This is a genomic window from Pseudomonas saudiphocaensis, assembly GCF_000756775.1.
Lineage (GTDB): Bacteria > Pseudomonadota > Gammaproteobacteria > Pseudomonadales > Pseudomonadaceae > Stutzerimonas > Stutzerimonas saudiphocaensis.
Genome location: NZ_CCSF01000001.1, coordinates 2,720,372 through 2,777,423, shown reverse-complemented (window position 1 = coordinate 2,777,423; position 57,052 = coordinate 2,720,372). Strand labels below are relative to the sequence as shown.

Annotated in this window: 55 protein-coding genes (2 of these 55 cut by a window edge); 26 read left to right on the top strand and 29 right to left on the bottom strand. The window is 61.1% G+C overall.

Going from position 1 to position 57,052, the window contains the following annotated elements; translation table 11 throughout:
* A protein-coding gene (locus BN1079_RS12810) for a LysR family transcriptional regulator (RefSeq protein WP_037024944.1) crosses the window boundary here: on the bottom strand, window positions 1-69 show its 5' end (the start). 822 nt of this gene lie to the left of the window's left edge; only the first 69 of its 891 coding nucleotides appear in the window; the start codon lies at window positions 67-69; its stop codon lies beyond the left edge, outside the window.
* A gap of 173 nt (window positions 70-242) precedes the next feature.
* On the opposite strand from BN1079_RS12810, the gene trpB reads away from it, so the two are divergent.
* From trpB to BN1079_RS12760, 10 genes are all read left to right on the top strand, one after another.
* A complete protein-coding gene (gene trpB, locus BN1079_RS12805) occupies window positions 243-1,454 on the top strand; it encodes a tryptophan synthase subunit beta (protein ID WP_037026934.1) in 1,212 nt (403 codons plus the stop codon).
* Window positions 1,451-2,260, top strand: a complete 810-nt coding sequence (gene trpA, locus BN1079_RS12800) for a tryptophan synthase subunit alpha (protein WP_037024943.1) — start codon at window positions 1,451-1,453, stop codon at window positions 2,258-2,260. The genes trpB and trpA overlap by 4 nt, the downstream gene beginning before the upstream one ends.
* Window positions 2,261-2,328: 68 nt before the next feature.
* Window positions 2,329-2,712, top strand: coding sequence for a hypothetical protein (locus BN1079_RS12795; RefSeq protein WP_052114479.1), 384 nt, complete (start codon window positions 2,329-2,331; stop codon window positions 2,710-2,712).
* A 303-nt stretch (window positions 2,713-3,015) separates the two neighbouring features.
* Window positions 3,016-3,654 carry a peroxiredoxin gene (locus BN1079_RS12790; RefSeq protein ID WP_037024942.1) on the top strand — a complete coding sequence of 213 codons (639 nt, stop codon included), beginning with the start codon at window positions 3,016-3,018 and terminating at the stop codon, window positions 3,652-3,654.
* A 21-nt stretch (window positions 3,655-3,675) separates the two neighbouring features.
* Window positions 3,676-4,269: an NADPH-dependent FMN reductase gene (ssuE, locus tag BN1079_RS12785; protein ID WP_037024941.1), complete on the top strand. Its 594-nt coding sequence runs from the start codon at window positions 3,676-3,678 to the stop codon at window positions 4,267-4,269.
* A 102-nt stretch (window positions 4,270-4,371) separates the two neighbouring features.
* Window positions 4,372-5,355 (top strand): sulfonate ABC transporter substrate-binding protein, encoded by a 984-nt coding sequence (locus tag BN1079_RS12780; protein ID WP_037024937.1) that lies wholly within the window; start codon window positions 4,372-4,374, stop codon window positions 5,353-5,355.
* A gap of 67 nt (window positions 5,356-5,422) precedes the next feature.
* On the top strand, window positions 5,423-6,550 hold the full coding sequence (gene ssuD / locus BN1079_RS12775; protein WP_037024932.1) for an FMNH2-dependent alkanesulfonate monooxygenase: 1,128 nt from the start codon (window positions 5,423-5,425) through the stop codon (window positions 6,548-6,550).
* Window positions 6,551-6,819: 269 nt separating this feature from the next.
* On the top strand, window positions 6,820-7,611 hold the full coding sequence (ssuC, locus tag BN1079_RS12770) for an aliphatic sulfonate ABC transporter permease SsuC (protein WP_037024929.1): 792 nt from the start codon (window positions 6,820-6,822) through the stop codon (window positions 7,609-7,611).
* Complete coding sequence (gene ssuB / locus BN1079_RS12765; protein WP_037024926.1) at window positions 7,608-8,423, top strand: aliphatic sulfonates ABC transporter ATP-binding protein; 816 nt, start codon at window positions 7,608-7,610, stop codon at window positions 8,421-8,423. Before ssuC ends, ssuB begins: the two co-directional genes overlap by 4 nt.
* A 20-nt stretch (window positions 8,424-8,443) precedes the next feature.
* A complete protein-coding gene (locus BN1079_RS12760; protein WP_037024925.1) occupies window positions 8,444-8,659 on the top strand; it encodes a TOBE domain-containing protein in 216 nt (71 codons plus the stop codon).
* A gap of 112 nt (window positions 8,660-8,771) precedes the next feature.
* Here the strand turns inward: BN1079_RS12760 and BN1079_RS12755 are convergent, their stop codons facing one another.
* The gene (locus tag BN1079_RS12755; RefSeq protein ID WP_037024923.1) at window positions 8,772-9,683 is read right to left on the bottom strand and encodes a LysR family transcriptional regulator; all 912 of its coding nucleotides are present in this window, start codon (window positions 9,681-9,683) and stop codon (window positions 8,772-8,774) included.
* Window positions 9,684-9,810: 127 nt separating this feature from the next.
* Here BN1079_RS12755 and BN1079_RS12750 point away from each other — a divergent pair, with 127 nt between their 5' ends.
* The 8 genes from BN1079_RS12750 (at window position 9,811) to BN1079_RS12715 (ending at window position 19,977) form a co-directional block, all read left to right on the top strand.
* A complete protein-coding gene (locus tag BN1079_RS12750; protein ID WP_037024921.1) occupies window positions 9,811-10,509 on the top strand; it encodes a CoA transferase subunit A in 699 nt (232 codons plus the stop codon).
* Window positions 10,510-10,555: 46 nt separating this feature from the next.
* Complete coding sequence (locus BN1079_RS12745) at window positions 10,556-11,215, top strand: CoA transferase subunit B (RefSeq protein WP_037024919.1); 660 nt, start codon at window positions 10,556-10,558, stop codon at window positions 11,213-11,215.
* Window positions 11,216-11,229: 14 nt separating this feature from the next.
* A complete protein-coding gene (locus BN1079_RS12740; RefSeq protein WP_037024918.1) occupies window positions 11,230-12,408 on the top strand; it encodes an acetyl-CoA C-acetyltransferase in 1,179 nt (392 codons plus the stop codon).
* A 121-nt stretch (window positions 12,409-12,529) separates the two neighbouring features.
* Window positions 12,530-13,873 carry a short-chain fatty acid transporter gene (locus tag BN1079_RS12735; RefSeq protein ID WP_037024917.1) on the top strand — a complete coding sequence of 448 codons (1,344 nt, stop codon included), beginning with the start codon at window positions 12,530-12,532 and terminating at the stop codon, window positions 13,871-13,873.
* 296 nt (window positions 13,874-14,169) lie between these two features.
* The gene (locus BN1079_RS12730; protein WP_037024916.1) at window positions 14,170-16,428 is read left to right on the top strand and encodes an ATP-binding protein; all 2,259 of its coding nucleotides are present in this window, start codon (window positions 14,170-14,172) and stop codon (window positions 16,426-16,428) included.
* Between the two features lie 11 nt (window positions 16,429-16,439).
* The gene (locus BN1079_RS12725) at window positions 16,440-16,910 is read left to right on the top strand and encodes a response regulator (protein WP_037024913.1); all 471 of its coding nucleotides are present in this window, start codon (window positions 16,440-16,442) and stop codon (window positions 16,908-16,910) included.
* 51 nt (window positions 16,911-16,961) lie between these two features.
* Window positions 16,962-19,364 (top strand): response regulator, encoded by a 2,403-nt coding sequence (locus BN1079_RS12720; RefSeq protein WP_037024910.1) that lies wholly within the window; start codon window positions 16,962-16,964, stop codon window positions 19,362-19,364.
* On the top strand, window positions 19,357-19,977 hold the full coding sequence (locus tag BN1079_RS12715; protein WP_074436842.1) for a biliverdin-producing heme oxygenase: 621 nt from the start codon (window positions 19,357-19,359) through the stop codon (window positions 19,975-19,977). The genes BN1079_RS12720 and BN1079_RS12715 overlap by 8 nt, the downstream gene beginning before the upstream one ends.
* Here BN1079_RS12715 and glmS read toward each other — a convergent pair.
* The 22 genes from glmS to rpmH all read right to left on the bottom strand — a co-directional run bounded on the left by glmS (window position 19,964) and on the right by rpmH (window position 40,803).
* Window positions 19,964-21,799, bottom strand: coding sequence for a glutamine--fructose-6-phosphate transaminase (isomerizing) (gene glmS, locus BN1079_RS12710; protein ID WP_037024907.1), 1,836 nt, complete (start codon window positions 21,797-21,799; stop codon window positions 19,964-19,966). The genes BN1079_RS12715 and glmS overlap by 14 nt on opposite strands.
* 2 nt (window positions 21,800-21,801) lie before the next feature.
* Window positions 21,802-22,584, bottom strand: a complete 783-nt coding sequence (locus tag BN1079_RS12705) for a DeoR/GlpR family DNA-binding transcription regulator (protein ID WP_037024904.1) — start codon at window positions 22,582-22,584, stop codon at window positions 21,802-21,804.
* Window positions 22,585-22,649: 65 nt separating this feature from the next.
* Window positions 22,650-23,261 carry a LysE family transporter gene (locus BN1079_RS12700; protein WP_037024901.1) on the bottom strand — a complete coding sequence of 204 codons (612 nt, stop codon included), beginning with the start codon at window positions 23,259-23,261 and terminating at the stop codon, window positions 22,650-22,652.
* A gap of 204 nt (window positions 23,262-23,465) precedes the next feature.
* Window positions 23,466-24,836, bottom strand: a complete 1,371-nt coding sequence (glmU, locus tag BN1079_RS12695) for a bifunctional UDP-N-acetylglucosamine diphosphorylase/glucosamine-1-phosphate N-acetyltransferase GlmU (RefSeq protein WP_037024898.1) — start codon at window positions 24,834-24,836, stop codon at window positions 23,466-23,468.
* A 126-nt stretch (window positions 24,837-24,962) separates the two neighbouring features.
* A complete protein-coding gene (locus BN1079_RS12690; RefSeq protein WP_037024895.1) occupies window positions 24,963-25,391 on the bottom strand; it encodes a F0F1 ATP synthase subunit epsilon in 429 nt (142 codons plus the stop codon).
* 81 nt (window positions 25,392-25,472) lie between these two features.
* Complete coding sequence (gene atpD / locus BN1079_RS12685; protein WP_037024892.1) at window positions 25,473-26,849, bottom strand: F0F1 ATP synthase subunit beta; 1,377 nt, start codon at window positions 26,847-26,849, stop codon at window positions 25,473-25,475.
* A 30-nt stretch (window positions 26,850-26,879) separates the two neighbouring features.
* Entirely contained in the window at window positions 26,880-27,746 is an 867-nt protein-coding gene (gene atpG, locus BN1079_RS12680; protein ID WP_037024890.1) for a F0F1 ATP synthase subunit gamma, read from the bottom strand.
* A 50-nt stretch (window positions 27,747-27,796) separates the two neighbouring features.
* Window positions 27,797-29,341: a F0F1 ATP synthase subunit alpha gene (gene atpA, locus BN1079_RS12675; RefSeq protein WP_037024888.1), complete on the bottom strand. Its 1,545-nt coding sequence runs from the start codon at window positions 29,339-29,341 to the stop codon at window positions 27,797-27,799.
* A gap of 15 nt (window positions 29,342-29,356) precedes the next feature.
* A complete protein-coding gene (locus BN1079_RS12670) occupies window positions 29,357-29,893 on the bottom strand; it encodes a F0F1 ATP synthase subunit delta (RefSeq protein ID WP_037024886.1) in 537 nt (178 codons plus the stop codon).
* A gap of 12 nt (window positions 29,894-29,905) precedes the next feature.
* A complete protein-coding gene (locus tag BN1079_RS12665; protein WP_037024883.1) occupies window positions 29,906-30,376 on the bottom strand; it encodes a F0F1 ATP synthase subunit B in 471 nt (156 codons plus the stop codon).
* 93 nt (window positions 30,377-30,469) lie between these two features.
* Window positions 30,470-30,697: a F0F1 ATP synthase subunit C gene (gene atpE / locus BN1079_RS12660; protein WP_037024880.1), complete on the bottom strand. Its 228-nt coding sequence runs from the start codon at window positions 30,695-30,697 to the stop codon at window positions 30,470-30,472.
* 71 nt (window positions 30,698-30,768) lie between these two features.
* Window positions 30,769-31,638, bottom strand: coding sequence for a F0F1 ATP synthase subunit A (atpB, locus tag BN1079_RS12655; protein ID WP_037024878.1), 870 nt, complete (start codon window positions 31,636-31,638; stop codon window positions 30,769-30,771).
* Window positions 31,639-31,652: 14 nt separating this feature from the next.
* Window positions 31,653-32,051, bottom strand: a complete 399-nt coding sequence (locus BN1079_RS12650; protein WP_074436841.1) for a F0F1 ATP synthase subunit I — start codon at window positions 32,049-32,051, stop codon at window positions 31,653-31,655.
* Window positions 32,052-32,185: 134 nt separating this feature from the next.
* Window positions 32,186-33,058 (bottom strand): ParB/RepB/Spo0J family partition protein, encoded by an 873-nt coding sequence (locus BN1079_RS12645; protein WP_037024875.1) that lies wholly within the window; start codon window positions 33,056-33,058, stop codon window positions 32,186-32,188.
* Window positions 33,059-33,068: 10 nt separating this feature from the next.
* Window positions 33,069-33,857 carry a ParA family protein gene (locus BN1079_RS12640; RefSeq protein WP_037024874.1) on the bottom strand — a complete coding sequence of 263 codons (789 nt, stop codon included), beginning with the start codon at window positions 33,855-33,857 and terminating at the stop codon, window positions 33,069-33,071.
* Window positions 33,858-33,876: 19 nt separating this feature from the next.
* The gene (gene rsmG, locus BN1079_RS12635) at window positions 33,877-34,524 is read right to left on the bottom strand and encodes a 16S rRNA (guanine(527)-N(7))-methyltransferase RsmG (protein ID WP_037024873.1); all 648 of its coding nucleotides are present in this window, start codon (window positions 34,522-34,524) and stop codon (window positions 33,877-33,879) included.
* The gene (mnmG, locus tag BN1079_RS12630; RefSeq protein WP_037024871.1) at window positions 34,524-36,416 is read right to left on the bottom strand and encodes a tRNA uridine-5-carboxymethylaminomethyl(34) synthesis enzyme MnmG; all 1,893 of its coding nucleotides are present in this window, start codon (window positions 36,414-36,416) and stop codon (window positions 34,524-34,526) included. The genes rsmG and mnmG overlap by 1 nt, the downstream gene beginning before the upstream one ends.
* 490 nt (window positions 36,417-36,906) lie before the next feature.
* A complete protein-coding gene (mnmE, locus tag BN1079_RS12625) occupies window positions 36,907-38,274 on the bottom strand; it encodes a tRNA uridine-5-carboxymethylaminomethyl(34) synthesis GTPase MnmE (protein WP_037024870.1) in 1,368 nt (455 codons plus the stop codon).
* A gap of 67 nt (window positions 38,275-38,341) precedes the next feature.
* Entirely contained in the window at window positions 38,342-40,015 is a 1,674-nt protein-coding gene (gene yidC, locus BN1079_RS12620; protein ID WP_037024868.1) for a membrane protein insertase YidC, read from the bottom strand.
* A gap of 2 nt (window positions 40,016-40,017) precedes the next feature.
* Complete coding sequence (gene yidD / locus BN1079_RS17445; protein WP_074436840.1) at window positions 40,018-40,263, bottom strand: membrane protein insertion efficiency factor YidD; 246 nt, start codon at window positions 40,261-40,263, stop codon at window positions 40,018-40,020.
* Window positions 40,256-40,651, bottom strand: coding sequence for a ribonuclease P protein component (rnpA, locus tag BN1079_RS12615; RefSeq protein ID WP_037024867.1), 396 nt, complete (start codon window positions 40,649-40,651; stop codon window positions 40,256-40,258). Before rnpA ends, yidD begins: the two co-directional genes overlap by 8 nt.
* 17 nt (window positions 40,652-40,668) lie before the next feature.
* Window positions 40,669-40,803 (bottom strand): 50S ribosomal protein L34, encoded by a 135-nt coding sequence (gene rpmH, locus BN1079_RS12610; protein ID WP_037024866.1) that lies wholly within the window; start codon window positions 40,801-40,803, stop codon window positions 40,669-40,671.
* Window positions 40,804-41,314: 511 nt separating this feature from the next.
* On the opposite strand from rpmH, the gene dnaA reads away from it, so the two are divergent.
* The 5 genes from dnaA to ahpF all read left to right on the top strand — a co-directional run bounded on the left by dnaA (window position 41,315) and on the right by ahpF (window position 49,288).
* Window positions 41,315-42,760, top strand: coding sequence for a chromosomal replication initiator protein DnaA (gene dnaA / locus BN1079_RS12605; RefSeq protein WP_037024865.1), 1,446 nt, complete (start codon window positions 41,315-41,317; stop codon window positions 42,758-42,760).
* A 36-nt stretch (window positions 42,761-42,796) separates the two neighbouring features.
* Window positions 42,797-43,900 carry a DNA polymerase III subunit beta gene (gene dnaN, locus BN1079_RS12600; protein WP_037024864.1) on the top strand — a complete coding sequence of 368 codons (1,104 nt, stop codon included), beginning with the start codon at window positions 42,797-42,799 and terminating at the stop codon, window positions 43,898-43,900.
* A gap of 10 nt (window positions 43,901-43,910) precedes the next feature.
* Complete coding sequence (gene recF / locus BN1079_RS12595) at window positions 43,911-45,023, top strand: DNA replication/repair protein RecF (RefSeq protein WP_037024863.1); 1,113 nt, start codon at window positions 43,911-43,913, stop codon at window positions 45,021-45,023.
* Window positions 45,020-47,434 carry a DNA topoisomerase (ATP-hydrolyzing) subunit B gene (gene gyrB, locus BN1079_RS12590; protein ID WP_037024862.1) on the top strand — a complete coding sequence of 805 codons (2,415 nt, stop codon included), beginning with the start codon at window positions 45,020-45,022 and terminating at the stop codon, window positions 47,432-47,434. The genes recF and gyrB overlap by 4 nt, the downstream gene beginning before the upstream one ends.
* A gap of 288 nt (window positions 47,435-47,722) precedes the next feature.
* Window positions 47,723-49,288 carry an alkyl hydroperoxide reductase subunit F gene (gene ahpF / locus BN1079_RS12585; RefSeq protein ID WP_037024861.1) on the top strand — a complete coding sequence of 522 codons (1,566 nt, stop codon included), beginning with the start codon at window positions 47,723-47,725 and terminating at the stop codon, window positions 49,286-49,288.
* Between the two features lie 123 nt (window positions 49,289-49,411).
* Here ahpF and BN1079_RS12580 read toward each other — a convergent pair whose 3' ends face one another.
* Genes BN1079_RS12580 through glyQ form a run of 5 tightly spaced genes read right to left on the bottom strand, consistent with a single transcriptional unit; the run spans window position 49,412 to window position 55,130 of the window.
* Complete coding sequence (locus BN1079_RS12580) at window positions 49,412-50,782, bottom strand: diguanylate cyclase (RefSeq protein ID WP_037024860.1); 1,371 nt, start codon at window positions 50,780-50,782, stop codon at window positions 49,412-49,414.
* 59 nt (window positions 50,783-50,841) lie between these two features.
* Window positions 50,842-51,588, bottom strand: coding sequence for a lysophospholipid acyltransferase family protein (locus BN1079_RS12575; protein ID WP_037024859.1), 747 nt, complete (start codon window positions 51,586-51,588; stop codon window positions 50,842-50,844).
* Window positions 51,585-52,127 carry a D-glycero-beta-D-manno-heptose 1,7-bisphosphate 7-phosphatase gene (gene gmhB / locus BN1079_RS12570; protein WP_037024858.1) on the bottom strand — a complete coding sequence of 181 codons (543 nt, stop codon included), beginning with the start codon at window positions 52,125-52,127 and terminating at the stop codon, window positions 51,585-51,587. The genes BN1079_RS12575 and gmhB overlap by 4 nt, the downstream gene beginning before the upstream one ends.
* 4 nt (window positions 52,128-52,131) lie before the next feature.
* Window positions 52,132-54,186 (bottom strand): glycine--tRNA ligase subunit beta, encoded by a 2,055-nt coding sequence (gene glyS / locus BN1079_RS12565; RefSeq protein ID WP_037024857.1) that lies wholly within the window; start codon window positions 54,184-54,186, stop codon window positions 52,132-52,134.
* Window positions 54,183-55,130, bottom strand: a complete 948-nt coding sequence (gene glyQ / locus BN1079_RS12560) for a glycine--tRNA ligase subunit alpha (protein WP_037024855.1) — start codon at window positions 55,128-55,130, stop codon at window positions 54,183-54,185. The genes glyS and glyQ overlap by 4 nt, the downstream gene beginning before the upstream one ends.
* Before the next feature lie 126 nt (window positions 55,131-55,256).
* On the opposite strand from glyQ, the gene BN1079_RS12555 reads away from it, so the two are divergent.
* The 3 genes in view from BN1079_RS12555 to BN1079_RS12545 are tightly spaced (at most 34 nt apart) and all read left to right on the top strand, a layout consistent with a single transcriptional unit that may run on beyond the window.
* On the top strand, window positions 55,257-55,841 hold the full coding sequence (locus BN1079_RS12555) for a DNA-3-methyladenine glycosylase I (protein ID WP_037024853.1): 585 nt from the start codon (window positions 55,257-55,259) through the stop codon (window positions 55,839-55,841).
* A 30-nt stretch (window positions 55,842-55,871) separates the two neighbouring features.
* The gene (locus BN1079_RS12550; protein WP_037024852.1) at window positions 55,872-56,759 is read left to right on the top strand and encodes a lysophospholipid acyltransferase; all 888 of its coding nucleotides are present in this window, start codon (window positions 55,872-55,874) and stop codon (window positions 56,757-56,759) included.
* A 34-nt stretch (window positions 56,760-56,793) separates the two neighbouring features.
* Window positions 56,794-57,052: the 5' portion of a PilZ domain-containing protein gene (locus BN1079_RS12545; RefSeq protein ID WP_037024850.1), read on the top strand. 8 nt of this gene lie beyond the right edge of the window; only the first 259 of its 267 coding nucleotides appear in the window; it begins with the start codon at window positions 56,794-56,796; its stop codon lies beyond the right edge, outside the window.

Genomic DNA, 57,052 nt, shown 5'->3' with positions numbered 1-57,052 from the left:
CAGACTGCCCAGACGGGCGACAGACTCGAAAGCGCGCAGCGCATTCAAGGGAGGCAGACTGGCATTCATGCGTGAGTTTTCCTGACGTATTGCGGCGATCATATCGCTTTTTTTCTACGCCGCATCCGGTTAGGGTGCATTCATCGTGTAGGAGCAGGCCATGCCCACGAACCGATGGCCCATGCGTGGCGGTCATTCGCGAGCAAGCTCGCTCCTACAAAGCGCATTCCCAGGAGATCACCATGACTTCATACCGCAATGGCCCCGACGCCCGCGGCCTGTTCGGCTCGTTCGGCGGCCAGTACGTCGCCGAAACCCTGATGCCGCTGATTCATTCGCTGGCCGCCGAGTACGAAAAGGCCAAGAACGACCCGGCCTTCCTCGAAGAGCTGGCCTACTTCCAGCGCGACTACATCGGCCGCGCCAGCCCGCTGTATTTCGCCGAGCGGCTGACCGAGCACTGCGGCGGGGCGAAGATCTTCCTCAAGCGCGAAGACCTCAATCACACCGGCGCGCACAAGATCAACAACTGCATCGGCCAGATCCTGCTGGCCAAACGCATGGGCAAGCAGCGCATCATCGCCGAGACCGGCGCTGGCATGCACGGGGTCGCCACTGCCACCGTAGCGGCGCGCTTCGGCCTGAAGTGCGTGGTCTACATGGGCACCACCGACATCGAGCGCCAGCAGGCCAACGTTTTCCGCATGAAGCTCTTGGGCGCCGAGGTGATTCCGGTAACCGCCGGCACCGGCACGCTGAAGGATGCGATGAACGAAGCGCTGCGCGACTGGGTAACCAACGTCGACAGCACCTTCTACCTGATCGGCACCGCTGCCGGCCCGCACCCTTACCCGGCCATGGTCCGCGACTTCCAGTCGGTGATCGGCAACGAAGTGCGCGAGCAGATCATGCAGAAGGAAGGCCGCCTGCCCGATTCGCTGGTGGCCTGCATCGGCGGGGGTTCCAACGCCATCGGCCTGTTCCACCCCTTCCTCGACGACGCCAGCGTGAAGATCATCGGCGTCGAGGCCGCCGGCCACGGCCTCGACAGCGGTAAGCACGCTGCCAGCATGGCTGGCGGAGCACCGGGCGTGCTGCACGGCAACCGCACCTTCCTGCTGCAGGACGAGGACGGCCAGATCACCGACGCCCATTCCATTTCCGCCGGCCTCGACTACCCCGGCGTCGGCCCGGAACACGCCTGGTTGCACGACATCAAGCGTGTCGAATACGTGCCCATCACCGATAACGAAGCGCTGCAGGCCTTCCACGACTGCTGCCGCCTGGAAGGCATCATCCCGGCGCTGGAGTCCTCCCATGCGCTGGCCGAAGCCTTCAAGCGTGCGCCGACGCTGTCCAAGGATCATCTGATGGTGGTCAACCTGTCCGGTCGTGGCGACAAGGACATGCAGACCGTGATGCACCACTTCGACGAACAGGAAGAACACATATGAGCCGCCTGCAGACGCGCTTCGCCGAGCTGAAACAACAGAACCGCGCCGCCCTGGTGACCTTCACCACCGCCGGCGACCCGGACTACGCCACCTCCCTGGCGATCCTCAAGGGCCTGCCGGACGCCGGCGCCGACGTGATCGAACTGGGCATGCCCTTCACCGACCCGATGGCCGACGGGCCGGCGATCCAGCTGGCCAATATCCGCGCGCTGGCGGCCAAGCAGGACCTGGCGAAAACCCTGCAGATGGTTCGCGAATTCCGCCAGGACAACCAGACCACGCCCATCGTACTGATGGGTTACTTCAACCCCATTCACACCATGGGGGTGGAGCGCTTTATCAGCGAGGCGGTGCAAGCCGGCGTCGACGGCCTGATCGTCGTCGACCTGCCGCCCGAGCACAACGAAGACCTCTGCGACCCGGCCCAGGCCGTGGGCATCGACTTTATCCGCCTGACCACGCCGACCACCGACGATGCGCGCCTGCCGGTGGTGCTGAACAACAGCTCGGGCTTCGTCTACTACGTCTCGGTGGCTGGCGTGACCGGTGCCGGCTCCGCCACCCTGGAGCACGTGGAAGAAGCCGTGGCGAGACTCAAGCGCCACACCGACCTGCCGGTTTCCATCGGTTTTGGCATCCGCACCCCGGAACAGGCTGCAGCCATTGCCCGCCTCGCCGACGGTGTGGTGGTTGGCTCGGCATTGATCGAGCATATCGCCAAGGCCGGTAGTTCCGAGGAAGCCATTAACGGCGTTCTTGAACATTGCCGGCAGCTGGCCGAAGGAATTCGTAACGCTCGCGACTGACCTTTGGCGGACGGCGACCGACGTCACGGATATAGTGGCGCGCTCTGATCGAAGACGAGGGACGCGCCATGTACACGATGTTCAATCACAGCCACCAGGGGCTGGCCCTGCTATCCCTGCTGCTGACGCTCGGCTGGGCCGCCATGGTGCTGCTCGCACCGCGCACGGTCGCGACTCTGGGGCGCCCCCAGCGGCTGTGCTACATCGGTGCCATGGCAACAACCGGTCTGGTCGGCGTCACCGGCCTGCTGCTCGGGCTGCTGCAAGGCTCCTGGATGACGATGCTGTTTCCCTGGCTGGGCCTCGCCGCAGTCATCGGCCATGGCATCGCTGGCGTCCGCAGCCGTAAAGCGCTGATCGCTGGGCAGAAAGCTGCTGCCGTCGTTGCCGTAATGGTGCAGGTGCTCTTGCTTGTTGCCGCTTACGGGCTGATGACGGTCAAACCTTTCTGAACCAATCGGCCATGCCCAAGGCATGGCCGTGCTGCCGGCTTTCAGTAAGACGCTGAAAGCCGCCCCCCGGTGCTGACGCACGCCTGCCGAAGCCAGACAGAGTCCGCCTGGTTGGGATAATGACCTCCAACCGGCACAAGCCGCCTTTTTCCTCTCGCGAAAGCTGCCCATATCCGCAGACCGTAGCGTGCCGCCGCCATATAGATCAAAAGGTAATAAATTAATCGTTATATATTCTTTTTCATCCACATAATTTCTGCACATAGTGAGCGCCGTCCCCTCTCATCCAAGGAGCATCACCCCATGAGCATCCGCCTCGGCGACATCGCCCCCGACTTCGAACAGGATTCCAGCGAAGGCCGCATTCGTTTCCACGAATGGCTTGGCGACAGCTGGGGCGTGCTGTTCTCCCACCCGGCGGACTTCACTCCCGTCTGCACCACCGAACTGGGCTTCACCGCCAAGCTGAAGGACGAGTTCGCCAAGCGCGGCGTCAAGGCCATTGCGTTGTCGGTCGACCCGGTGGACTCGCACATCAGGTGGATCGACGATATCAACGAGACGCAGAACACCCAGGTCAACTTCCCGATCCTGGCCGATGCCGACCGCAAGGTGTCCGAGCTGTACGACCTGATCCATCCCAATGCCAACGACACCCTGACCGTGCGTTCGCTGTTCGTCATCGACCCGAACAAGAAGGTGCGCCTGACCATCACCTACCCGGCGAGCACCGGCCGCAACTTCAACGAGATCCTGCGGGTGATCGATTCGCTGCAGCTGACCGACAACCACAAGGTCGCTACCCCGGCCAACTGGCAGGACGGCGATGAAGTGGTCATCGTGCCTTCGCTCAAGGACGAGGAAGAGGTCAAGCAGCGCTTTCCCCAGGGCTATCGCGCGCTCAAGCCCTACCTGCGCCTGACTCCGCAGCCCAACCGTTAAGCAAACAGAAGGACGGCGCCCATGTTGGTCGTTTCTCTTGCCGGTAGCCCCAGCCAGCGCTCGCGTTCCGGCGTGCTGCTGGATGTGGCCGGTGACTGGCTGCAGCGGCGAGGCATCGAGGTGGTGCGCTACGGCGTGCGCGACTTCGATGCCGAGGACCTGCTGCATGGGCGCTTCGACAGTCCGCTGGTGCAGCGTTTCATCGAGCACGTCCAGGCGGCCGATGGTTTGCTGATCGCCACGCCGGTGTACAAGGCGTCCTTCTCCGGCGCGCTGAAGACCCTGCTGGACCTGCTGCCCGAGCGCGCGCTGGCGCACAAGGTGGTACTGCCCATGGCTTCGGGCGGCAGCGTGGCGCACATGCTGGCGGTGGATTACGCACTCAAGCCGGTACTGACTGCGCTCAAGGCCCAGGAGATGTTGCACGGCGTGTACGCCGTCGACGCCCAGATCCGTTACGCCGAAGCGGGCCATGCAGCCAGCCTGGCGCCGGAACTGACCGAACGCCTGGAAGAATCCCTGCAACAGCTGCACGCCGCACTGGCGCGCCGCCCGCAACCGCTCGATCCGCGACTGCTGCATGAACGTCTGACCAGCGCACGCTGGAGCATCTAGCAACCGACGCAACACCCAGCGGCACTTGCCGCCACCCCGCCTTACTTGCCCGTCAACGGGCAGGCAGGTCGTAAATCCAACTCGAACTACAAGGAGAGTGCCATGCGCACGAACACCTTGCGTCGAGGACTGGTCGCCCTGCTTGCCGCGGCCATTTCCTTCGGCGCCATCACCCAGGTACAGGCTCAATCCAAGCAGGACAAGGTCCTGCGTATCGGCTACCAGAAATACGGCACGCTGGTGCTGCTCAAGGCCCGCGGCACGCTGGAGACCCAGCTCGCCAAGCAGGGCTTCGAGGTGCGCTGGACCGAGTTTCCCGGCGGCCCGCAACTGCTCGAAGGGCTTAACGTCGGCTCCATCGACTTCGGCGTGACCGGCGAGACGCCACCGGTATTCGCCCAAGCCGCTGCCGCCGATCTGCTCTACGTGGCTCATGAGCCGCCCGCGCCTTCCGGCGAGGCGATTCTGGTGCCGAAGGATTCACCCATTCGCTCGCTCAGCGAACTCAAGGGCAAGAAGATCGCCCTGAACAAGGGCTCCAACGTGCACTACCTGCTGGTGCGCGCGCTGGAATCGGTGGGTCTGAAGTACGGAAACATCCGACCGATCTATCTGCCGCCGTCCGATGCGCGTGCTGCTTTCGAGCGCGGCAGCGTGGATGCCTGGGTGATCTGGGACCCCTTCCAGGCCGCCGCCGAGGAACAGCTGCAAGCCCGCACCCTGCGTGACGGCCAGGGGCTGGTCAGCAACCACCAGTTCTATCTGGCGGCTCGGCCCTTCGCCGAAGACCACCCGAAAGTGATCAGCACGCTGATCGACGAGATTCGCGATATCGGTCACTGGGTGGAAAACAACGTCGAAGACGCCACGGCGCAGGTCGCACCGCTGCTGGGGCTGTCCAGCGAGATCACGCGCAAGGCGGTGATCCGCCAGGGCTACGGCGCCAAACCGATCACCCCTGCCGTGGTGCGGGCGCAGCAGGAAATCGCCGACACCTTTGCCGCGCTGCGGCTGATCCCGAAGAAGCTCGCCATCAGCGATGTGATCTGGACGCCGCCGAAGACCATCGCCCAATACCCAGAATAAGCGCATCCGCCCATTCCGGCGCGGCGCATCCGGCTGCCGCGCCAACCCGTATACAGAGTCACGATTCATGAGTCTGAACATCTTCTGGTTCCTGCCCACCCATGGCGATGGCAAATACCTGGGCACCGCCGAAGGTACCCGCGCCGTCGACCATGGCTACCTCACGCAGATCGCCCAGGCCGCCGACCGCCTCGGTTTCGGCGGCGTGCTGATCCCCACCGGCCGTTCCTGCGAGGACTCCTGGCTGGTGGCCGCCTCGCTGATCCCGCTGACGCAGCAGCTGAAATTCCTCGTCGCCCTGCGTCCGGGCATCATCTCGCCCACCGTGGCGGCGCGCCAGGCGGCGACGCTGGACCGGCTGTCCAACGGTCGCGCGCTGTTCAACCTGGTCACCGGCGGCGACCCGGACGAACTGGCGGCCGACGGCCTCAATCTGAGCCATGCCGAACGCTACGAAGCCGCCGTCGAATTCACCCGCATCTGGCGCCGCGTGCTGGAGGGCGAGACGGTGGATTACGCCGGCAAGCACATCCAGGTCAAGGGCGCCAAGCTGCTGTTCCCGCCGCTGTACTTCGGCGGTTCCTCGGAAGCTGCCCACGAGCTGGCGGCCGAGCAGGTCGAGCTGTACCTGACCTGGGGCGAGCCGCTGGAAGCGGTGGCCGAGAAGATTGCCGACGTGCGCGCCCGCGCCGCCAAGCAAGGGCGCACGGTGCGCTTCGGCATCCGCCTGCACGTGATCGTGCGGGAAACCAACGAAGAGGCCTGGGCCGCTGCCGACCGGCTGATCAGTCATCTGGACGACGAAACCATCGCCAAGGCACAGGCCTCGCTGGCTCGCTTCGACTCGGTGGGCCAGCAGCGCATGGCCGCACTGCATGGCGGCCATCGTGACCGACTGGTGGTTGCGCCCAACCTCTGGGCTGGCGTCGGCCTGGTGCGCGGCGGTGCCGGCACAGCCTTGGTGGGCGATGGTCCGACGGTGGCGGCACGGGTCAAGGAATACGCCGACCTCGGCATCGATACCTTCATTTTCTCCGGCTACCCACATCTGGAAGAGAGCTACCGCGTGGCCGAGCTGCTGTTCCCGTACCTGGACCTGGCCCAGCAGAAGCGCCCGGAAGGCCTCGGTTATGTCAGCCCCTTCGGCGAAATCATCTCCAGCGACATCCTGCCGAAGGCGGCCGCCGCCGGCTGACGCTCCACGTGGAACATCCGGGTAGGGTGGATGGCCGAAGCCATCCACGCGCAGAAGCGCCGGGACTGACATGGAGTCGATGCCCAGTACGCGTGGAAAATCGCTGCGCGAGTTTTCCACCCTACGGACGGGCTGGAAGGTCGGGTTGCGCATGGAACGCGCGTAAACGCAGGAGCGCACGAGGCCACAGGGATGTGGCCACTTATCGAGGAAGGCAGGCACCGATTGGTGCTCTGTCCGGTAGACCAGACGATGATTCGAGGTAGGGCATGAACATCACGATCAAACACCTGGCCCTGCGCCTGGCGCCCTGGGCCTTGCCGGTGGCGCTGCTGCTGGCCTGGCAGGGCGCGGTGGCCTTCGGACTGCTGTCCACGCGCATCCTGCCGGCGCCCAGCGCAGTAATCGATGCCGGCTGGGAACTGCTGCGCAGCGGCGAAATATGGAGCCACCTGGCCATCAGCGGTTGGCGCGCCGGCGTCGGCTTCGCCATCGGCGGTGGTATCGGCCTGCTGCTGGGCTTTATCACCGGGCTGTCGAACTGGGGCGAGCGCCTGCTGGACAGCTCGGTGCAGATGATCCGCAATGTGCCGCACCTGGCGCTGATCCCGCTGGTGATCCTCTGGTTCGGCATTGACGAGAGCGCAAAGATCTTCCTGGTCGCACTCGGCACCCTGTTCCCGATCTACCTGAACACCTACCACGGCATCCGCAACGTCGACCCGGCGCTGGTGGAGATGGCGCGCAGCTATGGGCTTTCAGGCTTCTCCCTGTTTCGCCAGGTGATCCTGCCCGGCGCACTGCCGTCGATTCTGGTCGGAGTACGTTTTGCCCTCGGTTTTATGTGGCTCACATTGATCGTCGCCGAGACCATCTCGGCCAGTGCGGGCATCGGCTATCTGGCGATGAATGCGCGGGAGTTCCTGCAGACCGATGTGGTGGTCGTGGCGATCCTGCTTTACGCCGTGCTCGGCAAGCTGGCTGACGTGGCCGCCCGCGGGCTGGAACGACTGTGGTTGCGCTGGCACCCGGCCTATCAGGCCAAGGCAGGTGCGCAATGACCGTCCTGCACGGCATCCCAGGGAACGTACCCGCTAGCGGTGTGCCGCTGGCCATCGAAGGCGTCGGCAAGTCATTCGCCCAACGCGAAGTGCTCAAGGGCATCGATCTCCAGATCCCCGCTGGCCAGTTTGTCGCCGTGGCGGGCCGCAGCGGTTGCGGCAAGAGCACGCTGCTGCGCCTGCTGGCCGGGCTGGACCAGCCAAGCCGCGGCGAGGTACGCAGTGCCGGTGTACGCCTGGCGGAATACCGCGACGAGGTGCGGCTGATGTTCCAGGACGCACGCCTGCTGCCCTGGAAGCGCGTGATCGACAACGTCGGCCTGGGCCTTTCCGGAGACTGGCGACCACGGGCCCAGCAGGCGCTGGCCGAAGTCGGCCTGGCCGAACGCGCCCACGAGTGGCCGGCGGCGCTGTCCGGTGGACAGAAGCAGCGTGTAGCACTGGCCCGCGCCCTGATTCATCAGCCACGGCTGTTGCTGCTGGACGAGCCACTGGGCGCGCTGGATGCGCTGACCCGCATCGAGATGCAGCACCTGATCGAACGGCTCTGGCTGCAGCACGGCTTCACAGTGCTGCTGGTGACCCACGATGTCGCCGAAGCGGTGGCGGTGGCCGACCGGGTGATTCTTATCGAGGACGGCGCTATTGGCCTGGACCTCAATGTGCAGTTGCCGCGCCCACGCAATCGTGGCTCGGCCGCGCTCGCCGCGCTGGAAGCCCAGGTCCTGGACCGCGTGCTGCAACGCCCTGCGCTCGCCGAACGCCCCGAACCCATCACCCCCTTGCCCACGCAATTGCGTTGGGCACTTTAAACATACCCAGGAGTAATCTCATGACCATCAAGGCCATCAACGTACGTAACCAGTTCAAAGGCACCATCAAGGAAATCGTCCACGGCGACGTGCTCTCGGAAATCGACGCGCAGACCGCCGCGGGCATCGTCACTTCGGTAATCACCACCCGCTCGGTCCGCGAGTTGGAGCTGGGGGTTGGCAGCGAAGTCATCGCCTTCGTCAAATCCACCGAGGTGTCCATCGCCAAGCTCTAAGGCAAGCAGACCCGGCCTGCGCGCGTTTCACTACGGGCGCACCGTCTGTAGGGCCGAGCTTGTTCGGCCTTTATGGCCCCGCGGCCGAATCAATTCGCCCCTACGAAGAAAGTCAGGACGGACGCAGCTGCTCCAGGTTCGGCCAGTCGCTCATCTGCACCAGCACATCGGACAGACCCTGCGCGGCGCTGGACAAGGTGTGATCGGCCAGACGCAGCAGGCCGATCCGGCGCTCCACCTGCAGGCCGTGGAGGGGTACGCAGCGTGCCCCCAGCTCATGCATCTGACGAATGCACAACGACGGCACCGCGCTAACCCCCAGGCCGTTGGCTACCAGACGCCCCACTGTCGCCAGCTGGTGACTCTCAAACCCCACCGCCAACTTGCGCCCGCGTGCCGCCAGGCTGCGCTCGAGCAGCAGGCGCACCGCCGACGGGCGTTGCAGGGTAATAAAGGTCTGCTCGAGCAGCTCCTCCCAGTCGAGCTGCGCGCGCTGCGCCAGCGGTGATCCGGCCGGCACCACGGCAACGAAACGGTCGGTGTAGAACGAGGTGAACTCCAGTCCGTCGAGGGCTTCCGGCTCGAAGGCGATGCCCAGCTCCACCTGCCGGCTGCGGACCATTTCCAGCACCCGCTCATTGATCAGGTCATGTACCGCCACGTTGATCTTGGGATAGCGACTGCGGAATACCTTGAGCGCCTCGGGCAGCAGATTGCCGGCGAAGGACGGCATGGCGGCGATGCTCACCGTGCCGCGCTGCAGGGTGAAATGCTGACGCAGCAAGTCTTCGGCATTGTCCCAGTCGGTCTGCAGCCGCCGGGCGATCGGTAGCAGGACCTCCCCTTCAGGCGTCAGGCGTACGCTGCGGGTTGTGCGGATCAACAGCTTGCCGCCCAGGGAATCTTCCAGACTTTTTATCGCCAGGCTCAATGCCGGCTGCGACAAATGCAGGCGTTCGCAGGCCTGAGCGAAGCTCAGAGTTTGCGCAACCGCGAGAAAAGCACGGAGCTGCTTTACGGTCATTGATTTGCCTTTTTGATCAATAGATCAGAAAAACAAACTTAACAAATGAATGCGCCAGGGTGAAGCTCGATCGACAGGCCGGCGGCGATGTCGGTATCAGTATCAGAACAAGAAGAGGAACAGCACCATGGCGGGACTCGACAAACGCGTCAGCAGCTACGAGGAGGCCCTGGCAGGGCTCGAAGACGGCATGACCGTACTGGCCGGCGGCTTCGGCCTGTGTGGCATCCCGGAAAACCTCATCGCGGAAATCCGCCGTCGCGGGGTCAAGGATCTCACTGTGGTGTCCAACAACTGCGGCGTGGATGGCTTTGGCCTCGGCGTACTGCTGGAAGATCGCCAGATCCGCAAGATGATCGCCTCCTACGTGGGCGAGAATGCCCTCTTCGAACAGCAGCTGCTCAACGGCGAGCTGGAAGTCGAACTGACTCCACAAGGCACCCTGGCCGAGAAGATGCGCGCCGGCGGCGCCGGCATTCCGGCCTTCTACACCGCCACCGGCTACGGCACACCGGTGGCCGAAGGCAAGGAAGTGCGCGAAATCGATGGCCGCCACTACATCCTCGAGCATGCCATCCGCGGCGATTTCGCCATCGTCAAAGGCTGGAAGGCCGACCATTTCGGCAACGTCGTCTACCGCCACACCGCGCAGAACTTCAACCCTCTGGCCGCCACTGCCGGCAAGATCACCGTGGTCGAAGTGGAAGAGATCGTCGAGCCCGGCGAGCTGGAGCCGAGCCAGATCCACACCCCGGGCATCTACGTCGATCGCATCATCCAGGGCAGCTTCGAGAAGCGAATCGAGAAGCGCACCCTGCGCGACTGATCCTGCTGCCGATTCCCAGAAGCCCGATTACAAGAAGAGAGTTCCCATGGCACTTACCCGCGAACAGATGGCGCAGCGCGTGGCGCGCGAATTGAAAGACGGTTACTACGTCAACCTCGGCATAGGCATCCCGACCCTGGTGGCCAACTATGTGCCGGCCGGAATCGACGTGATGCTGCAATCGGAAAACGGCCTGCTCGGCATGGGCGCCTTCCCTACCGAGGCCGAGCTGGATGCCGACATGATCAACGCCGGCAAGCAGACGGTCACCGCCCTGCCCGGCGCGGCAATCTTCAACTCGGCCGAATCCTTCGCCATGATCCGCGGCGGCCATGTCGACCTGACGGTGCTCGGCGCCTTCGAGGTGGATGTGCAGGGCAACATCGCCTCCTGGATGATCCCCGGCAAGCTGGTCAAGGGCATGGGCGGCGCGATGGACCTGGTCGCCGGTGCCGAGAACATCATCGTCACCATGACCCACGCCTCCAAGGACGGCGAATCCAAGCTGCTGGAACGCTGCTCGCTGCCACTGACCGGCGCCGGCTGCATCCGCAAGGTGCTCACCGACCTCGCCTACCTGGAAATCGAAGACGGCGCCTTCATCCTGCGCGAGCGCGCACCGGGGGTAAGCGTCGAGGAAATCAAGGCCAAGACTGCCGGGCGCCTGATCGTGCCTGAGCAGGTTCCGGAAATGTCTTTCGATTGAGCGGAGTAACCACCATGCAAGACGTCGTTATCGTTGCCGCCACCCGCACCGCAATCGGCAGTTTCCAGGGCGCGCTGGCCCATGTGCCGGCCGTCGACCTCGGCGCCGCCGTGATCCAGCGTTTGCTGGAGCAGACCGGCATCGCCGGCGAACAGGTCAATGAAGTCATCCTCGGTCACGTACTCACCGCCGGCGCCGGCCAAAACACCGCCCGCCAGGCCGCGGTCAAGGCCGGCCTGCCCCATGGCGTGCCGGCACTGACCCTGAACAAGGTCTGCGGCTCGGGCCTCAAGGCCGTGCAACTGGCCGCCCAGGCGATCCGCTGCGGCGACGCCGAAGTGGTCATCGCCGGTGGCATGGAAAACATGAGCCTGGCACCCTACGTCATGCCCGGCGCCCGCACCGGCCTGCGCATGGGCCATAGCCAGATCGTCGACACCATGATCCAGGACGGCCTGTGGGACGCCTTCAACGACTACCACATGGGCATCACCGCCGAGAATCTGGTGGAGAAGTACCAGCTCTCCCGCGAGGAGCAGGATGCCTTTGCCGCCGCCTCGCAGCAGAAGGCTGCGGCCGCCATCGAGGCCGGGCGCTTCGCCGACGAGATCACCCCGATCCTGATTCCCCAGCGCAAGGGCGAGCCGGTGGCCTTCGCCATCGACGAGCAGCCGCGTGCCGGCACCACCGCCGAGGCGCTGGCCAAGCTGCGCCCGGCGTTCAAGAAGGATGGCAGCGTCACCGCCGGCAATGCTTCCAGCCTCAACGACGGCGCCGCCGCGGTGCTGCTGATGAGTGCTGAAAAGGCCCAGGCTCTCGGCCTGCCGGTGCTGGCGCGCATTGCTGCTTACGGCAGTGCCGGCGTCGACCCGGCGATCATGGGCATCGGCCCGGTGGACGCCACCCGCCGCACCCTGGCCAAGGCCGGTTGGGACATCGCCGAGCTGGACCTGATCGAAGCCAACGAAGCCTTCGCCGCCCAGGCACTGTCGGTGGGCAAGGAGCTGGGCTGGGACGCCGACAAGGTCAACGTCAATGGCGGTGCCATCGCCCTTGGCCATCCGATCGGCGCCTCCGGTTGCCGCATCCTGGTGACCCTGCTGCACGAGATGATCCGCCGCGACGCCCACAAGGGCCTGGCCACGCTATGCATCGGCGGCGGTCAGGGCGTGGCGCTGGCCGTCGAACGCTAACTGCTCACACGAGGAACCCCAACCAGCCCGGTCTCGACCGGGCTGTGGCAAACCGCGCCCTGGCGCTAACCCGCCTGATCAACACGAACATAAGAAACAAACATAAGAAGAGGCATCACCCATGTTCAACACCCTCACTGGCTGGAGCGTAAGCCTGGTACAACGCTACCTGCCCTCCGCCTTCGTCTTCTCCGCGCTGCTCACCTTCGCGGTGCTGATTGCCGGCATGCTTTCCACCGACCAGTCGCTACCGGCCATGGTGCAGCACTGGAGCGGCGGCTTCTGGACCCTGCTCGGCTTCGCCATGCAGATGGCGCTGATCTTCGTCACCGGTCATGCGCTGGCCAGTGCCCCGCTGGTCAACCGCCAGCTCGACCGCCTGGCCGGCATGGCCCGCACGCCGGGTCAGGCGATCGTCATGGTCACCCTGGTGGCGCTGGTCGGCTGCTGGGTCAACTGGGGCTTCGGCCTGGTGATCGGCGCCGTCTTCGCCCGCGCGCTGGCCCGTCAGGTCAAGGGCGTCGACTACCCGCTGCTGGTGGCGGCGGCCTATTCGGGTTTCCTGGTCTGGCACGGCGGCCTTGCCGGCTCAGTGCCGCTGTCGCTGGCCAGCGGCGGCCCGGACCTGGCGCGGATGACCGCAGGCGTGCTGACCGAAGCTGTACCGATCACCGAAACCCTGTTCACAACGCTGAACCTGACCATCGTCGCGCTGCTGTTCATCGGCCTGCCACTGCTCAACCGCGCCATGCATCCGCGCCAGGACGTCAAGGTTGCCGATCCGGCCAAGCTGGTGGAAGCCGCCGCTGAACAGCCGCTGCGCGAAACCCCGGCCCAGCGCGTCGACGACAGCCGCATCCTCGGCCTGGCGCTGGTGGCCATGGCTGCCATCTACCTGTTCAACCATTTCAGCAGCAAGGGCTTCGTGCTCGGCCTGGACGTGGTGATTGCGATCTTCCTGTTCTGCGGCCTGCTGCTGCACGGAACCCCGGAGCGCTACATGCGCGCGGTGGACGTGAGTGTGCGCGGCATCGGCGGCATCGTCCTGCTGTTCCCCTTCTACGCCGGGATCATGGGCATGATGATGGGCGCCAACGCCGAAGGCATTTCCCTGGGCCGCCAAGTCACCGAGACCTTCATTTCCTGGTCGTCCGCCGACACCTTCCCGCTGCTGGCCTTCCTCAGCGCTGGCGTGGTCAACGTGTTCGTGCCTTCCGGGGGCGGCCAGTGGGCGGTACAGGGCCCCATCATGCTGCCGGCCGCCCAGGCTCTCGGCGTCTCGCCGACCGTCACCGCCATGGCCATTGCCTGGGGTGATGCCTGGACCAACATGATCCAGCCGTTCTGGGCGCTGCCGCTGCTCGGCATCGTCGGCCTCGGCGCTCGCGACATCATGGGCTACTGCCTGATGATGCTGCTCTACTCGGGCGTGGTCATCTGCGGTGCCTTCTATTTCCTGACCTGATCAGGCCAAAACGGTGGGCGGTGCAAAGCCGTCCGCCTGGCCAATGCCCCGCCTGGCATAGGCCATGTCACTCCCGCCTTGCCAAACTCTCACAATTCCTTACGGCTCGCTGAGCGCATTTAAGCGCGCGCGCATTGGCGTGTCCGTTTCGTCGGGTTAAAGTGCCCAATCAAGTAAAACCGTCGGTTATTGGGTCCAAGGATCTGCCACCATAGACCACTGCCGCCGGTTTTCCGGTAGCACTCGCATTGATGCTGCGCGTGATTCGGCCAGCACAGCCTGAACAAGGACACACAATGAGCACTACCGACGCCCAGGATCTCCTGGACGCCATCGAACGCTGCGCCGAAGAGCCTATTCATATTCCCGGCAGCATCCAACCACACGGTTTTCTGTTAGCCGTCGATGAGGCTCAGCTGCGCATCCAGCAGGTCAGCGAAAACATCCGCCAGTGGCTGGGCCTCGACGCCGAAGCGCTGCTGGGCCAACCGCTTTCGGCATTGTTCGACACCAGGCGAATCGAGTCCGGGCTGGCCGCACTGGCTGAAGATGACCAGAACCCGTTTCACCTGGGCGATATCAGTTTCAGTCTCGATGGCGCTGATGCAGGTGCGTTCGCGCTGATGGCGCACCGCCGCAACGACCAGCTGATCCTGGAATTCGAGCGCGCCGGTAGCACCCATGATGCATACGACACGCTCTATCCGCTGATGCGCACCTTCGTTACCCAGCTTCACGAGACCCACGAGTTACTCGGTCTTTGTGAGCTGGCCGTCAAGGAGGTCAAGCGCATCACCGGGTTTGGCCGGGTCAAGGCCTACCAGTTCGATGCCGAAGGCAACGGCACCGTGCTGGCCGAGGAAGCCGACCCAGGTTATGCCCGGTATCTGGGCCTGTGTTTTCCGGCCTCGGATATCCCGCCCCAGGCCCGCCAGCTGTACCAGCAGAACCTTATCCGCGTGATCCAGGACGCGAACTATCAGCCCTCACCCCTGACACCGGCGCTGAATCCCGCCACTGGCGAGCCCCTTGATCTAAGTTTCGCCGCCCTGCGCAGCGTGTCGCCGGTGCATCTTCAGTACATGCGCAACATGGGCACGCTGGCCTCGATGTCGATCTCCATCATCGTGCGCGGCCGGCTCTGGGGGCTGATCTCCTGTCACGATGCCGAACCACGCCAGGTGAGCTACCAGACCCGTACCTCTTGCGAGCTGCTGGGGCGCATTCTGGCCTTGCAGATCGAAGCGAGAGAGGTGGAAACCCTGTCGCGGCGCCAGCTGGAGCTGCGCCAGCAGATCGTGCGGATGTTGTCGGCCATGGCCGATCACGACAGCGTGGTGGAAGGCTTTCGCCAGCTGCCGGATGTCGCATTGGCGTTTGCCGGTGCCAATGGCGCCGCGATCATTTCGGCGGAAATCTGCGAAACCATCGGCGAAACACCCGACCATGAACAGCTCATGCGGCTGGTCCAATGGCTGGGCCAGCAGCGCGACCAGCTGATTTACCACACCGACTGCGTCAGCCGCGACATTCCCAGCCTGCCCGAGCTGGCCGAGCACTGCGCCGGGGTCATGGCAATTTCCATCTCCCGCCTGCACGCCCACTACGTGATCTGGTTCCGAAGTGAACAGATCAAGATCGTCAACTGGGCCGGACAGCCGGAAAAACAGGTGGATCGCCAAAGCGGTGCCCTCAGCCCACGGCACAGCTTCGAGCGCTGGCAACAGATTTTCAGTGGCTACGCCCTTCCGTGGGAGCCGGTGGAAGTCGAGGGTGCGCTGGAACTGCGCAGTGCAGTGCTCGGCATCGTACTACGCAAGGCCGAGGAACTGGCCCAGCTGGCCGGTGAACTGCGTGCCAGCAACAAGGAACTGGAGTCCTTTTCCTACAGCGTCTCCCACGACCTGCGTGCACCGCTGCGCCATATCGCCGGCTATACCGAGCTGCTCAGCGAGCTGGAAGGCAACCGCCTGAGCGAACGCGGCGCGCGCTTTCTCGACAATATCGCCGACGCTGCCAGCTTCGCCGGCACCCTGGTCGACAACCTCCTGAGTTTCTCGCAGATGGGGCGCTCGGCCTTGCGCCTGTCCGATGTAAACCTTGACGCACTGGTCGCCTCTATCCGCGAGGAACTCGCTCCCGACTGTGAAGGCCGGGAGATCGAGTGGCGGCTGCTGCCGATGCCGATCATCGTCGCCGATGCAGCATTCCTGCATATGGCGTTGCGCAATCTCATCGACAACGCAGTGAAGTACACCCGCAACCGCGAGCATGCGGTGATCGAGATCGGTGCCACCCAGCGCATGGGCGAAGTAACCGTCTATGTGCGCGACAACGGCGTGGGCTTCGACATGCAATATGCCGACAAGCTGTTCGGTGTATTCCAGCGCCTGCATCGCATGGAAGAGTTCGAGGGAACCGGCATCGGCCTGGCCAGCGTGCGCCGGATCATCGAGCGCCACGATGGCCGGGTCTGGGCTGAAAGCGAGCCTGAACAGGGCGCTACCTTCTATTTCGCGTTACCAAAATTGTCCTACACACCTCTTGCCTCTTGAAGACACAAGCGATGCTGAAACCGATACTTCTCGTGGAAGACAACCCCCACGATCTGGAACTGACACTGATTGCACTGGAGCGCAGCCAGCTGGCGAACGAAGTGGTCATCATGCGCGATGGCGCCGAAGCACTGAGCTACCTGCTGCGCACCGACAAACATGCAAGCCGCGCCGACGGCAATCCTGCCGTGCTGCTGCTGGACCTCAAATTGCCGAAGGTGGACGGCCTGGAAGTCCTGAAGATCGTGCGCGATACGCCAGAGTTGCGCAGTATTCCAGTGGTTATGCTGACCTCGTCGCGGGAAGAGCCCGACCTGCTCAAAGCCTACGAGCTGGGGGTGAACGCTTACGTGGTCAAGCCGGTCGAATTCAAGGATTTTGTCGCCGCTATTTCTGACCTGGGCATCTTCTGGGCGGTGCTCAACGAGCCGCCACCCGGCTCCCTGCGGCTCAAGCGCGCGCGCCCGCACGATGACACCTGAGGGTCGCTCGTTGCTCAGTTTGCAGCTCCCGCTTTTATCGACTGGGTAACTATGCCAGCGCCAAAAAACATCAGCGTCCTGTTCATCGAGGACAGTCCACACGATGCCGAACTGGCCCAGCTATCGCTGGAGCGCAGCGGCTATACCCTGTCGCATACAGAGCGGGTCTACGATCACCAGGGCGTGGTCGAGGCCTTGCAGCGACAGGAATTCCACCTGATCCTGGCCGACTTCATCCTGCCGGGCTTTTCCGGCAGCCAGGCGCTGCAACTGGCTCGCCAGCTGGCGCCGCAGACACCGTTCATTTTCCTCTCCGGTGTATTTGGAGAGGAAAATGCGGTCAACATGATGCGCTCCGGCGCCGTCGATTACGTGCTCAAGCAGAACCTCGGCTTCCTGCCGAAGGCCGTCGAGCGCGCCCTGGGCGAAGTCAATGAGCACCGCAAGCGATTGGAGGCGGAAAAGGCCCTGCGTGAAGTGGAGGTGCGCGCACGCCTGGCCATCAATGCAGCACGGCTGGGCATGTGGGATTACGAGCCCAAGAACGACACCCTGATTTGGGATGAACGCAGCCGCGCCATGTGCGGCCTGGCACCAGACGCTCCGGTGAGCATGGCGCTGTTGGAGCAGCTTTGCCATCCGGAAGACCGAGAGGCACTGCGTCTGCACGTGCGTCAGGCACTAGGTCAGGAGAGTAATGGCGAGTTCTGCACCACCTTCCGGGTGTTGCGCGGGGGCGCTCGCACCTGCTGGATAGAAATCCGTGGCCAGGCCTTTTTCGAGGATGGAGTCTGTACCCGCTTCCTCGGCGTGATGATGGATATCACCGAGCAGCAGTTGGCGACCCAGACCCTGAAGCGCATCAACGAAACCCTGGGTGAGCGGGTCGAGGAGCGCACCCGTGAACGCGACCGTACCTGGGAGCTGTCACGGGACCTGCTGGCCGTTACCCAGCTGGACATGCTGCCGATCGCCCTGAACCCGATCTGGAAGGACACCCTCGGCTGGTCCTTCGAGCAGCTGATGCAACATCCCCTGAGCCAGCTGGTTCATCCGGATGACATGCAGGAATCGCAGGCCGAAACCGCCCGTATCGCCAAGGGCAAGGTCACCAATCGCTTCGTCAATCGGCTGCGCCATCGCGACGGCAGTTATCGCTGGTTGTCCTGGTCCGCCGTGGCCGACGACGGCCGCATCTATGCCGCAGCACGAGATATCACCAACGAAATAGCCGCCGTCGACAAGCTCGCTGAAGCCAACCGTCAGCTGCGCGCGCAGATCCAGGAACGCGAGCGCGTCGAGGCTACCTTGCAGCAGATGCAGCGCCTGGAAGCCGTGGGCCAGCTGACCGCCGGCGTCGCCCATGACTTCAATAACCTGCTGACGGTCATCCTGACCAGCACCAGCTTTCTGCAAAACGATCTTGAAACCGGCGTTCCGGCCGAGCGCAGCCTGCGCCGGCTGCAGTACATTCGCGATGCCGGTGAGCGCGGTGCGACCCTGACCAGTCAACTGCTTGCCTTTGCCCGGCGCCAGCAGCTGGCACCGACTGCAGTGGATCTCAACGAGACCCTGGTAGCGCTGCTCAGCCTGCTCAAAAGCACCCTGGGCGGCAACGTGCGCATCGAAACCGATATGCAGTCCGATCTATGGCATGCGCTGGTGGACCCGACGCAGATCGAAATGATCATCCTTAACCTGGCGATCAACGCCCGTGATGCCATGGGTGACAGCGGCCAGCTGACATTGGGCACCCGCAATGCCGTGGTTGACCAGCCGGCCTTGCGCGCCGAGGACCCAGCTCCCGGTGAATACGTGGTGCTGTCGGTAACCGATACCGGCGCCGGTATGAGTGAGGAAGTATTGAGCAAGGCCTTCGAGCCTTTCTTCACCACCAAGGAAGTAGGCAAAGGCTCGGGGCTCGGCCTGGCCCAGGTATTCGGCTTCGCCAAGCAGTCCAGCGGCGGCGCGCACATCCGCAGCCAACTGGGCGTTGGCACCACGGTGCAGGTGTTCCTGCCGCGCACAAGCGTACCGCAGCAAGCCGAAGCGCTCGCGCCGTCGCGCGCCCGCTCCCCTCTCGGCCGACACAGTATTCTGCTGGCAGATGATGACCACAGCGTGCGCGAGGTGACGGCACAGATGCTGAAGAACCTCGGCTTCGCCGTGACCGAGGCGGAAAGCGGCGACCAGGCGCTACAACTGCTGGCCGAGGGCATTGAAGTCGACCTGCTGCTGGCCGATTTCGCCATGCCGGGCATGAACGGCGGCGAGCTGGCCCGTACCGTAAGAATCCGCTACCCGGAGCTGCCGGTGATCATCGTGACCGGCTATGTGGAGCTGAGCGAGCTGGGGCTGACGGACTTCCCGATCATTCAGAAACCCTTCCGCGAAGAGCAATTGGCCAGCCGGATTCAACTGACCCTCGACGAAAGCAGACATAACAATGGCTGAGCTGCGTACCCGTCTCCGCATGGCCACCGCCCCTCTGCATGAACAGGTGGATAACGCCTATGCCGCGTTCGACTTCGATCAGGAGGGCGGCTACCTCAGCTTTTTGCGTGCCCATGGCCGCGTCTTAGGCAGCATGGAAGTCGCCTTGGAGCAGGCCGGCATTGCTGGTCTGCTGGAAGACTGGCCAGAGCGGGTTCGCCGCCATGCCCTGTTCGCGGACCTTGAGGCGCTAGGCAGTCCGGTACCCTTACCGTTGCCAGCACCGGAGCTTGACGATAGTGCCGGCAGCTGGGGCGCTGCATACGTTTTGGAAGGCTCCCGCCTGGGCGGGCGGGTGCTGGCACGAAGGCTTCACCAGCTCGATCCTTCTGCACCATCGCTTTACCTGGAGCACGGCGACACGGCCAAGCTCTGGCCGACGTTCCTCGCGCAGCTCGAGACCGCCCATCCGTGCACCTGGCCGGCCATACAGGCGGCCGCCGAAGCGACCTTCGAGCTGTTCATTCGCGCTGCCGCGCTCGAGCACTCCCAGTGCATCGCCGAAAACGAAAAAGGCCCCGAAGGGCCTTTTCATCATGTAGCTGAGACCGGGCTGAGCGTCACTCAACAGTGACCGACTTGGCCAGGTTGCGTGGCTGGTCGACGTCGGTGCCGCGCAGTACGGCAACGTAATAGGACAGCAGCTGCAGCGGCAGCGTGTAGAGAACCGGCGCCAGCGCATCGTGGATGCTGGGCATGTTCACGACGTAGGTGCCTTCGCCATTCTCCATCCCTGCCGCGCCATCGGCGAAGACGATCAGCTCACCACCACGTGCACGCACTTCCTGCAGGTTGGACTTGAGCTTTTCCAGCAGCTCGTTGTTGGGTGCCACTGTAACCACAGGCATGTCGGCATCCACCAGCGCCAGCGGGCCATGCTTGAGCTCGCCGGCCGGATAGGACTCGGCGTGGATGTAGGAGATTTCCTTGAGCTTGAGCGCCCCTTCCATCGCCACCGGGTACTGCGCACCGCGGCCGAGGAACAGGGTGTGGTGCTTCTCGGCGAAATGCTCGGCGATCTTCTCCACCGTGGCATCCATGGCCAGCGCCTCGCCCAGGCGGGTCGGCAGACGCCGTAGTTCGGCCACTAGCTCGGCTTCCTTGTCCGCTGCGAGGGTGCCGCGAACCTGGCCGAGAGCCAGGGTCAGCAGCATCAGGCCGACCAGCTGGGTGGTGAACGCCTTGGTCGAGGCGACGCCGATTTCCGGCCCGGCCTGGGTCAGCAGGCAGAGGTCGGATTCACGCACCAGCGAACTGATGCCGACGTTGCACACGGCCAGGCTGGCCAGATAGCCGGCGCCCTTGGTATTGCGCAGCGCGGCCAGGGTATCGGCAGTTTCGCCGGACTGGGAAATGGTCACGAACAGCGTATCGGGCTGCACCACCACCTTGCGATAACGGAACTCGCTGGCCACTTCCACCTGGCAGGGAATACCGGCCAGTTCTTCCAGCCAATAACGCGCGACCATGCCGGCGTGATAGCTGGTGCCGCAGGCAACGATCTGCACGTTGCGGACCTTGGCGAACAGCTCGGCAGCCTGCGGACCGAAGGCCTGCACCAGCACATGGTCGTCGCCCAGACGACCTTCCAGAGTGCGCTGCACCACCGTGGGCTGCTCATGGATTTCCTTGAGCATGAAGTGGCGGTATTCGCCCTTGTCCGCGGCTTCGGCTCCTTCGTGATACTGCACGGATTCGCGTTGCACCGGCTGACCGTCGGCATCCCAGATCTGCACGCTGTCGCGGCGGATCTCGGCGATGTCGCCTTCCTCCAGATACATGAAGCGGTCGGTGACCTGACGCAGCGCCAGCTGATCGGAAGCGAGGAAGTTCTCGCCCAGCCCCAGACCGATCACCAGCGGGCTGCCGCTGCGGGCGGCGAGCAGGCGGTCCGGCTGTTTGGCACTGACCACTGCCAAACCATAGGCACCGTGCAGTTCCTTGATGGCCGCCTTGAGCGCGACGGTCAGATCACCAAACTCGGCAAGCTTGTGATTCAGCAGATGCACGATCACTTCGGTATCGGTATCGGAAACGAACTCGTAACCGAGCGCCTGGAGCTGGCTACGCAGCGCTTCGTGGTTCTCGATGATGCCGTTGTGCACCACCGCTAGATCGTCGCCGGACAGGTGCGGGTGAGCATTGCGTTCACACGGCGCACCATGGGTCGCCCAGCGAGTGTGGGCGATGCCCAGGCGCCCGGTCAGCTCTTCAGCGCGCTGGGCACTCTCCAGCTCGGCCACCTTGCCCGAGCGGCGCAGGCGGCGCAGGGTTCCCGAGGCATCCAGCACGGCAATGCCGGCACTGTCATAACCGCGATATTCGAGGCGCTTTAGGCCCTCAAGAAGAATTGCGCTGATATTGCGCTCGGCGACGGCGCCAACGATGCCACACATGTTCAGTTCTCCAGATTGTTTTCGATGGCCGCGCAGATCAACCTGACGCCACGGGCCTGAATGCTGTCACGCGCCTCGGGGTCGAGACGATCATCGGTGATCAGGGTATGAATGCCGCTCCAGGGCAGCTCCAGGTTGGGAATGCGCCGGCCGACCTTGTCCGATTCGACCATGACGATCACTTCGCGGGCGACTTCGGCCATGACCCGCGACAGGCCCAGCAATTCGTTGAAAGTGGTGGTACCACGCTCGAGATCGATGCCATCGGCACCGATAAACAGCTGATCGAAATCATAGGAGCGCAACACCTGTTCGGCCACCTGGCCCTGGAAGGATTCGGAATGCGGATCCCAGGTGCCGCCGGTCATCAGCAGCACGGGCTCGTGTTCCAGCTCGCGCAGGGCATTGGCCACATTCAGCGAGTTGGTCATCACTACCAGGCCATGGGTACGCCCCAACTGCGGAATCATCGCCGCCGTGGTGGTGCCGCTGTCGATGATGATCCGTGCATGCTCGCGAATGCAGGCGACCGCGGCACGGGCAATGGCTTGCTTGATCGGCGAAACCGGCTGAATGGACTCGCCAATCAGTTCCTGCGGCAAGGACACCGCACCACCATAACGGCGCAACAACAGGCCGTTCTTCTCCAGCGCAGCGAGATCCTTGCGAATGGTGACTTCGGAGGTTTCGAAGTGCCGCGACAAGGCATCGACACTGACCTCACCCTGCTCGTTGAGCAGCGCAAGGATGGCGTGGCGACGCTGTGGCGTATTGCGCTTCGACATACAGACGTTTCGATTCGAAAGTTAAGAGTGCGAATCAAAACCTAGAGATGCCCGCGAGTCAAGCCTCAATTGAGGGTCAGCTTGACGCCAAAACCCACCAGGCATAGCCCGGCAAGCTTTTCCAGACCACGTGCAACACGCGGATTGGCACGCATACGTTCGGCGAGAAAGTAGGTGCTCAGTACGATCACCAGCCCGTAAAGGAAGGTCAGCACAGCGATGGTCACCGCCAGAAAGCTGAAGGTCAGCATTCCCTGGTGGCGCTGCGGATCGATGAACAGCGGGAAAAAGGCCATGTAGAAGACGATGGCCTTGGGATTGAACAGGGTGATCAGACATGTCTGGCGCAGGTATTGCCTTGGCCTGATCTCCAGCGTAGGTGCAGCGCCGGGTTTGGCCAGCAGCATGCGCAGACCGAGCCAGATCAGATAGGCCGCGCCCAGCCATTGCACCAGGTGAAAGGCTGTCGGGTAGGCCTTCAATACGGCTGCGACACCGGCGACGGCAAGCCACATCAGTACCTGATCGCCGAGAATGATGCCCAACGTTGAAGCCAGACCGCCGCGGATCCCGCCTTTGCCTGTGGATAGAATAAGCGCGAGGTTTCCCGGCCCTGGAATCGCCAGCAGAATGATGAAGGCGACTACAAAAGCACCATAATCGGTTACGCCAAACATGCTTTTACTTCCGTCGTATTAGGATGTGTACAAAAAGTCGTCGAGCGAAGGTCAGGCGAGGCAAAAACGGGTGAGGAAGCGGAGTTTACGAGCTGTAAATGAGCATTCCGAACCCGTTTTTAACGAAGCATCACCGAGCGCAGGCACTTTTCGTACAGAGCCTAGGCAGACCTGCTACCGCGCTGCGGTCCGACAAAGCTGCTTTTAGGACTTCTTGTCGGCCTTAACCGGCCGCTGCCAGCCCTCGATATTGCGCTGGCGCCCACGACCAAGCGCCAAAGTATGTGCCGGTACGTCTTCGGTGATGACCGAGCCGGCGCCGGTAGTCGCGCCAGCGCCCAGGTTCAGCGGAGCCACCAGGGAGCTGTTGGAGCCGATGAATACATCCTCGCCCATCACCGTCTTGAACTTGTTGGCGCCGTCATAGTTGCAGGTGATGGTGCCAGCACCGATGTTGGTCCGCGCGCCGATTTCAGCGTCGCCCAGGTAGCTCAAATGGCCTGCCTTGGCGCCTTCGCCAAGCACCGCATTCTTCATCTCGACGAAGTTGCCCACATGAGCTTTGGCGCCCAGCACGCTGCCGGGCCGCAACCGGGCGAAGGGACCGCAATCGGCGCCTTCACCCACTTCTGCGTCTTCCAGATGAGAGTTGGCCTTGATGATCGCCCCCTTGCGCAGGGTGGAATTTCTGATCACGCAGTTCGGCCCGATCTGCACGTCATCTTCGATAATCACCCGGCCTTCGAGAATCACGTTGATGTCGATCAGCACATCGCGCCCCACAGAAACCTCGCCACGCACATCAAAACGCGCCGGATCACTCAGCGTCACGCCCTGCGCCATCAAGCGACGCGCCGCGCGCAGCTGATAGTGGCGCTCCAGCTCGGCCAGTTGGATCCGGTCATTGGCGCCCTGTACTTCCATGGCGTCCCCGGAGTGTTCCGTGGCGACACGTAGGCCGTCGGCCACTGCCATGGCGATCACGTCGGTCAGGTAATACTCGCCCTGGGCGTTGCTGTTGGACAGGCGCCCCAGCCATTCGCCAATGCGGCTGCCAGGCACCGCCAGGATGCCGGTATTGCCTTCGCGGATCGCCCGCTGTTCGTCACTGGCGTCCTTGTGTTCGACGATCGCCTGCACCTCGCCACGCTCGTCACGCACGATGCGTCCATAGCCGGTGGGATCGTCGAGCATCACGGTAAGCAGCGCCAGCTGGTCGGGGCCGACCTTGTGCAACAGCCGCTGCAAGGTCTCGGCTTCGATAAGCGGCACATCGCCGTAGAGGATCAGCACCCGCTCCGCCGACAGGTTGGGCAGCGCTTGAGCCACTGCATGACCAGTGCCCAGTTGTTCGGCCTGGACCACCCAGCTCAGATCGTCACCTGCCAGACGCTCGCGAACCAGCTCGGCGCCGTGACCGATCACCACCTGGATGCTTTTCGGCTGCAAGGCGCGCGCGGTATCGATGACGTGACCAAGCATGGATTTGCCCGCCACCGGATGCAGAACCTTGGGCAGTGCCGAGCGCATGCGGGTGCCCTGTCCGGCAGCGAGAATGACGATATCGAGTGACATGGATGCGATCCTGAAGAAGTTCGAAAAGGTGCCGGCCTGGCCGGAATCGGCGAACGGCGGAAACGAAAAAGGGTAGCCAAGGCTACCCTTTTACGCATGCGCGATGAAGCTGAAGTCGCGGTTCGATCAGTGCCGACCGTACTTCTTGCGCAGGTGCTCGATGGTGCGCAGCTGGGCTGCGGCCTCGGCCAGACGAGCAGCGGCGGATCCGTAATCGAAATCCGCGCCCTTCTCGTTCAGCGCCTTTTCGGCCGCCTTCACGGCAGCCTGAGCAGCAGCTTCGTCGATGTCCTTGGCGCGAGTAGCGGTATCGGCCAGAACCTTCACCATGTTCGGCTGAACTTCAATGAAGCCGCCGGAAATGTAGAAGATTTCTTCCTCGCCACCCTGCTTGATCACCCGCACCGGACCCGGCTTGAGATCGCTCAGCAACGGCGCGTGGCCCGGCAGGATACCGATGTCACCCAGGTTGCCATGGGCGACGACCATTTCCACCAGCCCCGAGAACAGCTCTTCTTCCGCACTGACGATGTCGCAATGGACTGTCATAGCCATACTTATGCCTCGGTAATCTTCCCCCGGACCGGACAGAGCCGGCCCAGGGGCGGGATCGGCGCCCGCAAGCGGGCGCGCCAGTTACAGTTTCTTCGCTTTCTCGATGGCTTCGTCGATGGTACCGACCATGTAGAAGGCCTGCTCCGGCAGGTCATCGTAGTCACCATTGAGAATGCCCTGGAAGCCACGGATGGTTTCCTTCAGCGACACGTACTTGCCCGGAGCGCCGGTGAAGACCTCGGCCACGTGGAACGGCTGGGACAGGAAGCGCTGAATCTTACGAGCGCGCGCTACCAGCTGCTTGTCCTGCTCGGACAGCTCGTCCATACCCAGGATGGCAATGATGTCCTTCAGTTCCTTGTAGCGCTGCAGCACGTACTGCACGCCGCGAGTCACTTCGTAGTGCTCCTGGCCAACTACCAGCGGATCCAGCGAACGGCTGGTGGAGTCCAGCGGGTCAACGGCCGGGTAGATACCCAGGGAAGCGATGTCACGCGACAGTACGACGGTGGCGTCCAAGTGGGCGAAGGTGGTCGCCGGGCTCGGGTCGGTCAGGTCGTCCGCGGGAACGTATACGGCCTGGATCGAGGTGATCGAACCGGTCTTGGTGGAGGTGATGCGCTCCTGCAGAACGCCCATTTCCTCGGCCAGAGTCGGCTGATAACCCACCGCGGACGGCATACGACCCAGCAGCGCGGACACTTCGGTACCGGCCAGGGTGTAACGGTAGATGTTGTCGATGAACAGTAGAACGTCCTTGCCTTCTTCGCGGAACTTCTCGGCCATGGTCAGGCCGGTCAGTGCCACGCGCAGACGGTTTCCTGGCGGCTCGTTCATCTGACCGTAGACCATCGCTACCTTGTCGAGAACGTTGGAGTCCTTCATCTCGTGGTAGAAGTCGTTACCCTCACGAGTACGCTCACCCACACCGGCGAACACGGACAGACCGCTGTGCGCCTTGGCGATGTTGTTGATCAGCTCCATCATGTTGACGGTCTTACCAACACCCGCACCACCGAACAGACCGACCTTACCGCCCTTGGCGAACGGGCAGACCAGGTCGATGACCTTGATGCCGGTTTCCAGCAGATCGGTACCACCAGCCTGCTCGGCGTAGCTTGGCGCCGCGCGATGGATGCCCCACAGCTCTTCGCACTCGACCGGACCGGCTTCGTCGATGGGCTCGCCCAGGACGTTCATGATACGGCCCAGGGTACCTGCGCCGACCGGAACGGCAATTGCCTTGCCGCTGTTGTTGACGTCCAGGCCACGCTTGAGGCCTTCGGTCGAACCCATGGCGATGGTACGGACAATGCCGTCGCCCAGCTGCTGCTGGACTTCCAGGGTGGTCTCGGCGCCCTGAACTTTCAGCGCGTCATAGACGTTCGGTACCTGATCGCGTGGAAATTCCACGTCGATAACGGCGCCGATGATTTGAACGATACGTCCGCTACTCATTTTTGGTTCCTCTGAATATTTGAACCGTTCTTAAACCGCGGCAGCGCCGCCGACGATTTCCGAAATTTCCTGAGTGATCGCAGCCTGACGGGCCTTGTTGTAGACCAGTTGCAGGTCGCTGATAAGCTCCCCTGCGTTGTCGGTTGCGCTCTTCATTGCAATCATCCGCGCGGCCTGTTCGGCTGCACCGTTCTCAACCACAGCCTGATAGGTCTGGGACTCGATGAAACGAACCAGCAGGGCATCCAGCAACTGCTGGGCATCCGGTTCGTAGAGGTAGTCCCACTGACCTTTCTTGACCTGTTCGGCGTTCGCGTCTGCAGCCAGCGGCAGCAGTTGGTCGATCGTCGGCTTCTGGGTCATGGTGTTGATGAACTTGTTGGATACCAGATACAAGCGATCCACCCGGCCTTCCTGGAAGGCATCGAGCATGACCTTGACGCTGCCGATCAGATCATTGATCGACGGCGCTTCACCGATGTTGCCGATGGCTGCAACCACGTTGCCGCCAAAACTACGGAAGAAGCTTGCACCCTTGTTACCGATCACGCAGAGGTCTGCCTCGATCTTCTGATCGTGCCATTCCTTCATGTGCTTGATCAGTGCCTTGAACAGGTTCGTGTTCAGGCCACCGCACAGGCCACGATCGGTCGATACAACGATATAACCGACACGCTTGACCGGACGATCCACCATGAACGGATGACGGTACTCCGGGTTGGCGTTGGCCAGATGACCAATCACCTGCCGGATCCGCTCCGCGTAAGGACGGCTGGCAGCCATGCGCTGTTGTGCCTTGCGCATCTTGCTGACCGCGACCTTTTCCATGGCGCTGGTGATCTTCTGCGTACTTTTGATGCTCGCAATCTTGCTGCGAATCTCTTTTGCGCCTGCCATTTGACACCTATCGGGTTAGCAGGCGGGAGCCTTTCGGCTCCCGCTGCGGCTTACCAGCTTTGCGTGGCCTTGAACTTCTCGATACCGGCCTTCAGACCAGCGTCGATTTCGTCGTTGAAGTCACCCTTCACGTTGATCTTCGCCATCAGATCGGCGAACTCGTGGTTGAAGAAGGCGATCAGGGCCTGCTCGAAGGCGCCAACCTTGGCCACTTCCACGTCGGTCAGGAAGCCACGCTCGGCGGCATACAGGGACACGGACATTTCGGCGATGGACATCGGCGCATACTGCTTCTGCTTCATCAGCTCGGTTACACGCTGACCATGCTCAAGCTGCTTGCGGGTCGCTTCGTCCAGGTCGGAAGCGAACTGCGCGAACGCAGCCAGTTCACGGTACTGGGCCAGCGCGGTACGAATACCACCGGACAGCTTCTTGATGATCTTGGTCTGGGCAGCGCCACCAACACGGGATACCGAGATACCGGCGTTAACGGCCGGACGGATGCCTGCGTTGAACATGGCCGATTCCAGGAAGATCTGACCGTCGGTGATGGAAATCACGTTGGTCGGAACGAACGCGGAAACGTCGCCAGCCTGGGTTTCGATGATCGGCAGTGCGGTCAGGGAACCGGTCTTGCCTTTCACTTCGCCCTTGGTGAACTGCTCCACGTACTCCTCGGAAACGCGGGAAGCGCGCTCCAGCAGACGGCTGTGGAGGTAGAACACGTCGCCCGGGTAGGCTTCACGTCCCGGCGGACGACGCAGCAGCAGGGAAATCTGGCGGTAGGCCACAGCCTGCTTGGACAGATCGTCATACACGATCAGCGCGTCTTCACCGCGGTCACGGAAGTACTCGCCCATGGTGCAACCGGCATAAGGAGCCAGGAACTGCAGTGCGGCGGACTCGGAAGCCGAAGCGGCAACGATGATGGTGTTGGCCAGGGCGCCGTGCTCTTCCAGCTTGCGCACCACGTTGGCGATGGTCGACTGCTTCTGACCAACGGCGACGTAGACGCATTTGATGCCACTGTTGCGCTGGTTGATGATGGCGTCGATGGCCATGGCGGTCTTACCGATCTGACGGTCACCAATGATCAGCTCACGCTGACCACGGCCGACCGGGATCATGGCGTCGACCGACTTGTAGCCGGTCTGTACCGGCTGGTCGACCGACTTACGCCAGATCACGCCGGGTGCCACTTTCTCGACAGCGTCGGTCAGCTTGGCGTTGACCGGACCTTTGCCATCGATCGGGTTACCCAGAGCATCGACTACGCGACCCAGCAGTTCCGGACCTACCGGAACTTCGAGGATGCGGCCGGTGCACTTGGCGCTCATGCCTTCGGTCAGGCCCAGGTAGTTACCCAGAACCACGGCACCTACGGAGTCCTGCTCCAGGTTCAGTGCCATACCAAAGATGCCGCCAGGGAACTCGATCATCTCGCCATACATCGCATCGGCCAGGCCGTAGATGCGTACGATGCCGTCAGACACGCTGACGACGGTGCCCTCATTACGGGCTTGAGCAGCGACATCGGATTTCTCGATGCGCTGCTTGATGATTTCACTAATCTCGGAAGGATTCAGTTGCTGCATGCCATGACCCTCAAATCAGGATTTCAACGATTCGGCCAACTGGCTCAGTTTGCCGCGGACCGAACCGTCGACAACCACATCACCGGCGCGAATGACCACGCCGCCGATCAGAGCAGGATTCACGGCCTGCTGGAGGTTAACGGTGCGATCTAGCCGCTTCGACAGGGCGGCAGCCAAAGTTTGGAGTTGTGCGTTGCTGAGCTCGAAGGCAGTTTCAACTTCTGCCTCAAGCGTTTTGTCGGCTTGCGCCTTGATGTCCTCGTACAGCTCGCTGACCGTCGGCAGTACCGACAGGCGATCATTCTCGCCAAGACTGCGGACGAAATTGCGAAAAGCTTCGTCGGTGTCGTCGCCGAGCAAGCGAACCAGCTCCTGAACCTTGCTTTCGCTGGTCAGGCGCGGGTCGCTCAGCAGGGCCGAGACTTCCGGGACTTCAACGGCGATGGCCGCCAGGCTCAGCATCTTCGACCAGGACTCGGTCTGTCCGGCCGCACTAGCAAACTCGAAAGCTGCTTTCGCGTAAGGCCGAGCAAGCGTCTGGGTATTGATCATCGCTTGCCTCGCTTAAAGTTGGGAGGCCAGTTTTTCGACCAGTTCGTTGTGTACCTTGGCGTCCACCTGGGACTCCAGGATCTTCTCTGCACCGGCGACGGCTAGAGCCGCTACCTGGCTGCGCAGTTGATCCCTGGCACGATTCACTTCCTGTTCGATCTCGGCGCGGGCACTGGCGACCAGTCGCTCGCCTTCGGCACGTGCCTGCTGCTTGGCTTCCTCGACAATCGCGTTGGCTTGCTTGTTGGCCTGCTCGATGATCTGGGCAGCCTGTTCCTTGGTCTCACGCAGGGTGTTGGTCACCTTGTCCTGAGCCAGTTTCAGGTCTTGCTGTGCACGGCCAGCGGCATCCAGCCCATCGGCGATCTTCTTCTGGCGTGCTGCCATGGCTGCCGTTACCGGCGGCCAGACGAGCTTCATGCAAAACCAGACGAAGATAGCGAAGGCGATCGTTTGACCGAACAGCGTCAAGTTAATGTTCACAGCGATTTACCTCGTGCTATCTCGTTCAACGCGGGAGTCATTCCACGGCGACGGGGCTCGCCCGGCGAACCCCATCTCAAACCGGATAAATGCTTAACCAGCGACAACGAAGATGAGGTACATCGCGATACCAACACCGATCATCGGTACGGCGTCGAGCAGGCCGGCCATCAGGAAGGTCTTGGTTTGCAGCTGCGGAGCCAGCTCAGGCTGACGAGCAGTGGATTCCAGCAGCTTGCCGCCAAGGATGGCGAAGCCAATGCCAGTGCCCAGGGCACCCAGACCGATCATGATAGCGGCGGCGATGTAGACGAGTTCCATGTAAAGCTCCTGAAGCTAAGGGGTTAAGGTTTTTCGTGGGTAAAGCAAAGTCGTTTCGAACGATTCAGCCGTTAGTGCGCCTGCTCGGCTCCATGGTCTTCATGTGCAGAGCTCAGATACACCACGGTCAGAACCATAAAGATGAACGCCTGCAGCGGGATAACCAGGATATGGAAGATCGCCCAGGGCACATTCAAGGTCCACTGCACATAGAACGGCAGCAGCGCGATAAGGATGAAGACCACCTCACCGGCATACATGTTGCCGAACAGACGCAGAGCCAGGCTCAGCGGTTTGGTCAGCAGACCGAGAATTTCGAGGAACAGGTTAAATGGCACCAGCGACCAGTGGTTGAACGGGGTAAAAGCCAGTTCCTTGGTGAAACCACCCACGCCCTTGACCTTGAAACTGTAGAACAGGATCAGGATGAACACGCCCAGCGACAGACCAAAGGTGCCGTTCGGGTCGGTGGTCGGCACGATCTTGAAGGCTGGCAGGCCCAGCAGGTGAGCAATACCAGGGATGTAGTCGACCGGGATCCACTTCAGGCTGTTCATCAGGAACACCCAGACGAAGATGGTCAGTGCCAGAGGTGCGATTAGCGGGTTGCGGCCGTGGAAGGTGTCCTTGACCACGCCCTCGATGAACTCGACGCAGATTTCGACGAAGTTCTGCAGTTTGCCGGGGACACCGTCGGTAGCGACCTTGGCGACGCTGCGGAACAGCAGGATGAAGATGGCGCCCATCAGCAGCGACCAGCCCAGAGTGTCCAGGTGGACGGCCATAAAGCCCATGTCACGTGCTTCCGCACCGGTCTGGGCAATGGTCCAGGTGGCTTGATCGACGACAGAGCCGTCGCCGCGAACGTAACCTGCCGGCAGTTTCCCGTAGGTCAGATTCTGCAGGTGATGCTGGATATATTCCGCCGGGGTACTCGCCATAAACGCCTCAGTGCTCAATGCTTCGGATTAGTTTTCATCAGTAGGAGGGCGCTCGCTCCGGCGCCTAGAACCAACACGTAGCCGGCAAACAACGCCAATGGCTCCAGCGGTTCCACTCCCACAAACACCAGCGCAAACAACGCTGCTGCAAGAACCTGTTTTCCCATCTCGCCAGCCCAAATGGACTGCACGATTGCCCTGGCCGAACGCGCGCCGAAGTAACGGAACGCCTTGAACGCGAAGTAAAGGTTGGCCAGTAGCGCTATCAGGCCGCCAAGCAACCCGGAGTAGCCGGCGACCATACCAAAAAGCAACCCGCAGAACACTGCGACAACCAGTCCGACAAGCGCCTGCACAATCAGTACACGCACAACCGGCTGACGATGAAGAGGTGTCCTGTTACGTATATTCACCCGTACATCCGCCGCCAGAGACCGTTGTTGCCAACAATGACCGCAGTCAAAAAAGCGCGGCGAGTATAGGAGCAGGCCACTTTGCGTTCAACCTTCAGGTAGCCTTTTCCGGTCGTCACTACATGTTTTTTGTTTCAGCGAATGTGCGCCAGCACACCTTGCAGCTCATCCAGCGAATTGTAGCGGATAACCAGCTGCCCCTTGCCCTTCTCGCCATGCTTGATCTGCACCGGAGAGCCTAGCCGCTCGGCCAGGCGCTGCTCCAGACGCTGGATGTCCGGATCGCTCTTGGGCTCGCTTTTCCTGGTTTGCGGGGTATTCAGCCATTGACGTACAAGAGCCTCGGTCTGGCGCACGGTCATACCCCGTGCGACAACATGCCGCGCACCGTCTATCTGTTGTTCTGCCGGAAGGCCGAGCAATGCCCGGGCGTGGCCCATTTCAAGATCGCCGTGGGAGAGCAGCGTCTTGATCTCGTCGGGCAAGGCAATCAGCCGCAGCAGATTACTGACGGTCACCCGCGACTTGCCCACTGCATCGGCAACTTGCTGCTGGGTCAGCTGAAATTCCTGCTGCAAGCGTTGCAACGCCACTGCTTCTTCGATGGGGTTGAGATCTTCACGCTGGATGTTTTCGATCAGCGCCATGGCAATAGCAGCTTCATCGCTGACATCGCGTATCAGCGCCGGAATCTTTTCCAGTCCAGCCTGCTGGCTGGCCCGCCAGCGGCGTTCACCAGCGATGATTTCATAACGACCGCCACCGATGGCGCGCACCACGATGGGCTGCATGACGCCCTGGGCCTTGATCGATTGCGCCAGTTCTTCAAGGGTGACCGGATCGATGTCCCGACGTGGCTGGTACTTGCCCCGCTGAATCACGTCCAGCGGCAGCTCCTGCAGCTCACGTACGTCGGCCTGAACGGCCTGCTCCTGCATCGTGCTGACACTGGCGCCGCCGAGCAGGGCATCCAGTCCACGTCCCAGGCCTCTTTTCTTGGTCGCCATTAGAAATTCCTTATGCGGTTACGCTACGGGCAGCGCGGCGCTGGCGGCGTGACAACTCTCCTGCCAGCGCCAGGTAGGCCAATGCGCCCTTGGATTGCTTGTCATACACCAGCGCCGGCATGCCGTGACTGGGCGCTTCGGCCAGCCTGACGTTGCGCGGAATCACCGTGTCATAGAGCTTGTCGCCGAAATGCGCCTTGAGCTGCTCGGTGACCTCGTTGGTCAGGCTGCTGCGCGGGTCGTACATGGTGCGCAGCAGACCTTCGATCTTCAGGCTCGGGTTGAGCAGCTGAGAGATGCGCTGAATCGAGTTGACCAGATCACTCAGGCCTTCCAGTGCGTAGTACTCGCACTGCATGGGGATGATTACCCCGTCGGCAGCGGTCAGGGCGTTGATGGTCAGCATCGACAGCGATGGCGGACAGTCGATGAGAATGTAATCGTAATTCTCCCGCACCGGCGCCAGGGCCTCGCGCAGACGATTTTCCTTGGCCGGCAGGTTGAGCAACGCCACCTCGGCAGCCGTCAGGTCTCGGTTGGCGGGCAACAGCTGATAACCACCATGTTCGGAATACTGCATGGCATCGACCAGGCTACATTCGCCGATCAGCACGTCGTAGATCGAGTAATCCAGATTCAACTTATCCACACCGCTACCGGTGGTGGCGTTGCCCTGCGGGTCGAGGTCGATCAACAGCACGCGACGGCGGGTTGCCACCAGCGAGGCTGCAAGGTTGATACAGGTGGTGGTCTTGGCGACACCGCCTTTCTGATTGGCGATGGCAAATACTTTAGCCATGATCAGTGTCTGTCCAGGGTCATGAAGTGCGGCGCAGTATCAGCAGATGGCGCTGGCCTTGGCAACCGGGAACCTTGAGGACCAGGCAACGTTCCAGCTCGAAGTCGCTGGGTAGGGCCTGTAGTTCGTCGTCCGGCTGTACGCCTTTCATGGCCAGCCAGCGAGTCTTGTCGTCGCTCAGGTGACGCGTCCAATTAGCGAAGTCTTCCAGTGAGCTGAAAGCCCTGGAAGTGATATCGGTAAAGGGCTGCTCGGGTTTGAACGCCTCCACTCGACTGTGGATAACCTCGACATTGGCCAGCTTCAGCTCCAGCTTGACCTGGGTGAGGAAGCGCGTCTTCTTGCCGTTGGAATCGAGCAGGGTGAACTGGCGCTCGGGGAACAGGATGGCCAGGGGAATTCCCGGCATACCGCCGCCGCTACCCACATCCAGCCAGCGCGAACCTCCCGTGGAGGCTTGGGCGACAATGCTGAGGCTGTCGAGCAGGTGCCGGGAAACCATCTCCGCCGGATCACGCACGGCGGTGAGGTTGTAGGCCTTGTTCCACTTGTTCAGCAGTGCTAGATAGCCCAGAAGCAGCTGTTGCTGTTCATCACTCAGTTCGATGCCCAGCTGCAGCGCGCCTTCACGCAGTTCTGCCGCATGGCTTGCGGTTTCAAGACTCATCAGGCGCTTTGCTCCAGCTTCTGGCCGGCACTGCGCTTTTTCAGATGAATCATCAGCAATGACACCGCTGCCGGCGTAACGCCTGGAATTCTGGATGCCTGGCCGAGTGTTTGAGGACGTGCCTGGGACAGCTTGTGCTGGATTTCCTTGGAGAGCCCGGCGATGGCGTTGTAATCGAGTTCGGCTGGCAGAACCACATTCTCGCTGGCACGTAGCCTGGCGATCTCGTCCTGCTGGCGTTCGATATAGCCAGCGTATTTGGTTCTGATTTCCACCTGCTCGGCGACCTGCGGGTCCTCCACCCCTTCCCCAGTCAGTTCGACCAGGCTCTGATAGTCGATCTCCGGGCGGGCCAGGAGGTTGAGCAGATTGTATTCGTGGGTCAGCGGCGTGCCGAAACGGGCGGAAATCGCATCGCCCTGTTCGGTGCCGGGGCGTACCCACGTTTCCTTCAGCCGCTGTTCTTCGCGCGCAATACCTTCGCGCTTGCGCTCGAAGGCCGCCCAACGGATGTCATCCACCAGCCCCAACTCGCGGCCTTTTTCGGTCAGGCGCATATCGGCGTTATCTTCACGCAGGATCAGCCGGTATTCGGCACGCGAAGTGAACATGCGATACGGCTCTTGGGTGCCAAGCGTAATCAGATCATCGATCAATACGCCGAGATAGGCTTCATCACGACGTGGATACCAGGCTTCACGACCCTGGGCACGCAATCCGGCATTGGTGCCGGCGAGCAGCCCCTGGATGCCGGCTTCCTCGTAGCCCGTGGTGCCGTTGATCTGGCCGGCGAAGAACAGGCCGCCGATCACCTTGGTTTCCAGGCTGTGCTTGAGATCGCGCGGGTCGAAGTAGTCGTACTCGATGGCATAGCCCGGTCGGACAATATGCGCGTGCTCCATCCCGCGAATGCTTTGCACGATCTGCAACTGCACATCGAAGGGCAACGAGGTGGAAATGCCGTTGGGGTAAAGCTCGTGGGTGGTCAGGCCTTCAGGTTCGATAAAGACCTGATGGCTGTCCTTGTCGGCGAAGCGATGAATCTTGTCTTCGATGGAGGGGCAATAGCGTGGGCCGACACCTTCAATAACACCGGAATACATCGGTGAGCGGTCCAGATTGGCCGCGATGATTTCGTGGGTGCGGGCATTGGTATGGGTGATCCAGCAGCTCACTTGGCGCGGATGCTGTTCGCGAGTGCCTAGATAAGACATCACCGGCAGTGGCGTGTCGCCGGGCTGTTCGATCATCACCGAAAAATCCACGCTTTTGCCGTCGATGCGCGGCGGTGTGCCGGTCTTCAGGCGACCCACGCGTAAAGGCTGTTCCCGCAGACGCTGAGCCAGCGCTATGGCAGGTGGATCACCGGCACGACCGCCGGAATAGTTCTGCAGGCCTATGTGGATAAGTCCACCGAGGAAGGTTCCGGTCGTCAGGACCACGGATTCTGCGAAGAAACGCAGCCCCATCTGGGTGACCACGCCCCGTACCTGATCCGCTTCAACGATCAGGTCGTCTGCAGCTTGCTGAAATATCCACAGGTTGGGCTGGTTTTCCAGAGTTTCGCGAACGGCTGCCTTGTACAGAATCCGATCAGCCTGAGCACGAGTGGCGCGGACTGCAGGGCCTTTACGGCTGTTGAGCACACGAAACTGAATGCCGCTCCTGTCGGTGGCCGTTGCCATGACGCCACCGAGCGCATCGATTTCCTTGACCAGATGGCTCTTGCCGATGCCACCGATGGCCGGATTGCAGCTCATCTGGCCGAGGGTTTCCACATTGTGCGTCAGCAGCAGGGTTTTCACGCCCATACGTGCTGCTGCCAAGGCAGCTTCGGTACCGGCATGGCCACCGCCGATCACGATGACGTCAAAACGGGAAGGGAAATCCACCACGCACCTCGTGCCTGTTCGTAAGAGTTCTGGGAAGCACGCAAGTATAGGGTTTCACGGACGTTGAAAGAAGACTTCTGGATAAAAAATAACCAGCTTCGCCCGGTAAGCACTTAGCAGACAAAAATAGGAATAAAGAAAGAAATTCTTTAAAGCTTATTTTTATGTTTATAAATGGTGCGCCCGTTATCTGTGGATAACCTCTGTAACCATCGAACTCAAAGGGCTGCAGCGAATAATAACTTGGTGCTGAAGCTGGGCGGCTGCGGTGCGTAGGCGGTTGGTAGCCTGTGCATGAATTGCCTTGTTATCCACAGACACATTTATCTACCGTTTTATACCAAGGTTATGGACCTGGCTTAAGGGAAGTTGTCCACAGTGTTCAAGCGGAGGTGGAATGAGGAATAGATCGACGAAAGGCCCAGACACAGGCCGTCACGCCACGCTCACTTGGAGCTGGCGTAAGAGTCGAAAAGCGTAGGGAGGAGCGTTATTTGCCGATGCAGAAACTGGAAAAGATCCGCCCTAGCAGATCATCCGAGCTGAAGGCACCGGTGATCTCGCCCAGAGCTTGCTGAGCCTGACGAAGATCTTCCGCCAAGAGCTCGCCCGCACCGGCGAGGGTCAGTTGCGTGTGGCCATGGTCAAGATGCTGCTGAGCCTGGCGCAATGCATCGAGGTGGCGACGACGGGCGCTGAAGCTGCTTTCCGCGGTCTGGTCGTAGCCCATGCAGGTTTTCAGGTGCTCACGAAGCACCTCGAGACCCTGCCTCGAACGCGCCGAGAGGCTAAGCACCGTCTCCCCGTTCGAGCTGGTAGAGAGCCCAATGGGTTCGCCGGTGAGATCGGCCTTGTTGCGGATCAGCGTCGTCCGAAGCGGATCGGGCTGTGTCTTTAGGAAATCCGGCCAGGGCGACTCATCGGAACCGATGGCGGACGTGCTGGCATCGACCATCAGCAGGATGCGATCCGCCTCTGCAATGGCCTTGATCGCACGCTCGATGCCGATGCGTTCGACCTGGTCGTCGGTATCGCGCAGCCCGGCCGTGTCGATAATGTGCAGCGGCATGCCATCAATGTGGATATGTTCACGCAGGATGTCCCGTGTGGTGCCGGCGATATCGGTGACGATGGCCGCCTCGCGTCCAGCCAGCGCATTAAGCAGACTCGACTTGCCGGCATTGGGCAGACCGGCGATGACCACGGTCATGCCCTCTCTCAGCAGTGCTCCCTGACCCGCTTCACGCAATACTGTGGATAACTCGCCGCGAACGCCCTCAAGCAGGCCAAGGACGTGGCCATCAGCGAGAAAATCAATTTCCTCTTCGGGAAAGTCGATGGCGGCCTCTACGTAGATACGCAGCTGGATCAGCCTTTCGGTTAGCTGGTGAACCCGTCGGGAGAACTCACCCTGAAGCGAACGCACCGCATTGAGCGCTGCTTGAGCGGAGCTGGCCTCGATCAGATCGGCAATGGCTTCGGCCTGGGCCAGGTCCAGCTTGTCATTGAGAAAGGCCCGCTCGCTGAACTCCCCCGGCCGCGCGAGACGCGCGCCCAGCTCCACGCAGCGGCGCAGCAGCATATCCATGACTACCGGCCCGCCATGGCCCTGAAGCTCCAGCACGTCTTCGCCGGTAAATGAATGCGGGCCGGGAAAGAACAGCATCAGCCCTTCATCGATGACCCCACCGTCATCGGCATGAAACGGGCCGTAGTGGGCATGGCGGGCAACAGGTTCCCGTCCACTGAGGGTAATCGCCAGCGCCTTGGCGCGCGGCCCGGAAACACGCACGACGCCAATGCCGCCACGGCCCGGCGCGGTGGCAACTGCAGCGATGGTTTCGTGATCTGGTCGCATGCGGGTTTCTCCTGAAACTGGAAAAGCAAAACGCCCCAATCAAGGGGCGTTTTGTTCAGCTCTCAAGTCAGACTGCCTTGGTCGCCTTTTCGATCTTGCGGGTAATGTACCACTGCTGCGCGATGGACAGGACGTTGTTGACGACCCAGTACAGCACCAGACCAGCTGGGAACCAGAGGAAGAAAAAGGTGAAGATGATCGGCAGCAACTTCATCACCCGCGCCTGCATGGGGTCCGGCGGAGTTGGGTTGAGCTGCTGCTGGAAGAACATGGTCACGCCCATGATGATCGGCAGGATGAAGTAGGGATCCTTGATCGACAGGTCGGTGATCCAGAACATCCAGGGCGCCTGGCGCATCTCGACGCTTTCCAGCAGTACCCAGTACAGCGCCAGGAACACCGGCATCTGAACCAGGATCGGCAGGCAGCCACCCAGTGGATTGATCTTCTCTTTCTTGTACAGCTCCATCATCGCCTGGGACATCTTCTGGCGATCGTCGCCATGCTGTTCCTTGAGCGCCTGCATCTTCGGCGCCACGGCGCGCATACGGGCCATGGATCGGTAGCTGGCTGCCGAGAGCGGGAAGAAGATCAGCTTGATGATGACGGTCAGTACAATAATCGACCAACCCCAGTTGATGATCACCGACTGAATCAGGCTGAGCAGCCAGAAGATCGGCTGGGCAATGAACCAGAGGAAGCCATAGTCAACGGTCAGACGCAGACCAGGTGAAAGTTCTTCCAGGCGATCCTGATCCTTGGGGCCGGCATACAGGGTTGCAGCCACCTCGCCGGTGCTGCCGGGAGCGACCGAAACCGCAGAGCCGGTGTAGCCGATGATGTAGTTGCCCTGGCTGTCCTTGCGGGTCTGGACCTGATTGGTCTGATCCGGAGAAGGAATCCACGCAGTTACGAAGTAATGCTGAAGCCAGGCGATCCAGCCGCCTTCAACGGTTTCCCTTACGTTCTTGTCATCCATGTCGCCCATGGAGACCTTGCGATAGGGCTCGTCCTTGGTCCAGAGCGCTGCACCAAGATAAGTAGCGGTGCCGGTTGCAGTACTCGAGGAGGGATCGCCACTGCTGTCGCGCTTGAGTTGCCCGAACATGTAGCCGGTCCAGGGCTTTTCGCTCTGGTTGTTGATCAGATAGCGCACTTCAAGGTTGTAGGCGCCGCGCTCGAAGCTGAAGCGCTTGATGTAATCGACACCGTCTTCGCTATAGGCAAGGTCAACCACCAGCCGATCCTGGCCCTCGGCCATTACGTACTGTTGCTGGGTACTGCGGTAAAGCGGACGGCCGCTGGCCTTGTCCGGACCGTCACCGATCAGACCGCTTTGTGCTTCATAGATATGCTGGGCACTGCGCTCGAACAGCTGGAACGGAATGTCCGGACGATCCTGGCGACGCGGATATTGCGGCAGCTTCAGATCAATGATGTCGCCACCACGCGGATCAATGGCCAGATCCAGCACATCGGTGCGCACATGGATCAGCTGCGAACTTGCCGGAGCATCCGGGAGGGCATTGGCCTGCTGCTCGCCGGCCACCACGGGAATGTCACCTTCCGCGCCTTCAGGGTTGGCAATGGTCGGCATGTCGCTTTGTGCAGCCGTTGAATTTTGCGTCTGACGGGGCTCGTCAGGCAGGGCTGTCTGCCCATAGTCTTGGTTCCACTTCAGAACCAGCAGATAGGCAACGATGGCCAGTGATACAAGCAGGATCGAGCGTTTGATATCCATGATTACTCGGTCATCGATGATGAATTTGAGGTGTTATTAGAAGGTACGGGATCATAGCCGCCCGGACTCCATGGATGGCAGCGACCGATTCTGCGCAAGCTAAGCCAGCCACCGTGCAGCAGGCCATAGGTCTCAATGGCCTCCAAGGCATAGCAGGAACAGCTTGGATAGAAGCGGCAATGGCTCGCCATCATGGGGCTGATGGCGTACCGATAAATGCGAATCGGGATCAGAGCCAGTTTACGCATGGACGGTCTTATCCTGCTCTGGTTGAACGGCAGCTTTGGACGGTGTGCGCGACAACCGTTTCCAGAGCTTATTGAATTGCCGTGCCAGTTCAGGGTTGTCCATGTCGGCCAATCCTTTACGCGCAATCACCACGACGTCCCAACCGGCCAACTCCAGCTGATGGAGGCGGAAGGTTTCGCGCAGCTGCCGCTTGATGCGATTGCGTTCGACCGAGAGCTTTACACTCTTTTTGCCGATCACCAGCCCGATACGGGGATGCGGCAGGTCATTTTCGCGCACAAGGAGCAGGACGTTCCTGCCCGGTAACTTGCCGCAAGGGGAGTCGAAGACTGCCTTGAACTGGCTCGGGGTCAGCAATCGCTTGTCCCGACTGAAGTCCCGACTCACTAGCGATTCCGACGTGTTCAGACTGCCAGACGCTTACGACCTTTGGCACGACGGCGGGACAGGACGGCACGGCCGTTCTTGGTGGCCATACGGGCACGGAAACCGTGGTTGCGAGCGCGCTTGATGGTGCTGGGCTGGAAAGTGCGTTTCATGATGCTTTACCTGGTGATCCATTGCGGGCCGGAATGGCCCCCTTTTAAGAGACCGGCGATTGTAGAGAAGCCGGGCGGTCAGGTCAATTTCCAGCCAGTCGATCAATCAGCGAAAGTTACATAAAGAAAAGAAAGAATAGTCTTTCTTTCTAAAGCGTTTGTAGATGGTGAGTCAGCTTTCTGTGGATAACAGGCTGTAACCCTTGCCTGGCGAGGTCTTGCAAGATTTTTAACCCTTGGGGTTAACGGTGAGCTGAAGGTGCGTATGCGTTGTATAGGCTGTGGGTGAATCGGTTACTTATCCACAGGACGTTTGTTGTTCATGATATCCACCGGGTGATCCCCAGAGCTTGTGCGGGGTTATCAACAGGTCTTAGCGAAGCCTTCTTCTTTATGTAGATGATTACTCGATGCATTTCTGCATTCGGACAAAGCTTCATTTGTGGATAAGTAGAAGGCACAGAGCTACAATGGCGGCCGTTTTACAGCTCGACAGCGTCTAGGAGATTCCGTGTCGGTGGAACTTTGGCAGCAGTGCGTTGACCTCTTGAGGGATGAACTGCCAGCCCAGCAATTCAACACATGGATTCGTCCGCTTCAGGTTGAGGCCGAAGCAGACGCACTTCACGTTTATGCGCCGAACCGCTTTGTTCTGGATTGGGTTAACGAGAAGTATCTGTCCCGTTTGCTTGAGCTGCTGTCCGAGCGAGCGGATGGTCCGGCTCCTAATCTTTCGTTGTTGATCGGCAGCAAGCGCCGCCCCGCCGCAACGGGTTTGCCGTCCGCTTCCGCGGCACGTGCGCAACAGCCGGCTCCGGCTGCACCTTCTGCGGTTCAAGAACCGGTACGGTATGACAATGTCCCGACCGCAGTATCCGAACCTGCGGCTCCCGCGCGTACAGAACGTAACGTGCAGGTCGAAGGCGGGCTCAAGCACACCAGTTATCTCAATCGCACCTTCACCTTCGAGAACTTTGTCGAAGGTAAATCCAACCAGTTGGCGCGCGCTGCCGCCTGGCAGGTGGCGGACAATCCCAAGCACGGCTACAACCCTTTGTTCCTTTATGGCGGCGTGGGTCTGGGCAAGACCCACCTGATGCATGCCGTGGGCAACCATCTGCTGAAGAAGAATCCGAATGCCAAGGTGGTCTACCTACATTCGGAGCGCTTCGTCGCGGATATGGTCAAGGCGCTGCAGCTCAATGCCATCAACGAATTCAAGCGTTTCTACCGTTCGGTTGATGCGTTGCTGATTGACGACATCCAGTTTTTCGCCAAGAAGGAACGCTCTCAGGAAGAGTTCTTCCACACCTTCAACGCGTTGCTCGAAGGCGGACAACAGGTGATCCTCACCAGCGATCGTTACCCCAAGGAAATCGATGGCCTGGAAGAGCGCCTGAAGTCCCGTTTCGGCTGGGGGCTTACGGTGGCAGTGGAGCCGCCGGAGCTGGAAACACGCGTGGCGATCCTGATGAAAAAGGCTGATCAGGCCAATGTCGACCTGCCTCATGATGCCGCCTTCTTTATCGCCCAGCGGATTCGCTCCAACGTCCGTGAGCTGGAGGGTGCACTCAAACGAGTGATCGCTCACTCCCACTTCATGGGGCGTGACATCACCATCGAGCTTATTCGCGAGTCGCTGAAGGATTTGCTGGCCCTGCAGGACAAGCTGGTCAGCATCGATAATATCCAGCGCACCGTCGCCGAATACTACAAGATCAAGATTGCCGATCTGCTTTCCAAGCGACGCTCGCGCTCGGTAGCACGTCCACGCCAAGTGGCGATGGCCTTGTCCAAAGAACTGACCAATCACAGCCTGCCCGAAATCGGTGACGCATTTGGCGGGCGTGATCACACGACGGTGCTGCACGCCTGTCGTAAGATTGCAGAGCTTCGTGAACTGGATGCGGATATTCGCGAAGATTACAAAAACCTACTGCGTACTTTGACAACCTGACAGACTGCGGCCAATTAATAGGCAAGGGACCGGACCATGCATTTCACCATTCAGCGCGAAGCCCTGTTGAAACCCCTGCAGCTGGTAGCCGGCGTCGTCGAACGGCGCCAGACCTTGCCGGTGCTGTCCAATGTACTGCTGGTCGTCCAAGATCAGCAGCTGTCCTTGACCGGCACCGACCTGGAAGTCGAGCTGGTCGGCCGCGTCGCCCTGGAAGATGCCTGCGAGCCCGGTGAAATCACCGTCCCTGCACGCAAGCTGATGGATATCTGCAAAAGCCTGCAGCCTGATGCGCTCATCGATATCCGTCTCGACGATCAGAAAGTGGTCATCAAGTCCGGACGCAGCCGCTTTACCCTTTCCACCCTGCCCGCCAATGACTTCCCCGCCGTGGAAGAAGGGCCGGGTTCGCTGAGCTTCAACGTCAGCCAAGGCAGCATGCGCCGCATGATCGAGCGCAGCAGTTTCGCCATGGCCCAGCAGGACGTGCGTTATTACCTCAATGGCATGCTGATTGAAGTTTCCAGCGGCATGCTGCGCGCAGTGGCCACCGATGGCCATCGCCTGGCGATGTGCTCGGTTCAAGCCAACATCGATCAGCAGGAGCGCCACCAGGTCATCGTTCCACGCAAGGGCATCCTGGAGCTGGCGCGATTGCTGACCGAGCAGGACGGGGAAGTCAGCATCGTGCTGGGGCAGCATCATATTCGTGCGACTACGGGCGAATTCACCTTCACTTCCAAGCTGGTGGACGGCAAGTTCCCCGATTACGAGCGTGTCCTGCCACGCGGTGGCGACAAGCTGGTGGTCGGGGATAGGCAGACACTGCGCGAAGCCTTCAGCCGTACGGCGATTCTTTCCAATGAGAAGTACCGCGGCATTCGCCTGCAGTTGGAAAGCGGCTTGTTGAAGATCCAGGCCAACAACCCCGAGCAGGAAGAGGCGGAAGAAGAGGTAGCAGTCGATTACAACGGTGGCTCGCTGGAGATCGGCTTCAACGTCAGCTATCTGCTGGACGTACTGGGCGTAATGACCACCGACAAGGTGCGCCTGATCCTTTCCGATGCCAACAGCAGCGCGCTGGTCCAGGAATTCGACAACGACGATTCCTCCTACGTCGTTATGCCAATGCGCCTGTAATCAGCGCTGAATGTCCCTTAGTCGTCTCTCCGTCACCGGCGTTCGCAATCTGCAGCCGGTGACGTTAACCCCCTCCCCTCGCATCAACATCCTTTACGGCGACAATGGCAGCGGCAAAACCAGCCTGCTGGAAGCCATCTACCTCCTGGGCATGGCACGTTCATTTCGCAGCGCGCGGCTGAATCCGGTGATTGCTCACGAGCAGACCAGCTGTACGGTTTTTGGTCAGGTAAGGCTCGATGCGGAAAGGTCCAGTGCTCTGGGGATATCTCGAGATCGTTCGGGTGATGTGCGCATCCGTATCGATGGACAGAGCGTCAAGAGCGCTGCCGAACTGGCGGACACGCTGCCTCTGCAGTTAATCAATCCTGATAGTTTCCGTCTGCTGGAAGGTGCGCCAAAACTGCGCAGGCAGTTTCTTGATTGGGGCGTGTTCCACGTGGAACCACGTTTTTTACAGGCCTGGCAGCGCCTACAGCAGGCCCTGCGGCAGCGTAACTCGTGGCTCCGGCATGGTACACTTGACGCTGCTTCGCAAGCGGCCTGGAGCCGTGAGCTGAGCCTGGCGAGTGAAGAGATCGACGAGTACCGACGAACCTACATACAGGCACTCAAGCCGGTTTTTGAGCGCACTCTGGCGGTTTTGCTGGAGCTTGAAGGCTTTCAGTTGAGTTACTACCGGGGCTGGGACAAAAGCCTTCCCCTTGCCGATGTACTGGCGGCGTCTATCGAACGTGATCGAGTTATGGGGCATACCCAGGCCGGGCCTCAGCGGGCTGATCTTCGTCTGCGTATGGCTGGCCATAACGCAGCGGAAACTCTGTCGCGCGGCCAGCAGAAGCTTGTTGTCTGTGCGTTGCGCATAGCGCAAGGCCATCTGGTTAGCGAAGCCAAGCGGGGCCAATGTATCTATTTGGTCGATGACTTACCGTCCGAGCTGGACGAAAACCACCGGCTTGCGTTGTGTAGCTTGCTGGAACAACTGAATTGCCAGGTCTTTATCACCTGCGTTGATTCGAACCTATTGCGAGAAGGCTGGCGTGACGATACACCAGTCTCAATGTTTCACGTGGAACATGGGACGATTGCCCAGGTCCACGGCCCCTCGGGAGTGACGGCATGAGCGAAAACCACACGTACGATTCGTCCAGTATCAAAGTACTTAAAGGCCTCGACGCGGTGCGCAAGCGTCCCGGTATGTACATTGGTGACACTGACGACGGCACCGGCCTGCATCACATGGTGTTCGAGGTGGTGGATAACTCCATCGACGAGGCCCTGGCTGGCCATTGCACCGATATCACCATCACCATTCATGTCGACGAATCCATCACCGTGCGTGATAACGGTCGTGGTATCCCGGTTGATATCCATGAAGAAGGTGTATCGGCTGCGGAAGTGATCATGACCGTTCTGCATGCCGGTGGTAAGTTCGACGACAACTCCTACAAGGTTTCCGGTGGTCTGCACGGTGTAGGTGTTTCCGTGGTCAACGCACTGTCCGAGGAGCTGGTACTGACGATTCGCCGTGGTGGCAAGGTCTGGGAACAGGTCTATCGTCATGGCGTTCCTCAGGCCCCTCTTGAGGCTGTGGGCGATACCGAGGACTCAGGCACCCAGATTCATTTCAAGCCTTCCTCTGAGACCTTCCAGAACATTCACTTCAGCTGGGACATCCTGGCCAAGCGTCTGCGCGAACTTTCCTTCCTTAACTCGGGCGTCGGCATCGTTCTGCGCGACGAGCGCAATGCCAAGGAAGAGTTGTTCAAATATGAAGGTGGTCTCAGTGCCTTCGTGGCCTATCTGAACACCAACAAGACCCCGGTGAACGAAATCTTCCACTTCAATGTCCAGCGTGAGGACGGTGTTGGTGTAGAAGTGGCACTGCAGTGGAATGACAGTTTCAACGAGAACCTGCTCTGCTTTACCAACAACATTCCACAACGCGACGGTGGCACGCATTTGGCGGGCTTCCGTTCGGCGCTGACGCGTAACCTGAACAACTACATCGAGCAGGAAGGCCTGGCCAAGAAGCACAAGGTCGCAACCACCGGCGATGATGCGCGTGAAGGTTTGACTGCCATCGTTTCGGTCAAGGTGCCAGATCCCAAGTTCAGCTCTCAGACCAAGGACAAGCTCGTTTCTTCAGAAGTGAAGACGGCGGTTGAGCAGGAAATGGGCAAGCATTTTGCGGACTTTCTCCTTGAGCATCCCAACGAGGCAAAGGCTGTCGTTGGCAAGATGATCGATGCCGCCCGTGCCCGTGAAGCAGCTCGCAAGGCGCGTGAAATGACGCGTCGTAAGGGTGCTCTGGATATCGCCGGTCTTCCAGGAAAGCTGGCTGACTGCCAGGAAAAGGACCCTGCCCTTTCCGAACTCTACATAGTGGAGGGTGACTCTGCGGGCGGCTCTGCAAAGCAGGGCCGCAACCGCAAGACCCAGGCAATCCTGCCCCTCAAGGGCAAGATCCTCAACGTCGAACGTGCCCGCTTCGATCGCATGATCTCCTCTCAGGAGGTCGGCACCCTGATCACCGCCTTGGGCTGCGGCATCGGCCGCGAAGAGTACAACATCGACAAACTGCGTTATCACAACATCATCATCATGACCGATGCTGACGTTGACGGATCGCACATTCGTACCCTGCTGCTGACCTTCTTCTTCCGGCAGCTGCCTGAGCTGATCGAGCGCGGTTATATCTATATCGCGCAGCCGCCGCTGTACAAGGTCAAGCGCGGCAAGCACGAGCAGTACATCAAGGATGACGAGGCGATGGAGGAATACCGCACCCAGTCAGCCCTTGAAGAAGCCAGCCTGCATGTAAACGAAGATGCACCGGGCCTGTCCGGCGAAGCCTTGGAGCGCTTGGTCAATGACTACCGCTCTGTGATGAAGACCCTGGAGCGCCTGTCACGCCTCTATCCCCAGGAGCTGACCGAGCATTTCATTTATCTGCCGCGGGTTACCCTTGAGCAGTTGGCTGACCAATCGGCCATGCAAGCCTGGGTAGCAGCCTTTTCGGCCAAGCTAGATGGTGTCGAGCGCTCGGGGCTGGCGTACAAGGCGAGCCTTCGTGAGGATAAGGAGCGGCACCTGTGGCTTCCTGAGGTGGAGATCATCTCCCACGGCCAGGCCAGCTACATCACCTTCAACCGTGATTTCTTTGCCAGCAATGACTACAAGGCGGTCACCACTCTGGGTGAGGAATTGAACAGTCTGCTGGAGGAAGGTGCCTACGTTCAGCGCGGTGATCGCAAGAAGACTGTCTCCTCCTTCAAGGAAGCCCTGGACTGGTTGCTGGTAGAAGGCACGCGCCGCCATAGCGTTCAGCGCTACAAGGGTCTGGGTGAGATGAACCCTGAGCAGTTGTGGGAAACCACCATGGATCCGGCAGCGCGACGCATGCTCAAGGTGACCATCGAGGATGCGATTGCGGCAGACCAGATCTTCAATACCCTTATGGGCGATGCCGTTGAACCGCGTCGCGACTTTATCGAGACGAACGCGTTGGCGGTGTCGAACCTGGATTTCTGATTCTTCTTCGTCTCTGTAGTGGAAGATCCATTCCACTCAGCCTCGTCCTGTTTAGTGTCACTCTGCCCCGGCCAAGAGCCGGGGTTTTTTTAAGTTTGAAAAAAAGGATCGGGATGTTCCACGTGGAACACAGTAGGTAATACGGCTCGAAGTTATCGATAGTTTTTGACGATAGGCATGCTTGCTTTAATCAATTTTTGAAATCCACTCGTCCCCGCTAACATTCACTCCATCAAAGTTTTTCACCTTTCAGACCTTAAGGTCAGTCACTTAGTAAGGGGTATTTCCATGCTCGACAGCAATCTCAAGACCCAGTTGAAAGCCTACCTGGAAAAGGTCACCCAGCCGATCGAGATCGTCGCGTCCCTGGATGACGGCGAGAAGTCCCAGGAAATGCTGAGCCTGCTGCAGGACATCGCCAGCCTCAGCGACCAGATCACCCTCAAGACCGACGGCCAGGATGCGCGCAAGCCGTCGTTCTCGCTCAACCGCATCGGCGGTGACATCAGCCTGTGCTTCGCCGGCCTGCCCATGGGCCATGAGTTCACCTCGCTGGTCCTGGCGCTGCTGCAGGTGGGCGGCCATCCGTCCAAGGCTGCGCCGGAAGTGATTGAGCAGATCAAGAACATCGAAGGCGAATACAACTTCGAAACCTACTTCTCGCTGTCCTGCCAGAACTGCCCGGACGTGGTCCAGGCGCTGAACCTGATGGCCGTGCTCAACCCCAACATCCGCCACGTGGCCATCGACGGAGCGCTGTTCCAGGATGAAGTGGAAGCCCGCCAGATCATGTCGGTGCCGAGCATCTACCTCAACGGCGAACTGTTCGGCCAGGGTCGCATGGGCGAAGAAGAAATCCTCGCCAAGCTGGACACCGGCGCCGCAGCGCGTGATGCCGAGAAGATGAGCGCCAAGGCCGCCTTCGACGTACTGGTCATCGGCGGTGGCCCGGCCGGCGCTGCTGCAGCGGTCTACTCCGCACGCAAGGGCATCCGCACCGGTGTCGCAGCCGAGCGCTTCGGCGGCCAGGTGTTGGACACCATGGCCATCGAAAACTTCATCTCGGTCAAGGCCACCGAAGGCCCGCAGCTGGCCCGCGCCCTGGAAGAGCACGTGCGTGAATACGACGTCGACATCATGAACCTGCAGCGCGCCAGCAAGCTGATCCCGGCCGGTGCCGAAGGTCTGCACACCGTCGAGTTCGAAAACGGCGCACGCCTGCAGTCCAAGACCGTGATCCTCTCCACCGGTGCCCGCTGGCGTGAAATGAACGTACCCGGCGAGCAGGAATACCGTGGCCGTGGCGTCGCCTACTGCCCGCACTGCGACGGCCCGCTGTTCAAGGGCAAGCGCGTGGCGGTGATCGGCGGCGGCAACTCCGGCGTGGAAGCGGCCATCGACCTGGCCGGCATCGTCGCCCACGTCACCCTGCTGGAGTTCGGTGAAGAACTGCGCGCTGATGCAGTGCTGCAGAACAAGCTGCGCAGCCTGCCCAACGTCACCATCCTGACCATGGCGCAAACCACCGAAGTCAAAGGTGACGGCCAGAAGGTCACCGGCCTGGTCTACAAGGACCGCAACAGCGACGAGCTGCACAACGTCGAGCTGGAAGGCATCTTCGTGCAGATCGGTCTGCTGCCCAACAGCGACTGGCTCAAGGGCAGCGTGGAGCTGAACCGTTTCGGCGAGATCATCGTCGACGCCAAGGGCCAGACCAACATCCCTGGCGTGTTCGCTGCAGGTGACGTGACCACCGTGCCCTACAAGCAGATCGTCATTGCCCTGGGCGAAGGCGCCAAGGCCTCGCTGAGTGCCTTCGATCACCTGATCCGCAGCAGCTCGCCGGTCGCCTGAGACCGGTAAGGCACGCGGGAAAGCCGCTCCTGCGAAGCGGCGGCCTCGCGTAGCGGACATGAGGTAAAGAAAAGGGGGAGCAGATTTCGGTCTGCTCCCCCTTTTTGCGTTACCTAGGCCGGTTTAGCTGGAGGGCGCCAGAACGCAACGATTGCGGCCATTGCGCTTGGCTTCATACAGGGCCTGGTCGGCGCGGCGCAGGAGGTGTTCGTAGTCGGGGTGACCATCATGAACGGCAACGCCGATGCTGACCGTCACGTTGAGCATCTCGCCCTGAGGCAGGCGAAAACGTTCGGCGGCGATATGGCTACGCAGCTTTTCCGCCGCCTTCATCACTTTCTCCGTATTGACATCCACCAGCACCAGAAGGAATTCCTCGCCGCCCAGACGGAACGCATAGTCGCCTCCACGGGTGTTGTTGGAGAGCGTCGTAGCGATCTGCAGCAGCACCTGGTCACCGCCATCATGCCCATAACGGTCGTTGATCTGCTTGAAGTTGTCGACGTCGATAACGAGCACCCCGAAGCTCCCGCCGGCCTGGCGGCTGTAGAGCATCTCCTTGTTCATCACCACCGGCAGGAACTTGCGGGTGAGCAGTCGGGTGAGTACATCACGTCCAGCTTCCAGTTCGCTGGCCTGTTCGAACAGGTTGTCCAGCAGGAAGCGGATGGAGCGGGTTTTTTCGCGGATGCTGTGCAGCGTACTGTTGCCTTGATCCACGCCGGCCTCGCCCAGCAGCTGCAGTTCTTTGTCGATCTTGAGGATGGTCTCCAGAATGCCCGATGCGTTGGGTGACCCCTGGAAGGCGTGGGCTGCCTTATGGCGGAACCATAGACCGAACTCGGAGCTGGTCAGGCGTGGCAAGCTGGAGAGGCTGCTACCCACCGCAAGGTTGAACATCAGCTGATTTTCCCAATCCAGCAGCGCTGCCCGTTGACGTTCCTTCTCGGCACCCAGGTTCTGAGCTACCGAAAACAGGCGATAGGCTTCCTCGGCGCGTGAGTTGCGGTCGTGGGATTGGGAATAGGCGAAGCAGATGATTTCCACTGCCAGGTCAATGATGTCCGCACCCAGCCGGGCCGCATCGCGGCGCAGGATTTCCTCCTTCACACGCGCCTCGATCAAAGTGCGCAGCCGGCCCTTGAGATGACGTGCACCACGCAGGACCAGGCTCACCGGGATTTCGATGCGGGCATGGACCGCGCCGATGGTGCGCTGCAGTTCGATAAGCGGCTCCAGATCCTCATCGCCATTGGCTGAGAGGACTCTCTGTACCCAGCGCTCCATGGAGTCGCTCAGACGCTCCTGAACCTGCTCATGGGACAGGAACAGTGCAGCCTGGGGATCGGCCAGCATCTCCTGGTAGAAATGCTCGGCCAGCCCCTGGCTATTGGCTTCCGCTACGGCCTTCAGCTCGATGCCGGCCTGGACTGGAAAGCGTTGCAGCAAGCTTTGCCATTCGGCAGCCAGTTGTTCATTGGATATCTGTTGCACGTAGCAGGCTCTCGATGAAGTTTGGGGGCGGCGTCCCTGCCCCTCTGCTGCCAGGTTGATCAGTTGGTCACGGCCTGGTTTTCCAGGAGTTGCACCTGCTCATTGATCCAGTCTTCGGCTCGCTGGTTGAGCTCGGCGACTGCGCGCGGGCCTTCGCCTTCGGCATACATGGCCGGACCTATAACCACCTGGATCACGCCTGGTGTCTTGCCCCAGCCAGCCTTGGGCCAGAACATGCCGGCGTTGTGCGCGATAGGCAGGACCGGCAAACCGGCGTTCACCGCCAGGGATGCACCACTGCGGGAAAACTTGCCCTTTTGCCCGACCGGCACACGGGTGCCTTCAGGGAAAATCAGCACCCAGGCGCCCCGCTCCAGACTTTCCTGGCCCTGTTGGGCTACCTGGCGCAGAGCTGCCTTGGGGTTTTCGCGGTCGATGGCGATGGGCTTGAGCAGCCACATGGCCCAGCCGAAGAAGGGCACGCGCAGCAACTCGCGCTTGAGCACCTGGGTCAGGGGCTCGAAGTACGCCGAGATAAAGAAGGTTTCCCACGTGCTCTGGTGCTTGGCGAGGATTACACAGGGTTTGGCCGGAATGTTTTCCGCCCCGTGGACTTCATAGCGCAGGCCAACCAGCGTCTTGCCCAGCCATACGGCGCAGCTGCACCAGTTCTTTACCACGAAGCGATAACGCTTGTGGAACGGCATGAAAGGCGCAAAAACCAGGCAAACCAGGCACCAGGCAAAGGCAGTGAACGACAGCAGGAAATAGAACAGTGCGATGCGTAAGGGAAGCAGGGCTTTCATGCGGCGCTCCCGAGTAAGTGATCGACCACCGCAGCCAGGTCATCGAAAACCCGTGTGCCTGGCGGCAGCGTTCCTTCCAGGGTGCGCAGGCCCTTGCCGGTTTTGACCAGATAGGGCTCGCCGCCCAGCAACATGCCGGCATGCAGGTCGCGATGGCTGTCACCTACCACCGGTACGCCTTTGAGGTCAGGCAGGTTGAAGTGCTCGGCGATGGTGCGGAACAGCCCGGGCTTGGGCTTGCGGCATTCGCAGCCATCGTCCGGGTCGTGGGGGCAATGCACGATCAGGTCGATGCGACCGCCCTCCTCCATCACCAGCTGTTGCATCTTCAGGTGCATGTCATCGAGGGTGGTGGCGCTGAACATGCCCCGTGCCAGACCGGACTGGTTGGTGGCGACCGCCACTGTCCAGCCGGCCTGGCACAGCCGTGCGATGGCCTGCAGCGAGCCGGGAATCGGAATCCACTCGGCCAGGCTTTTCACATAGGCATCGGAGTCTTCGTTGATGACGCCGTCACGATCAAGAACAATCAGTTTCACAGGCTTAGCCAAGTGCGGAAATATCGGCGACGCCAAGGAACAGTCCTCTCAACCGGGCCAGCAGTGCATAGCGGTTGGCACGTACCGAAGGGTCTTCAGCATTGACCAGTACCGCCTCGAAGAAAGCATCCACCGGAGCCCGCAGATGTGCCAGGCGCTCCAGCGCCTCACGGTACTGGCGGGCTTCGGCCAACGGCTGAACCGCTTGTTCAGCCTGCTGCAACGCCGAATACAGCGAGAATTCGGTGGCATTGTCGAACCAGCGTGGCTCGACGGTTTCCGGCAGCTTCGCCTCGAACTTGCTCAGCAGGTTGGAGACACGCTTGTTGGCGGCCGCCAGTGCCTGGGCTTCCGGCAGCTTGCGGAAGGCCTGTACGGCCTGCACGCGCTGGTCGAAATCCAGTGCCGAAGCCGGTGACACGGCGCGTACCGAGAAATAGGTAGCCACCTCAACGCCTTCGTCTTCATAACGCGCACGCAGGCGCTCGAAGACGAAACCCAGCACCTGGTCGGACAACCCGCCGGCTTTTACCTGGCCGCCGAATTGATCGATGGCGAAATTGACCGCCTTGACCAGATCCAGATCCAGCTGTTTCTCGATCAGGATGCGCAGGATGCCCAGTGCAGCCCGGCGCAGCGCGTAGGGGTCCTTGCTGCCGGTGGGCAGCATGCCGATGCCGAAGATACCGACGAGCGTATCCAGCTTGTCCGCTACGGCGACGATGGCGCCGGTCTGGGTACTGGGCAGCTCGGCGCCAGCGCCACGGGGCATGTACTGCTCGTTCAGCGCCAGGGCGACATCTTCCGGCTCACCGTCGTTGAGCGCGTAGTAGTAGCCGGCAACGCCCTGCATCTCGGGGAATTCACCGACCATCTCCGTGGCCAGGTCGCATTTGCTCAGCAGGCCGGCCCGAGCCGAACGCCGAACATCGCCACCGGTGGATTCAGCGATAAACGCGGCCAGGCGGGAAACCCGCACAGCCTTGTCGTAGACGCTGCCGAGCTGGGCCTGAAAGACCACATTGCGCAGACGCTCGTTGAAGCTTTCCAGGCTCTGCTTCTTGTCCTGCTTGAAGAAGAACTCGGCGTCGGTCAGGCGCGGGCGTACCACCTTCTCGTTGCCGGCAATGATCTGCGCCGGGTCCTTGGACTCGATGTTGGCCACGGTAATGAAGCGCGGTAGCAGCTTGCCGTTGCTGTCCAGCAGGCAGAAATACTTCTGGTTGTCCTGCATGGTGGTGATCAGTGCTTCTTGCGGCACTTCGAGGAAGCGCTCCTCGAAGGAGCAGACCAGCGGTACCGGCCATTCCACCAGTGCGGTCACTTCATCGAGCAACGCCGGTGGCACGATGGCCGTGCCGTTCTGCTCGGCAGCCAGTTGCTCCACGCGCTTGGCGATCAGCTCGCGGCGCTCGGCGAAGTCGGCGATCACATGAGCGCTGCGCAGGTCTTCCAGGTAGCTGGACGGACGGCTGATGCGTACCGGCGCAGGGTTGTGGAAGCGATGGCCGCGCGATTCGCGACCGGCGCGCTGGGCGAGGATTTCGCACTCGACAACCTGATCGCCAAAGAGCATCACCAGCCACTGGGTCGGGCGCACGAACTCTTCCTTGCGCGCGGCCCAGCGCATGCGCTTGGGAATCGGCAGGTCATTCAGCGAGTCTTCGACGATACCCGGCAGCAGCGTGGCGGCCGGCTGGCCTTCTATGGTGCGGCTGAACTTGAGCTTGGCACCGCTGCGATCGATTTCCGCCAGGTCTACCCCGCACTTGCGGGCGAAGCCCAGCGCAGCCTGGGTCGGTTCACCCTCGGCGTCGAACGCGGCCTGAATCGGCGGGCCGTCGAGATTCACGCTGCGATCGGGTTGCTGGGCCGCCAGTTGTTCCACCAGTACGGCCAGCCGGCGCGGTGCGGCAAAGGCCTGTACGCGGCCATGGGCGAGCCCGGCATCTTTCAGGCCCTTTTCGATACCGGCGCGAAAGGCGGCGGAGAGCTTGTCCAGCGCCTTGGGTGGCAGCTCTTCGGTGCCCAGCTCGACCAGAAAATCCAGTGCACTCATTCTGCAGCCTCCAGCTTGGCCAGTACTTCGTCACGCAGATCAGGCGCCGCCATGGGGAAGCCCAGCTTGGCGCGTGCCTGCAGATAGCTCTGCGCTACCGCGCGGGCCAGGGTGCGTACACGCAGGATGTACTGCTGGCGTGCCGTCACCGAGATGGCCCGGCGTGCATCCAGCAGGTTGAAGGTGTGTGATGCCTTGAGAACCATTTCATAGGTAGGCAAAGGCAGCTCCAGCTCGATCAGCCGATTGGCTTCGCTCTCGTAGAAATCGAACAGTTCGAACAGTTTGTCGACGTTGGCGTGCTCGAAGTTGTAGGTGGACTGCTCCACTTCGTTCTGGTGGAACACGTCGCCGTAGGTCACGGTACCGAAGGGGCCGTCGGTCCAGATCAGGTCGTAGACCGAGTCGACGCCCTGCAGATACATCGCCAGGCGTTCCAGGCCGTAGGTGATCTCGCCGGTAACCGGATAGCACTCGACGCCGCCGACCTGCTGGAAGTAGGTGAACTGGGTGACTTCCATGCCATTCAGCCAGACTTCCCAGCCCAGGCCCCAGGCGCCAAGGGTCGGCGACTCCCAGTTGTCTTCGACGAAGCGCACATCATGCACCGAGGTATCGACGCCGATGCGGCGCAGCGACTCCAGATACAGGTCCTGGATATTCTCGGGATTGGGCTTCAATACCACCTGAAACTGGTAGTAGTGCTGCAGGCGGTTGGGGTTCTCGCCATAGCGGCCATCGGCCGGGCGACGCGAAGGCTGAACATAGGCGGCGTTCCAGGTCTCGGGACCCACGGCTCGCAGGAAGGTGGCAGTGTGGAAGGTACCGGCGCCCATTTCCATGTCGTAGGGCTGCAGGACCACGCAGCCCTGCTCGGCCCAGTAGCTCTGCAGGGCGAGGATCAGGTCTTGGAAGGTGCGCACGGCAGGCGTAGTCTGGCTCAAAATTTCACCTGTGCTGGGCTTCGACGGAAAGTTGCGGAGTATACCCGATTCCCGTGCTTCCCCACGGTGCATGCGTGCATGCAGACGTCGTTTTCCACTTGCCCTTCACACTTCAGGAAGCCGCCCATGCAGCGTTGCGCCTGGTGCAGCGACGACCCGCTGTATATCCACTATCACGACCACGAATGGGGCGTGCCGAGTCGCGATCCGCAGGTGCTGTTCGAGTTTCTGCTACTCGAAGCCTTCCAGGCCGGGCTGTCCTGGATCACCGTGTTGCGCAAGCGTGAACGCTATCGCCAGGTGCTGTTCGGCTTCGATCCCCAACGCCTGGCGCAGCTGAGCGATGCCGAGATCGACCAGCTCATGCAGGACCCCGGCATCATCCGCAACCGCCGCAAGCTCGAAGCCGTGCGCAATAACGCCCGCGCCTGGCTGCAGTTGGAAGACCCGGCGGCGTTTATCTGGTCCTTCGTTGACGGTCGGCCGCTGATCAATCACTTCACCACGCGCGAGCAGGTTCCCGCGGTTACCGCTGAAGCCGAGGCCATGAGCCGCGCGCTGAAAAAGGCAGGCTTCAGCTTCGTCGGTCCGACCATTTGCTATGCCTACATGCAGGCCTGCGGGCTGGTCATGGACCACACCACCGACTGTCACCGGCACGCACCCTTGGCCGCTGCGGCGGCGGACGCTGCGTTGATACGGGTACACTAGCGCCCTTTGGTTTTTTCGGGAGTCACTCGCTTGGATAGGTTTAAAGGCGCGCTGATCGTCGGTTTCCTGCGGCTGTTCGCGCTGCTGCCCTGGTCGATGGTGCAGCGCATGGGCGCGCTGATTGGCTGGCTGATGTGGAAGCTGCCCAATCGCTCCAGGGAAGTGGCGCGGATCAACCTGGCCCGCTGCTTTCCCGAGCTCGACGAAAAACGCCAGCAGCAGCTGCTGGGCGATAGCCTGCAACAGATCGGCAAGACCTTTACCGAAAGTGCCTGTGCCTGGATCTGGCCAGCGGACAAGACGTTGCGTCTGGTCAAGGAAGTCGAGGGACTGGAAGTACTCGAGCAGGCGCTGGCGTCCGGCAAGGGCGTGGTCGGCATCACCAGCCATCTGGGCAACTGGGAAGTGCTCAACCACTTCTACTGCGCGCAGTGCAAACCGATCATTTTCTACCGCCCGCCCAAGCTCAAGGCGGTGGACGAGTTGTTGCAGAAGCAGCGGGTACAGCTTGGCAATCGGGTCGCCCCTTCTACCCGAGAGGGCATCCTTAGCGTGATCAAGGAAGTGCGTCGCGGCGGTTCGGTGGGGATTCCCGCCGACCCGGAACCCAGTGAAAGCTCAGGCGTCTTCGTGCCCTTTTTTGCCACTCAGGCACTGACCAGCAAATTCGTCCCCGGTATGCTCACTGGCGGCAAGGCGGTAGGCGTGTTTCTGCATGCGCTGCGCCTGGAGGATGGCTCGGGCTTCAAGGTGATTCTCGAAGCTGCGCCGCAGGAGATGTACAGCGAAGACGTTAATGTGGCCGTTGCGTCCATGAGCCGCATGATCGAAAGTTACGTGCGTCGCTGGCCAAGCCAATACATGTGGACCATGAAGCGCTTCAAGAAGCGTCCTGCCGGTGAGGCGCGTTGGTACTGATTTCACGGATATAACAACAAGAAGGAGCCGCGGCATGCAAAACCAGCGAATGCACCCTCGCGCCAGCATGAAGTGCCGAATTCGTATCAGCCACGAATCATTCGGCGAGGTGTTGGCACAGACCCGCGACCTTTCCGACAGTGGGGTCTACGTCAAGCATCCCGATCTGGTCTCGCTACAGCCGGGCACCATTGTCCGTGGCCAGGTACAGGACCTGCCGATCCCGGCGCCGGAGCTGCAAATGGAAGTGATGCGGGTGGATGCTGAAGGCGTGGGTCTGCGCTTTATCCTGG

Bases quoted from the DNA above. Each gene is read 5' to 3' on its own strand.
- ssuD (WP_037024932.1), top strand. From the start codon at position 5,423: ATGAGTCTGAACATCTTCTGGTTCCTGCCCACCCATGGCGATGGCAAA.
- rpmH (WP_037024866.1), bottom strand. From the start codon at position 40,803: ATGAAACGCACTTTCCAGCCCAGCACCATCAAGCGCGCTCGCAACCAC.
- BN1079_RS12575 (WP_037024859.1), bottom strand. From the start codon at position 51,588: ATGAAAGCCCTGCTTCCCTTACGCATCGCACTGTTCTATTTCCTGCTG.
- BN1079_RS12705 (WP_037024904.1), bottom strand. From the start codon at position 22,584: ATGTCGAAGCGCAATACGCCACAGCGTCGCCACGCCATCCTTGCGCTG.
- BN1079_RS12730 (WP_037024916.1), top strand. From the start codon at position 14,170: ATGAGCACTACCGACGCCCAGGATCTCCTGGACGCCATCGAACGCTGC.
- atpD (WP_037024892.1), bottom strand. From the start codon at position 26,849: ATGAGTAGCGGACGTATCGTTCAAATCATCGGCGCCGTTATCGACGTG.
- BN1079_RS12670 (WP_037024886.1), bottom strand. From the start codon at position 29,893: ATGATCAATACCCAGACGCTTGCTCGGCCTTACGCGAAAGCAGCTTTC.
- BN1079_RS12640 (WP_037024874.1), bottom strand. From the start codon at position 33,857: ATGGCTAAAGTATTTGCCATCGCCAATCAGAAAGGCGGTGTCGCCAAG.
- BN1079_RS12745 (WP_037024919.1), top strand. From the start codon at position 10,556: ATGGCACTTACCCGCGAACAGATGGCGCAGCGCGTGGCGCGCGAATTG.
- BN1079_RS12780 (WP_037024937.1), top strand. From the start codon at position 4,372: ATGCGCACGAACACCTTGCGTCGAGGACTGGTCGCCCTGCTTGCCGCG.
- BN1079_RS12760 (WP_037024925.1), top strand. From the start codon at position 8,444: ATGACCATCAAGGCCATCAACGTACGTAACCAGTTCAAAGGCACCATC.
- BN1079_RS12700 (WP_037024901.1), bottom strand. From the start codon at position 23,261: ATGTTTGGCGTAACCGATTATGGTGCTTTTGTAGTCGCCTTCATCATT.
- yidD (WP_074436840.1), bottom strand. From the start codon at position 40,263: ATGCGTAAACTGGCTCTGATCCCGATTCGCATTTATCGGTACGCCATC.
- BN1079_RS12795 (WP_052114479.1), top strand. From the start codon at position 2,329: ATGTACACGATGTTCAATCACAGCCACCAGGGGCTGGCCCTGCTATCC.
- BN1079_RS12555 (WP_037024853.1), top strand. From the start codon at position 55,257: ATGCAGCGTTGCGCCTGGTGCAGCGACGACCCGCTGTATATCCACTAT.
- dnaN (WP_037024864.1), top strand. From the start codon at position 42,797: ATGCATTTCACCATTCAGCGCGAAGCCCTGTTGAAACCCCTGCAGCTG.
- BN1079_RS12725 (WP_037024913.1), top strand. From the start codon at position 16,440: ATGCTGAAACCGATACTTCTCGTGGAAGACAACCCCCACGATCTGGAA.
- glmU (WP_037024898.1), bottom strand. From the start codon at position 24,836: ATGTCACTCGATATCGTCATTCTCGCTGCCGGACAGGGCACCCGCATG.
- BN1079_RS12750 (WP_037024921.1), top strand. From the start codon at position 9,811: ATGGCGGGACTCGACAAACGCGTCAGCAGCTACGAGGAGGCCCTGGCA.
- recF (WP_037024863.1), top strand. From the start codon at position 43,911: ATGTCCCTTAGTCGTCTCTCCGTCACCGGCGTTCGCAATCTGCAGCCG.
- atpG (WP_037024890.1), bottom strand. From the start codon at position 27,746: ATGGCAGGCGCAAAAGAGATTCGCAGCAAGATTGCGAGCATCAAAAGT.
- trpB (WP_037026934.1), top strand. From the start codon at position 243: ATGACTTCATACCGCAATGGCCCCGACGCCCGCGGCCTGTTCGGCTCG.
- atpB (WP_037024878.1), bottom strand. From the start codon at position 31,638: ATGGCGAGTACCCCGGCGGAATATATCCAGCATCACCTGCAGAATCTG.
- BN1079_RS12690 (WP_037024895.1), bottom strand. From the start codon at position 25,391: ATGGCTATGACAGTCCATTGCGACATCGTCAGTGCGGAAGAAGAGCTG.
- glyS (WP_037024857.1), bottom strand. From the start codon at position 54,186: ATGAGTGCACTGGATTTTCTGGTCGAGCTGGGCACCGAAGAGCTGCCA.
- BN1079_RS12645 (WP_037024875.1), bottom strand. From the start codon at position 33,058: ATGGCGACCAAGAAAAGAGGCCTGGGACGTGGACTGGATGCCCTGCTC.
- glmS (WP_037024907.1), bottom strand. From the start codon at position 21,799: ATGTGTGGCATCGTTGGCGCCGTCGCCGAGCGCAATATCAGCGCAATT.
- ssuE (WP_037024941.1), top strand. From the start codon at position 3,676: ATGTTGGTCGTTTCTCTTGCCGGTAGCCCCAGCCAGCGCTCGCGTTCC.
- BN1079_RS12735 (WP_037024917.1), top strand. From the start codon at position 12,530: ATGTTCAACACCCTCACTGGCTGGAGCGTAAGCCTGGTACAACGCTAC.
- BN1079_RS12715 (WP_074436842.1), top strand. From the start codon at position 19,357: ATGGCTGAGCTGCGTACCCGTCTCCGCATGGCCACCGCCCCTCTGCAT.
- atpA (WP_037024888.1), bottom strand. From the start codon at position 29,341: ATGCAGCAACTGAATCCTTCCGAGATTAGTGAAATCATCAAGCAGCGC.
- BN1079_RS12720 (WP_037024910.1), top strand. From the start codon at position 16,962: ATGCCAGCGCCAAAAAACATCAGCGTCCTGTTCATCGAGGACAGTCCA.
- BN1079_RS12755 (WP_037024923.1), bottom strand. From the start codon at position 9,683: ATGACCGTAAAGCAGCTCCGTGCTTTTCTCGCGGTTGCGCAAACTCTG.
- gyrB (WP_037024862.1), top strand. From the start codon at position 45,020: ATGAGCGAAAACCACACGTACGATTCGTCCAGTATCAAAGTACTTAAA.
- BN1079_RS12790 (WP_037024942.1), top strand. From the start codon at position 3,016: ATGAGCATCCGCCTCGGCGACATCGCCCCCGACTTCGAACAGGATTCC.
- atpE (WP_037024880.1), bottom strand. From the start codon at position 30,697: ATGGAACTCGTCTACATCGCCGCCGCTATCATGATCGGTCTGGGTGCC.
- rsmG (WP_037024873.1), bottom strand. From the start codon at position 34,524: ATGAGTCTTGAAACCGCAAGCCATGCGGCAGAACTGCGTGAAGGCGCG.
- yidC (WP_037024868.1), bottom strand. From the start codon at position 40,015: ATGGATATCAAACGCTCGATCCTGCTTGTATCACTGGCCATCGTTGCC.
- ssuB (WP_037024926.1), top strand. From the start codon at position 7,608: ATGACCGTCCTGCACGGCATCCCAGGGAACGTACCCGCTAGCGGTGTG.
- trpA (WP_037024943.1), top strand. From the start codon at position 1,451: ATGAGCCGCCTGCAGACGCGCTTCGCCGAGCTGAAACAACAGAACCGC.
- BN1079_RS12740 (WP_037024918.1), top strand. From the start codon at position 11,230: ATGCAAGACGTCGTTATCGTTGCCGCCACCCGCACCGCAATCGGCAGT.
- ahpF (WP_037024861.1), top strand. From the start codon at position 47,723: ATGCTCGACAGCAATCTCAAGACCCAGTTGAAAGCCTACCTGGAAAAG.
- ssuC (WP_037024929.1), top strand. From the start codon at position 6,820: ATGAACATCACGATCAAACACCTGGCCCTGCGCCTGGCGCCCTGGGCC.
- mnmE (WP_037024870.1), bottom strand. From the start codon at position 38,274: ATGCGACCAGATCACGAAACCATCGCTGCAGTTGCCACCGCGCCGGGC.